Source organism: Cerasicoccus maritimus, assembly GCA_031296935.1.
Classification (GTDB): Bacteria; Verrucomicrobiota; Verrucomicrobiia; order Opitutales; family Cerasicoccaceae; genus Cerasicoccus; species Cerasicoccus maritimus.
This window is the reverse complement of record JAVDPD010000032.1, coordinates 1-57,671: the sequence shown is the minus strand read 5'-3', so window position 1 is coordinate 57,671 and position 57,671 is coordinate 1. Positions and strand designations below refer to the sequence as shown.

Annotated in this window: 37 protein-coding genes and 3 pseudogenes (1 of these 40 running past the window's edge); 16 read left to right on the top strand and 24 right to left on the bottom strand. The window is 54.5% G+C overall.

Going from position 1 to position 57,671, the window contains the following annotated elements:
• Positions 1-974, bottom strand: the 5' portion of a protein-coding gene (locus RBB62_RS17440; protein WP_309400436.1) for a nucleoside monophosphate kinase. It extends 277 nt beyond the left edge of the window; only the first 974 of its 1,251 coding nucleotides appear in the window; its start codon is at positions 972-974; the stop codon falls past the left edge of the window.
• Positions 975-1,162: 188 nt separating this feature from the next.
• Between RBB62_RS17440 and lpxK the strand changes: the two genes are divergently transcribed.
• From lpxK to RBB62_RS17425, 3 genes are all read left to right on the top strand, one after another.
• Positions 1,163-2,404 (top strand): tetraacyldisaccharide 4'-kinase, encoded by a 1,242-nt coding sequence (gene lpxK / locus RBB62_RS17435; RefSeq protein WP_309400433.1) that lies wholly within the window; start codon positions 1,163-1,165, stop codon positions 2,402-2,404.
• A gap of 75 nt (positions 2,405-2,479) precedes the next feature.
• Positions 2,480-3,598, top strand: coding sequence for a calcium:cation antiporter (locus RBB62_RS17430; protein WP_309400431.1), 1,119 nt, complete (start codon positions 2,480-2,482; stop codon positions 3,596-3,598).
• An 81-nt stretch (positions 3,599-3,679) separates the two neighbouring features.
• Positions 3,680-4,207 (top strand): gamma carbonic anhydrase family protein, encoded by a 528-nt coding sequence (locus tag RBB62_RS17425; RefSeq protein WP_309400429.1) that lies wholly within the window; start codon positions 3,680-3,682, stop codon positions 4,205-4,207.
• Between the two features lie 6 nt (positions 4,208-4,213).
• On the opposite strand, the gene RBB62_RS17420 is transcribed toward RBB62_RS17425, so the two are convergent.
• Together RBB62_RS17420 and RBB62_RS17415 are read right to left on the bottom strand one after the other, a co-directional pair.
• Complete coding sequence (locus RBB62_RS17420) at positions 4,214-5,593, bottom strand: sigma 54-interacting transcriptional regulator (RefSeq protein ID WP_309400426.1); 1,380 nt, start codon at positions 5,591-5,593, stop codon at positions 4,214-4,216.
• A gap of 73 nt (positions 5,594-5,666) precedes the next feature.
• Positions 5,667-6,749: a hypothetical protein gene (locus RBB62_RS17415; protein WP_309400423.1), complete on the bottom strand. Its 1,083-nt coding sequence runs from the start codon at positions 6,747-6,749 to the stop codon at positions 5,667-5,669.
• Positions 6,750-7,163: 414 nt separating this feature from the next.
• Here RBB62_RS17415 and RBB62_RS17410 point away from each other — a divergent pair, with 414 nt between their 5' ends.
• Positions 7,164-8,408 carry a serine hydrolase domain-containing protein gene (locus RBB62_RS17410; RefSeq protein WP_309400420.1) on the top strand — a complete coding sequence of 415 codons (1,245 nt, stop codon included), beginning with the start codon at positions 7,164-7,166 and terminating at the stop codon, positions 8,406-8,408.
• A 190-nt stretch (positions 8,409-8,598) separates the two neighbouring features.
• The gene (locus tag RBB62_RS17405) at positions 8,599-9,267 is read left to right on the top strand and encodes a DNA-binding transcriptional response regulator (protein WP_309400419.1); all 669 of its coding nucleotides are present in this window, start codon (positions 8,599-8,601) and stop codon (positions 9,265-9,267) included.
• Positions 9,268-9,359: 92 nt separating this feature from the next.
• Here RBB62_RS17405 and RBB62_RS17400 read toward each other — a convergent pair whose 3' ends face one another.
• From RBB62_RS17400 to RBB62_RS17365, 8 genes are all read right to left on the bottom strand, one after another.
• Positions 9,360-10,115, bottom strand: a complete 756-nt coding sequence (locus tag RBB62_RS17400; RefSeq protein ID WP_309400418.1) for a DUF7305 domain-containing protein — start codon at positions 10,113-10,115, stop codon at positions 9,360-9,362.
• Between the two features lie 22 nt (positions 10,116-10,137).
• Positions 10,138-10,992 (bottom strand): hypothetical protein, encoded by an 855-nt coding sequence (locus RBB62_RS17395; protein WP_309400416.1) that lies wholly within the window; start codon positions 10,990-10,992, stop codon positions 10,138-10,140.
• A 1-nt stretch (position 10,993) separates the two neighbouring features.
• Positions 10,994-11,452: a hypothetical protein gene (locus tag RBB62_RS17390; RefSeq protein ID WP_309400415.1), complete on the bottom strand. Its 459-nt coding sequence runs from the start codon at positions 11,450-11,452 to the stop codon at positions 10,994-10,996.
• A 106-nt stretch (positions 11,453-11,558) separates the two neighbouring features.
• Positions 11,559-11,972, bottom strand: coding sequence for a PulJ/GspJ family protein (locus RBB62_RS17385; RefSeq protein WP_309400412.1), 414 nt, complete (start codon positions 11,970-11,972; stop codon positions 11,559-11,561).
• A 201-nt stretch (positions 11,973-12,173) separates the two neighbouring features.
• Complete coding sequence (locus RBB62_RS17380) at positions 12,174-13,220, bottom strand: DUF7305 domain-containing protein (protein ID WP_309400410.1); 1,047 nt, start codon at positions 13,218-13,220, stop codon at positions 12,174-12,176.
• Positions 13,221-13,252: 32 nt separating this feature from the next.
• Positions 13,253-14,041, bottom strand: coding sequence for a hypothetical protein (locus RBB62_RS17375; RefSeq protein WP_309400408.1), 789 nt, complete (start codon positions 14,039-14,041; stop codon positions 13,253-13,255).
• Positions 14,042-14,083: 42 nt separating this feature from the next.
• Positions 14,084-14,560: a PulJ/GspJ family protein gene (locus RBB62_RS17370; protein ID WP_309400407.1), complete on the bottom strand. Its 477-nt coding sequence runs from the start codon at positions 14,558-14,560 to the stop codon at positions 14,084-14,086.
• Entirely contained in the window at positions 14,541-14,990 is a 450-nt protein-coding gene (locus tag RBB62_RS17365; protein ID WP_309400405.1) for a type IV pilus modification PilV family protein, read from the bottom strand. The genes RBB62_RS17370 and RBB62_RS17365 overlap by 20 nt, the downstream gene beginning before the upstream one ends.
• A 416-nt stretch (positions 14,991-15,406) precedes the next feature.
• Here RBB62_RS17365 and RBB62_RS17360 point away from each other — a divergent pair, with 416 nt between their 5' ends.
• The 6 genes from RBB62_RS17360 to RBB62_RS17335 all read left to right on the top strand — a co-directional run bounded on the left by RBB62_RS17360 (position 15,407) and on the right by RBB62_RS17335 (position 20,904).
• Positions 15,407-15,868, top strand: coding sequence for a type IV pilus modification PilV family protein (locus RBB62_RS17360; protein WP_309400403.1), 462 nt, complete (start codon positions 15,407-15,409; stop codon positions 15,866-15,868).
• Positions 15,843-16,385, top strand: a complete 543-nt coding sequence (locus RBB62_RS17355) for a prepilin-type N-terminal cleavage/methylation domain-containing protein (protein ID WP_309400401.1) — start codon at positions 15,843-15,845, stop codon at positions 16,383-16,385. Before RBB62_RS17360 ends, RBB62_RS17355 begins: the two co-directional genes overlap by 26 nt.
• Positions 16,386-16,395: 10 nt before the next feature.
• Entirely contained in the window at positions 16,396-17,793 is a 1,398-nt protein-coding gene (locus RBB62_RS17350; RefSeq protein ID WP_309400399.1) for a DUF7305 domain-containing protein, read from the top strand.
• 66 nt (positions 17,794-17,859) lie between these two features.
• Positions 17,860-19,470 (top strand): histidine kinase, encoded by a 1,611-nt coding sequence (locus RBB62_RS17345; RefSeq protein ID WP_309400398.1) that lies wholly within the window; start codon positions 17,860-17,862, stop codon positions 19,468-19,470.
• Positions 19,467-20,156, top strand: coding sequence for a response regulator (locus RBB62_RS17340; protein ID WP_309400397.1), 690 nt, complete (start codon positions 19,467-19,469; stop codon positions 20,154-20,156). Before RBB62_RS17345 ends, RBB62_RS17340 begins: the two co-directional genes overlap by 4 nt.
• A 346-nt stretch (positions 20,157-20,502) precedes the next feature.
• The gene (locus RBB62_RS17335) at positions 20,503-20,904 is read left to right on the top strand and encodes a VOC family protein (protein WP_309400396.1); all 402 of its coding nucleotides are present in this window, start codon (positions 20,503-20,505) and stop codon (positions 20,902-20,904) included.
• Between the two features lie 229 nt (positions 20,905-21,133).
• Here the strand turns inward: RBB62_RS17335 and RBB62_RS17330 are convergent, their stop codons facing one another.
• From RBB62_RS17330 to RBB62_RS17295, 8 genes are all read right to left on the bottom strand, one after another.
• Positions 21,134-26,302 (bottom strand): galactose-binding domain-containing protein, encoded by a 5,169-nt coding sequence (locus tag RBB62_RS17330; protein WP_309400395.1) that lies wholly within the window; start codon positions 26,300-26,302, stop codon positions 21,134-21,136.
• 107 nt (positions 26,303-26,409) lie between these two features.
• The gene (locus RBB62_RS17325) at positions 26,410-31,677 is read right to left on the bottom strand and encodes a discoidin domain-containing protein (RefSeq protein WP_309400394.1); all 5,268 of its coding nucleotides are present in this window, start codon (positions 31,675-31,677) and stop codon (positions 26,410-26,412) included.
• Positions 31,678-31,783: 106 nt separating this feature from the next.
• Positions 31,784-34,963 carry a PQQ-dependent sugar dehydrogenase gene (locus RBB62_RS17320; RefSeq protein WP_309400392.1) on the bottom strand — a complete coding sequence of 1,060 codons (3,180 nt, stop codon included), beginning with the start codon at positions 34,961-34,963 and terminating at the stop codon, positions 31,784-31,786.
• Between the two features lie 247 nt (positions 34,964-35,210).
• Positions 35,211-36,158, bottom strand: coding sequence for a PEP-CTERM sorting domain-containing protein (locus RBB62_RS17315; RefSeq protein WP_309400390.1), 948 nt, complete (start codon positions 36,156-36,158; stop codon positions 35,211-35,213).
• Positions 36,159-36,280: 122 nt separating this feature from the next.
• A complete protein-coding gene (locus RBB62_RS17310; protein WP_309400389.1) occupies positions 36,281-37,780 on the bottom strand; it encodes a glycoside hydrolase family 30 protein in 1,500 nt (499 codons plus the stop codon).
• 7 nt (positions 37,781-37,787) lie between these two features.
• Positions 37,788-39,182, bottom strand: coding sequence for an MFS transporter (locus RBB62_RS17305; protein WP_309400388.1), 1,395 nt, complete (start codon positions 39,180-39,182; stop codon positions 37,788-37,790).
• Between the two features lie 23 nt (positions 39,183-39,205).
• A complete protein-coding gene (locus tag RBB62_RS17300; protein WP_309400387.1) occupies positions 39,206-42,658 on the bottom strand; it encodes a hypothetical protein in 3,453 nt (1,150 codons plus the stop codon).
• Between the two features lie 24 nt (positions 42,659-42,682).
• A complete protein-coding gene (locus tag RBB62_RS17295) occupies positions 42,683-43,930 on the bottom strand; it encodes a glycoside hydrolase family 2 TIM barrel-domain containing protein (protein WP_309400386.1) in 1,248 nt (415 codons plus the stop codon).
• 173 nt (positions 43,931-44,103) lie between these two features.
• Here RBB62_RS17295 and RBB62_RS17290 point away from each other — a divergent pair, with 173 nt between their 5' ends.
• From RBB62_RS17290 to RBB62_RS17275, 4 genes are all read left to right on the top strand, one after another.
• The gene (locus RBB62_RS17290) at positions 44,104-45,168 is read left to right on the top strand and encodes a LacI family DNA-binding transcriptional regulator (RefSeq protein ID WP_309400385.1); all 1,065 of its coding nucleotides are present in this window, start codon (positions 44,104-44,106) and stop codon (positions 45,166-45,168) included.
• A 251-nt stretch (positions 45,169-45,419) separates the two neighbouring features.
• Positions 45,420-45,902 (top strand): hypothetical protein, encoded by a 483-nt coding sequence (locus tag RBB62_RS17285; protein WP_309400384.1) that lies wholly within the window; start codon positions 45,420-45,422, stop codon positions 45,900-45,902.
• A 109-nt stretch (positions 45,903-46,011) separates the two neighbouring features.
• Positions 46,012-49,716 (top strand): pilus assembly PilX family protein, encoded by a 3,705-nt coding sequence (locus RBB62_RS17280; protein ID WP_309400383.1) that lies wholly within the window; start codon positions 46,012-46,014, stop codon positions 49,714-49,716.
• Positions 49,717-49,720: 4 nt separating this feature from the next.
• Positions 49,721-50,380: a hypothetical protein gene (locus RBB62_RS17275; RefSeq protein ID WP_309400381.1), complete on the top strand. Its 660-nt coding sequence runs from the start codon at positions 49,721-49,723 to the stop codon at positions 50,378-50,380.
• A gap of 669 nt (positions 50,381-51,049) precedes the next feature.
• Here RBB62_RS17275 and RBB62_RS17270 read toward each other — a convergent pair.
• Positions 51,050-51,937: a hypothetical protein gene (locus tag RBB62_RS17270; RefSeq protein WP_309400379.1), complete on the bottom strand. Its 888-nt coding sequence runs from the start codon at positions 51,935-51,937 to the stop codon at positions 51,050-51,052.
• A gap of 463 nt (positions 51,938-52,400) precedes the next feature.
• Here RBB62_RS17270 and RBB62_RS17265 point away from each other — a divergent pair, with 463 nt between their 5' ends.
• Positions 52,401-56,096: an ATP-binding protein gene (locus RBB62_RS17265; RefSeq protein WP_309400378.1), complete on the top strand. Its 3,696-nt coding sequence runs from the start codon at positions 52,401-52,403 to the stop codon at positions 56,094-56,096.
• Between the two features lie 232 nt (positions 56,097-56,328).
• Here the strand turns inward: RBB62_RS17265 and RBB62_RS17260 are convergent, their stop codons facing one another.
• The 4 genes and pseudogenes from RBB62_RS17260 to RBB62_RS20335 all read right to left on the bottom strand — a co-directional run.
• A complete protein-coding gene (locus RBB62_RS17260) occupies positions 56,329-56,559 on the bottom strand; it encodes a PEP-CTERM sorting domain-containing protein (protein ID WP_309400377.1) in 231 nt (76 codons plus the stop codon).
• Between the two features lie 131 nt (positions 56,560-56,690).
• Positions 56,691-57,077 (bottom strand): annotated as a pseudogene (locus tag RBB62_RS17255) (transposase); the annotation flags it as partial.
• A gap of 167 nt (positions 57,078-57,244) precedes the next feature.
• Positions 57,245-57,364: pseudogene (locus tag RBB62_RS20340) on the bottom strand (transposase); the annotation flags it as partial.
• 90 nt (positions 57,365-57,454) lie between these two features.
• A pseudogene (locus tag RBB62_RS20335) lies at positions 57,455-57,653 on the bottom strand (transposase); the annotation flags it as partial.
• Positions 57,654-57,671 lie beyond the last annotated feature (18 nt).

Below are 57,671 nucleotides of genomic sequence, written 5' to 3'. Positions count from 1 at the left end.
ACGATTTCGCAGAACACCTCGCCCTCCTGCTGCTGGTAGCTATCGAGACGCTTAACCAGTTCCTGGCGCGCGTGCATAATGATCTGGCTGGCCAGCGGTAGGTGTGAAAGCGTGTCGAAGGTCTCCTGCTCCAGCTCCAGCGTGCTCTGGTATTGAAGCTCCTTAATCACGCGCTCACGGACCTTGTCGATGGAACCGTAGGCGTTGACGTAGTGGTAGTGGAAAACTTCACGCAGTGACTTCAGCGCGTCGTAGGTCACATCCTTAAACGTGCGGTAACGTCGGCGGGCAGCGTCCTCATTAAGGTCCGTTTTACGGATTTCCTTGAGCTCGCCCATACCGGAGGCCTCGACTTCGCGGTTGTGCTCGGCGGCTTTTACACCACGCAATAACTGGCGCTTGATGCTCTCGTCCTCATCGATGAAGAGCACGATGATGTGAAACTGAGGCTTGGGAAAACGGCTGCTGATCAGCGTATCGCGATACTCCGAGCGCATTTCGTTGAGACGATGGTAGAGCAGCTTGAGGCACTCCACCTGCACCTTCGAGCGGGGGTAACCATCGACCACCACCCCACTCTGGAAACGTTGGTCCAGCAGGGCTTGGAAGACGAGCAAGGTCACTTCCTTGTCGCCCACGAGCATCCCGGCGTCGATGCGCTTTTTGGCCTCGGGGCTCTTCAGGAGTTCGCTGACCACGATCGGCGCTTCCGTAAAGTCGCGGAACTCCATCAGCGTGCGCGTGTGGGTGCCCTTACCAGCGCCGGGGGCACCATTGAGCCAGTGAATTTCCTTGGGGAAAATCAAATTTTCGCGGCCGTATTCCTGCTCAAGTTCATTCCAGACAGAATTAAAAATGAGCTGGGCGTCTTTAATCTCGAGGTCCTGGGGGCGCTGGGCCTCGGCATTATTTTTCGGTGAAGCGGCCCGGCTCGAAGCCGGTTTCTCGTCCTTGGCGGTGTCAGCAGAAGCCATATCGTGTTCGGGGGATCTATTGAAAACGGGGTTGTAACATAAGATTTGTTTCATGCCAGCCTAAATCGGCAGAATGCGCCACTTTGGCCAACATCGCTCCATAGCCCTGCCCTACCACCTCTTTCAATTCCGCTGCGGATTCCGCTTTTCATTCGGTCAAGATGCTTCATGGTGGTCGGGGTACCTGCATGGACCTGACCTTTAAAGAACGCTGGAAGCACCGCATGGAGCGCCTAGAGGAATTCATGATCGACGTCGCTTTCGACCGTCGACATGGCCGGGTGGAGACTCTGGTCGCGGGCTTGCTTCGCGGGCTGTCCATGATTTTCAGCGGCATCGCACAAACGCGATTCTTCCTTTACCGCAAACGCGTGCTGCGGGACCAGCCCCTCGGCTGCCTCGTGGTCGTCGTCGGCAACCTGACCGTCGGCGGCACCGGCAAGACACCCGTCGTGGAGAAATTTGCCCGCTCGCTCAACGAGCGCGGTCGCAAGGTCGCCATCCTCAGCCGCGGCTACGGCAGCAAGAAAGAGCCCGGTTACAAGCGCTTCATGCGCTGGATTACCCACCGCCAGGCACCGCCGCCCAAGATCGTCAGCGACGGCAAAACCGTCATGCTCGACTCCCATGTGGCCGGCGACGAGCCCTACATGCTCGCCCGCAATTGCCCGGGCGTCGTCGTGCTCGTGGACAAAAACCGCGTGAAGGCCGGCGAGTATGCCATCCGCCATTTCGGCGCGGACACCCTGCTCCTCGACGACGGTTTCCAATACCTGCCGCTGCGTGGGATGATCAACCTGCTCCTCGTCGATAAGAACAACCCGTTTGGCAACCAAAACCTGCTGCCCCGCGGCATCCTCCGCGAGCCGGTGAAGCACCTCCAGCGCGCGAGCTACATCTTCCTGACCAAGAGCGACGGCGTGCCCGACCCCGAGCTCGAAGACCTGATTCACCAGCACAAGCCGGACGCCGAGCTCATTGAGTGCACCCACCAGCCGAAGTACATTCAGACCGTTTTTGGCGACGAACAAAACCCGCTTGAATGGCTACGCGGCAAACGCGTGGCGGCCTTCAGCGGCATTGCCACGCCCGAGAGTTTTGAGGCCTTCTTGACCCGGCTCGGCGCGACGATTGTCTTTAACCGACGCTTCCTCGACCACCATAGATTCACCGCGTGGGAGATCGAGCAGTACTTCGACGAAGCCAACGAAGCGCAGGTGGACCTCGTCATCACGACCGAAAAGGACGCCGTCCGCGTGAAAGAAGACTGGGTGCCCGCGCAAGCGCCATTCTACTTCCTGCGACTGGAGGTGGAAATTCTCCGTGGCGTGAAGGACTTTGATGAAGCCGTGTCCCGCATTTGCTTCCCGAAGCGCACGGTCCACACCGGCACGCGCTCGCCGTTCGCGCAAGGCAAGAAGACTGGGTAGCGAAAAGGCAGCAGAATCGCGCTGATAAAAAGAGACTTTCGCTTTAGCCAACACTCTGATAACTCCTAGAAGCCAATGGCTGCTGCTTCCAAACCATTCTTTCGCACCGAGTTAAGTCTCATCGTCGGGCTGATCACGGCCGTGCTTTTCCTGATTTTTGGCAAGGCTTGGCTGGAGGATTTATCCAGCATCCCCAAAGTGCTGGGCTTGTTCGTGTGGTTATTTGCCGTGATGCTTTGGTCGAGCTTTGGCGTGGTGCGGCATGCCGACTGCCTCGCGATCAAACTCGGGGAGCCCTACGGCACGCTGATCCTGACGCTTTCCGTGATCACGATCGAGGTGATCATGGTGTCAGCGGTCATGCTCACCGGCTCCGAAAACCCGACACTCGGCCGCGACATGATGTTCGCTGTGGTGATGATCGTACTCAATGGCCTCGTCGGCTTGTCGCTGTTCATCGGTGGCATCAAGCACCACCAGCAGGAGTTTAATCTCCAAGGTGCCAACGCTTTCTTGACCGTACTGATCCCGCTCGCGGTCCTTGGACTCCTCCTGCCGAACTTCACTCAGGCCACCGAAGCCGGAACGTTTTCTTTCGCGCAAAGCATCTTCATCATCGTCGCGACGGTGGCGCTCTATGGGGCGTTTCTGGCGATTCAGACGATGCGCCACCAGCCGTTCTTCATGTCCCCGGCTTCCCTTCGCGGCGACGAAGACGACGACCACCACCACGACTTTGTGATCCGCAGCGTGCCTTACCACATCGTGCTACTGATCCTTTCCATGCTGCCCATCGTGCTGCTCTCGAAGAAAATCGCGGTCATCATCGACTACGGCATCGCCGAGGCTGGCGCGCCCGCCGAGCTGGGCGGTTTCCTCGTGGCAATTCTCGTGCTCGCGCCCGAAGGCATGGCGGCGCTGCAAGCCGCTGCGCAGGACAGACTGCAACGATCAATGAATATCTGCCTCGGCTCAGCGCTGGCAACCATCGGGCTGACCGTGCCCGCGGTTTTGATCATCGGCATGGTTACCGATAAAACCGTTGTCCTCGGCCTTTCGCCCGTAGGCGAAATCGTGCTCATCCTGACGCTCGCAGTTTCGGCGATCAACTTCTCCAACGCCAAGACCAATATGGTACAGGGCCTGGTACACATCATCCTGTTTGCGACCTACTGCCTGTTGATCTTTGATTGATCTCAAAACGGCTGCTAATGTTTAGCCGGAAACTAGTGTTTGGGCTTTCGCGTGCAGTCAGCTGCCAGTAAGGTGTCCGTCATGACAGTAGAGGAACGCTTTGCCAAACACCTGGATCAAACGCCCAGCATTCACTCGGACGCCTATGTATCACCGCATGCGACTGTGATCGGCGACGTCACACTGAAGGCCAAGAGCAGCGTGTGGCCCGGTGCGGTGCTGCGTGGGGACATCAACTCCATCGTCATCGGCGAAGGCTCCAACGTGCAGGACGGCAGTATCGTCCACCTGGCGGACGACTACGGCGTTGAAGTCGGCGACTACGTGACCATCGGCCACCTGGCGATGATTCACGCTTGTTCAATTGGCGATGAGTGCTTGATCGGCATGAGCAGCACGATACTCGACGGCGCGGAAATTGGACCCAACTGCGTGGTCGGCGCGAAGGCGCTCGTCACCAAGGGCTTCAAAGCGCCAGAAGGCTCGGTGATAATGGGCGTTCCCGGCAAAATCGTTAAAGTCATGAAGCCGGACGAGATGGCGAAACTCCGCGCATGGGCGGAGAAATACGTGAAGGTCAGCGCCGCCTTCAAACAGCGTGGTCTCTAACTCGGCCTACACTTTGCCTTCTTTGCGCCAGCGGTAGAGCGTAGTCGGGTGGATGCCGAGCTGGGAAGCCGTCCATGAGAGGTCTCCCCCGCTCTCTTCCATCAGACGGCGGGCGTATTCAAATTTCTCGCGTTTGTTGAGCGCACGTCGTGGAAACGGGCTGTGCGACGAGCCATGAAACGGATCGGCGGTGCTCCGGCGCTCATGGCTTACGCTAACCATAGTGCTGGGCTTGGGGGCAGTGTCCTCCGGCGGCTTGGGCTCGTTCCACCAGGTGCTACGCATCACGGGACCATCATAGTAGATAGCCATGCGCTCAATAGTCTGCCGCAATTCGCGCACATTACCTGGCCAACTGTAGCCCTGCATGCGGAAGGTCAACTCCGGCTCCATCGACTCAAAATTCTTCCCCAGGCGCACGGCTGCTTTTTCTAGAAAAAGTAGCGATAAATCCGGAATATCTTCAGGGCGATCGCGCAGTGGCGTTGAATTGAGCACGACTTCGGAGAGACGGTAAAATAAATCCAGGCGGAATTCTCCCTTCTGCGACTCAGCCTGGAGGTCACGATTCGTCGCCGAAACCACGCGAACTTCTGACACGTATTCCTTCGTGCTGCCCACACGACGGGCGCGACGAGTTTCCAAAAAGCGCAAAAGCTTGGGCTGCAAACTCAGCCCCAACTCGCCAATTTCATCCAAAAACAAGGTGCCGCCAGCAGCTTCTTCCACCAAGCCAGGTTTGTTTCGTGAGGCACCAGTAAAGGCACCCTTTTCTGCGCCAAAAAGCTCGCTTTCCATCAGCTCGGCTGGAATCGCTGCGCAGTTGACCGTGACAAACGGCGCACGGCCTGATGCCTCGTGAATGGACTCTGCAACGAGCTCCTTGCCCGTGCCTGATTCCCCCATGATCAGCACCGTCGCATCCGTTGGGCCGATGCGTTGAATCTGGTCGCGCAATGTTTGCATAGCCTTCGAACGGCCAACCATTTTGCGGTCGTCCACTTCGCCCTGCGCGCCGTAAAGCTGCCACCAAAGATCTTGCGCCTGTGCGGCGGAGTCAATGGCCTGCTTCCAGCGTTCACGGGACTCCAGGAGATCGACTACGTCATGCGCGCCGTCGCGCACGGCGTCAACGATTTGCCGGGTGTTCAAGCCCTCGCCATATACGAGGTAAAAACGGCTCGCACGCGCGAGCTTAACGCGGTTTTCCGGCCAGTCTTCGGTGGTAAACTCACTCGATGAGACGATATGGACAACATCCAATGAAGTGTTATCCAGAGCACGAATGCGGTCAAAGCGCTCAATCTGAAGGTGGTAGCCCAAAGCTTGCAGGTGTTGAAGCAAGCTGACGGGAATTTCTTCGGATGATAAAACAGATAGACGCATGGAACGCTGCGAGGTGCCAGTTCATCACAAGCGATTGCCAGCCTGCCAAGAACTGGCCCAGACAAAGGCCAAATTACTTGGGCGGAGGCGGAGGCTTCTTAGGTTGGCGCGGCTTTGCCCGCTTCCCAGCCTCAGTAGCGGCATCCCCCTTGCCTCCAGGCGGCGCCGCGATGGGGGGCTTGGAAACCGGCTTGGGAGCAGACTTCGGTTTGGCGGGCTTCGCGTTTTTACTCGGCTTAAGCACAAAGAGGTAAAAGGCAACTGCGCCGCCAAAGAAGGCGACAATGCCCAGGCCAATCATAATCAGGACAACCGGCGAAGAGCCTTCCTCCTCTGCGCCTGCTTCGGCCGCAGGAGCGTCAGTCGCAGCAACCTCACCACCCGAGGCAGCAGGCTTCTGAGACGCTGGCGCCACAGCAACGGCATCCCACGTGGAACCAATCCTAATTTCGTCCATCAACACGCTACCAGCGTCACCACCGTAAAGCGAAATCGTGCAATTGGTCGCCAAGAATCCCGTCCAATCACTCACCTGCACATCCCAACTAATTTTGGAGTCTGACGACGGAACTTGATCTCCGGGTGCGAACACCTCCATCTGGACTACATCTGCACGGTTGGCGTGCGTGATAATTTTGCCCACGACGAAATAGGTGGTGTCTTCCTTAAACTCTTTGGTGCTGTATTCGCGGGTTGGCTGCGGGCTGGCGGCGCAGGCGAAGAAGCGTGGCTTGCCGGAAACCGAAGAATCATCCACACCAAATTGCAGACGGTGGCTGCTGCCGTTGGTGAAGGCAAAGGAGAGCTGGCGCACGGGCGTGGTGCTCTTCTTGGCGTGAATGATAAAGCTCACGTAAATGGGCTTGTTATCGAGCGCGGTGTCGAACTGGAAGTTTGGATCGATGGTCGCATAGGCGTCTAACCATTCGCGCGCCCAGCTCAGCGCGTTACCTTTTGTCCTGAAGGGGAAAGCCGATCCCTGCGTGGGGATGCTCCCATCGACGATTTGGATATTGTAGGCGTAGGGTGAGCGCGAGGGATGGGTGTCAAACTCCGAAAAGTATTTTAACGGTTTTCCGTCCGGACTCTTGTTGGTCACGGGCCACAGAGCAGGTGACTGCTTCATGACCGGATATTCAAATCCTTCATAAGCCATCAACTGGGCATTAACAACCGAAGGAGAACACAGCGCGAGCAACGCCAAATAAACGAACAATGAGGTTCGGCTTAGCATCGATATTTCAGGTGGATTACAGATTAAGGAGTTTACGAGTTGTTTAAATAACTGGAACAAGAACAATAAGGGAATTGTATAGATGCAAACCTGTTCTGACTAAGTTTTGCATCAGATATTTAAATATTATGGTATTTAATAAAATCATCCAATGATTGGATACAGTAATCCAAGCCCTGCCTGCCCCAAATCATACAGAAATCCTGACACCCACGGGAACCCCCACTTGCAATTTCATCTCAAGCAGAATATACGCAAATCTTCGGAATGACACCATCTTCAATTAGCCGGCTCCTACAGCTCGTTTGCGCATTGGCCATTATACTGACTCCAGCAATGGCCAGGGAGCCCATCTGGACTCACGAAGAATTCCCACTCAAGCATCAAGTCGACCAACAAGACAACCTCCCAGTCCGCATATTGCCGGATGACGTCGCCCCCCCTCCGATTTCCTCCGCTGCTCTCGAAAAGATGAGTCGCTACTGGCTAGAACTCATCAGCGATTACCAACTACCCGGCGCTGCGATCGGCATAGTTCAAAGTGATGGCCTCGCTTACCAATTGTGCGTGGGCAAGCGAAACGTGCGTGAAGAAGCAGCCATCGATGCCGATACCCTCTTTAATCTCGGCGAAGCCACGCTAGCCTTCACCACCTTGTTGGCGTCCACCCAGGATCGTCCCGACAACGCCATTTTTGATCGCCGTGCAGCTTCCATCAGCCCGCTCTTCCGCATGACCGAGCCACAGGCCCAACAAAAGTGCCGAGTGAGAGACTTGATCGCGATGGATGCCGGTGTGCCCTCCTACACTGACAAGATTCTGGACCCGCGGTGGTCCCAGCCAGAAGACGTATTCGCCCTGCTCGGCCAAGCGCCCGTCATGTCCCAACCCGGCGAGCATTACCGCAAAAGTAAGATCTGCGCCACAGTCGGTGGGTATCTGGTAGCCATGACCGTCGGCAATCAACGGCGCAACCTTTACAGCAACTTTATCGACGTTACCCAAAAGATGCTGCTGACTCCACTCGGCATGAACCGCAGCACTTTTTCTCCACGTCAGGCCAAAGAACTCGGCAACGTCGCCACCGGGCACCAATCCGCAGACTTCAGTTATAACCCGGCCTACATCGAGGAACTGGAGCGAAACCCACTCGCACCGCTCAACGGCATGAAGACTTCGCTCAATGATGCCTCGCACTGGCTGCAAACGGAGCTCAATCAGGGCATCACTCCAACTGGTCAACGCTTAGCCATGCCGGTCAGCGTCCGTGAGCGCTGGCAGCCAGCCGCCGTCCAAAACTCCGCTCACCGCGGCTTGGGCTGGACGCGCCAATACCATGAGGAAACGGAAATTATCCTGGCTCAAAGCCAGTATGGGCTACAATCCGCCAGTATCGGCATCTACCCAGCCTACCGCACAGGCTTCATCGTCTTCACCAATGCAGGTGATGAAGACGCGCAACGACTGCTACAGGCTGTCGCCCTTGGCATGGCGGAAGTCCTCAAGGAATCGAGGCAATCAGTCGTCACTCCCTCACTGGCACGTGAGGCTGGCTCTCCTCAGGAAAGCCGATCCAATTAGCCAAACCACTGTTAAGTAAGCACTTAACATCCACAGCATGACACAGATGCCAAGCAGATTTTGATCAAGCTTGGCGTTTGCTATCCTTGCAAAGTCTGTTATAAAAGAATGTCTACTTACTAAATTTCCTACGCGACTAGGATCTACGGAACTGCAAAAAGGGTCTGTAGATTCGATCATGCTAGCCTAAATGAACATCCTTTTTCTCGAAGACGAAGTCGAGTTAAGCGCAATCGGTGTAGAGCAATTGCGCAATTTGGGGCATTCCGTGTATCCCGCTCTAGACTTGGCTGAAGCTCGTCAGATCGTGGAGGAGAACTGGCAATCGATCCACCTAATCATGGCGGACCACCGTCTACCTGATGGACGCGGCATTGATTTTCTGATGGAGGTTAAGCAGCTATACCCGCGCATCAAGCTGGCGGTAGTTTCTGGCTGCCTGACACCGGTCGATGAGGAAACACTCCGCAGTGCCCAAATACCGTATTTTACTAAACCCCTGCTCTACCGTCAGGTGATCAAGAAGCTGCGCGAGCACTACATGATCTCCACCAAACCGCCATTTAAGAAGTCGAACACTCCACCGTTGGTCCCACCTTCCCCTCCGCCAGCTGGCAAACGACGACCTCCCCCCTCGCTGACAACCAAGCCGGAGCCTCCGCAAAAGCCTTTCCGCTCGCCTCAAGAAACTCGCCCCGTTTACCAAGAGCCAGAACCGCCACCACCCACACCCCCGCCCAAGGGCAATACGGCCAGTGGCTTACTTGCCGCAGCTGGACTCGACGGCACCCCGACGCCCCCTAAACGCAAGGGCCTGACTTCCGTCATCTTCAAAAAGCTGACGCGCAAGGATGATTGATTTCGGCTTTCCGAAAGAAACCTCAAGCTGCCTTGCTAGACACGAAAAATCACTACGGCCTGATCAGCCAAGTTAGATGAAAAGTGCTCTAATTAACCGCCAAAGAAGCCGTCAATAAATTGGTTGTAGGTGCCGAGGTTTGGGTCGTTGTCAACGAGTTGAGTATTTGGATCGCGAATTGGGCGATAGCCAGAGGTGGAGAAAGGCTGATTCGGAAGCGTTTCATTGGCTAGGGACTCGTCGTAGTGGAACGGGCCAGGCTTACCGTTGAATGTTGCATTGTAGGCAAGCAGTGCGCCAAAGGTGCCGCCTTTGCCACCGCCACCGTTGGAGACAAATTTTGCTTCAGGTGCGTAGACCACGCCGACAAAATCGACGTTGCCGTTAAGCGTAACAGTTTGGCGGTCGGCGTCCGTCATCGTCTCTTCGTCGAACTCTTGGGTCGCGTAGAGTGTGAGGTTCTTCGGGCGGCCTAGATTGTTGATCGAGGCCGTGCCACTGACCGTAAAGTCACCAGCAAAGTAGATTGTCACCTTGCCGTTTGCCGTGACAACCGGATTACCACTGATGGTGATGTCTCCATCAGCCACAATGACAGTTGGTCCATCAAATGTCACGTCCCCCAAGTCGAGGTCCTCAGAAATATGATAATACTCAGGGGCGCTCGTAGTGCCCCCAATGCTGATGCCCGTGAACGCATTGGCAGCTTCAGCACCAGCCTTCTTTGCTTGGCCAAGGCCCTTGTTATTATCTTTAGCAGCAAAGGCGGCAACAGTAACCGTAAGCCCCAGTCCCAATAGTAAAGTTGTCGTGATGCGCCCGGGATATGCTTTGTCGTGCTTACTCATGTCGAAAGGATGTATGGTTTTGCTAAAAACTACTGCGCCATATCGTTATATCACTAGTATCTGGAACTGTAATTACAGGGAATTCAGCATTAAATCCATCCTGAATTCCACCAGTTATTTGAATCGCTTTGCTAGCATCGATATTCACAGCATCTTCGACGCCACTTCGAACCTGCCCCCGAATATCCGTCTGCGGCCCGAAAACAACTTTGATATCTTCTGATTCTGAGACCGTTGCTGCTGTCGCATTTTCACGTTCCATGTTCGTCGCTGGAACGCCGTATGTACCAACGGAAGAATCGTAACTGTCCATAAGCGAATTATAATTCAGCTCATTTTTCACCACGATTCCACGAAAGGGCGGGCTCAGTTCAGCAATGAAAGAAATGACCTTTTCCGCGCTGTGGCTGGTCCGGGTATCGGTGACGACCGCCTTGCTGTAAACTGCGTATTGATGGCTACTGGCATTTTCATCTGGCTTACTCACCACCACACGAATAACCGCCTGCTGCTCCCCCGCGTAGATATCATCGGTGCTCTGCTCAGCGTCTTCGGGCAAACGAATTTCGCGCACCCAATATTCGTCACCGTAGTAATCGTCGCCAACCTTCCATCCGTCCTGATACCAACCGGTTTCATCAAAGCGATTGTTGTTAAGCGACCACATAACTTCATCGGCCCCAGCCTCGGCTGCCGCATAGGCGACGTTGTAGAGGCGATTTTGAACGCTAGACTCGTAGTCATTGACAACCATAGGCATCAGTGAACTAAGTACGATGAAGACAAACATCGAAAAAAGAAAAGCCGCAATCAAGGCAGAGCCTCGCTTTCGATAGAAAGCAGTCAGTCGGGCAATGATCTGTTCTTTGGGCTCCATATTAATTTCGTGAGGCAACACGGGTACTTAGCGTTTTCGCGTAGTCGTGGCCTCCGGCTGTCCGCGTAGAAGTCAGTGTAAGATTAAAAGTCGACGATGCTCCTGCGCGCTCGACATTAAATTCGGTCACGCCTTCGAGCAGGCGGGTATTTTGATTAGCCAGTAATTCACCACTTGAAGAAAATTCTGCGTAAACTCTGCGCAAAGTCTGATCTTCGCCCACGGAGTAAATAACCTCAGTGCTACTCGGGGTTTCGCCATTCGCATTTTCGATACATGGTAGGTAAATCGTCACCGTGGGATGAGCGCCATCCTCATTCGCACGCTCATCGGGCTCTATAATATCGATTGAGCTCAATCCGCGAAAATCATCGGTTATCCAGTTTAGTGCATAACGAAACTCGCGGTCGAGATCCGCTTGTGTGGCCAGACTGTAGTGGACACGGCTAAATCGGATCATTGCGGAAAAACCGATTGCAAAAACCACCAGCGCAATACTGGCACCAATCAAGACCTCGACCAAGGTAAGACCTTGGCGAGGTGAGTGATTGCGAACTGGGGCTTGTTTAAGCACTGATTCCGTATTGAGTGATGAAAGTAACCATGCGCGCCTGTTGTGTTTTACCGCGCGCATCCGTCCAGTTGACTTCCAGGATAACTTGCAATTGGTCCTCGCGGCTTTCGCGCTCCGAGACATAAATCACGGTCGAAAGGCGATTGTCCGCCAGTGGGGTTACAAATGACGCACCATCTTCCAGCGCCAACGCATCATCCCAATCCATGCCACGAACCCGCTCCATTTCAGTGAGCAGCATTTCATTAGCAGAAACATTGAGGCGGCTATTTTCCGAGGCCAGCATAGCCGGACGCAGGGCCGCAAAAGCAGAGCCCATGACCATTGCGACCAAAGACATTGCAACCATGACTTCTACCAGCGTCATGCCGGCATAGGGCCATCCAGCTCTATTGTTTTTATTCATTTGCCAGTTACCTCATCGGGCCAACTGGTGCGACATTAATAACTTTCTTAATCAAGAGCAAGAAGCCATTGATATAGAAATAGTAAAATAATAGGACGGATCAGAAATTTGCATAAGACAATCATCTGAAAACACTGAGATAGTGTCTTCGCCCTATAATCATTTGTCAATCCTAGGATTTATGCTGGATGGAATTACTGACTAGAATTTAGCGAAAAAGGATTCATAAGTCCCATAATCCGCATTTCCGTCAAAATCATCGTTCGCTTTCACGATTTTGTAGTCCTCCATGTACATGGCATCCTCAGACAGACTCATGTCCTGCAAAGCCTCATCATAGTTTAGGCCATTGAACAAGTGATTGGTTGAACCTTGTCCATTGTTTGTGATGGTATTGGCAATGACAGCCCCAAACATGCCCGAGGTTCCCTTGATTCCAAAATCAGCATCAGGCGCATAAATGACTGCGGACAAGCCAGCGTTGCCACCCAGAGAGATACTTTGCCCCTCACCGCCGGTTCCATAAATCATGAAGTTAGCCGGAGCACTCAGCGTATTCACGTCGGCATTCCCCTGGAGCGAGACGGCCCCTTTCGCATACATTTGCAGCGAAGAATTGGGCGCAATCTGAATATCACGGTTTTTAAAATCGAAACTGCCATCCGCAACAATTACTGCGTGGCCTTCGATTCTGACCGCATTGGACAAAGAAAAGTCACCCGAAAAGTGTATCAACGTCGGATTATCCGCTGTGCCTGGCGCATAAATTGTCGTAACCGCATTGGCTCCATTTCCCGTTTTCGTCGAGTAGAGCTTGCCCGTGACTGCATCACCAGTCGAATCACCCGCATTTCCGCTTCCAGCGCTACCTCCCGTATCGGTTCCGTCACCAGCTCCCGTATCTGTGCCGGTGTCGGTTCCTGTATCCGTGCTGGTGTCGGTTCCTGTATCCGTGCTGGTGTCTGTGCCAGTGTCGCCTCCCGCGTCTGTGCCAGTGTCAGCTCCCGTATCTGTATCTGTATCTGTATCTGTGCCGGTGCCAGTGTCGGCTCCCGTATCTGTGCCGGTATCAGTTCCGGAATCGCTGTTGCCGTTGCCATTACCGTTGCCATTACCGTTGCCATTACCGTTTCCGTTGCCGTTGCCGTTATTCTTGTCCTTCTTGGCTTCGACGTAAGGGATTGATGCAACCAGGAAAAAAGCGATAAAAGCTATCGCAAGGCGGTGGTAGAATCTGGAAGTTTTCATACGCAAGCGAGTTGGGAGGTTATAGCGACAAGTTAAAATAAGCCCGGGCCATTGTTGCTACTGGCGCTCGGATGATCTACCGAAGGGAAGCTGGCGGTATAGTTTGAAGTCTGATTATTGATGGTGCCGTTGTAAGAAACCGCATCACTAAAGACGTTCGCACCGGTCAATACGTTACCAATCACAAACGCAATCATGTTAGCCTGAGTCTTCTGGTTGGAGCTGGACAGGACAATCGAGTTATTATCCGTGCTCAACGAACCGACAACGCCATCGCTATCGCGGTTGTTCAGCGCATCGATAATTGTTGGATAATCGTTCGTATTCACGGCACCCAAAATCGTTCCACTGCCCAGATTCAGCGAATCTTTCGCAATGAAACCCACGAAGGGCTTTAGCTGGTCGGTGTCGACTTGAATAATTTGGTTCAGGTAGTCATTACCTTCGTGATCCATCACAATGCCCTGCGCCATGACTTCCAATTGCTGGCCAGGAACCGGCTCCTTGACGGCCACTTTAGCGTAGCCCGTATAACCTGCTCCTAGGTCAACGCCATCAAAGGCGACACGGCGCACATAGTAGGTGTCGCCATCTGGCCCGGTAATGGCGGACCAATCCCCGTCATTTTTCCAAGAGTCAATATCCCAACGATTACGGTAGGCGGACCAGATGGCCTCTTCGCCACCCGCCTCAGCCATCGCGAAGGCTGACGAATACAAGCGGTTGCGCACGGAGGTTCGGTAATCACTGATGTAGCTCGGCAGCATCGTTCCAATAATCAGAAACGCGACCATTGCACAGATAATGGCGGCCAGCAGCATGGATCCGCGTTGAGTAGATTTGCAGTGTCGAATCATCATAATTTAGTTCCTCATTCGGAAGCTGACATCGCGATCGAGCGTGATATTGCGATCCCCCACATCCTTGCTGAAGTTGATGTAATAGCTGACCGTATCGCCCGATTGCTTCACCGAGAAGTTGGATACGTTACTCAGGATCATGTTGTAGTCCCCTGTCCCCTCTGCCCGCATCAGTTCCTGAGTCTTGGAATTATACTGGTAGTAAATGTTTTGCGGGTTGCTGCCAGAAGGCAATGTTAAGGCGATGCTCGTATTCCCGGTAATGCTGGCATTGGCCGCCACCCGCGTATCCGCCGAAATACGCTGAAGCGTGGTCCGCATTTGGCGGTCAAACTCCGAACGCGCGGCCATGCTTAAGTTCGTCTTGGAAAACTGGATGAACATCGAAATCGCACCAGTCAGAACAAAGGTGGCGATCGATACTGCAATGAGCAGCTCGGCCAGGGTAAAGCCCGCCTGCCTACGTTGCGGAGACGCCACTTTCCGTGACGATGGTAACCATGTTTGCATCATGAGTTTTTCCTTTGGTGTCCGTCCATTCGACGGATAGGATGATTTCTACTTGGTCAGAACGACTGCTTCGATTGGTAATTTGCAAAGCACTGGACAAACGCGGGTCCGTGCTGCTGTTGGTAAAGCTGAGGCTCTCCCCAGCTTTAGCCGCTGTTTCATACTTTGCTTGAAGGGCCTCTACTTCAGACCAGTCCATCGCGCGAATAGTCTCCAACTCTGACTCAAGCCAGAATTGGGCATCGCCGTTAAGCCGAGCATTTTCAGAGGCTTGGAAACCAATTGCTAGCGTGGCCATCGTCGACAGGAAAACCATTGCGATAATCACCATCCCAACCATGACCTCCACCAAGGTAACTCCAGCACGCAGGGGGTTATTTTGTGCGCAGCCTCGAAACATGGAGCATATTATACCGCATATTGGCAAAACTGGTTAGTCCCATAAGACACCCTTTTACGGTCCTACGCCAGAAGGGCCATATAGCCCTACTCCAGTCTCAAGCCCCTAATTGGCCCCACTGCCAAACGGGTTTTCATTTCATCCAGAGCACTAAACACCCTTATTTTCTGCACAATTTTTCAACGAGTATACTTATACATAAAAATTACAACTATCGCCACTATCCCCTACCTATATTAGTGTTTTAGATCCCCTTAAATACGCCCACATCCTCCAATTTAAATACCCCCACCCACCTTTTCCAAACAACTATCATTCAATTACTAAGAAAAAAACCCCAACGCGACACAGGGTCTAGTCGAAATGCCATATGGCTCTTATTTATCCCATAACTAAAATGCTATAATAGGCGAATCGTGAAATTAATTTCTGTCCGCTCGCATTCTTCAGGCGCTCGACCTGGCACCACTATTTTAGAGGTATTAATTGCCATGGTCATTCTCGCTATGGTCATCGGCTCCTCAGTCGTTAGCATGGGCTATGGCTTTACCCGTATTGAAAATGCCCGTCATGCCACGCGTATTTCGCAGATTCTACAGACCGAAATGGAGACGATGCGCTCGATGAGCTGGGCAGAAGTCGAGGAACTGGTCAGTTCAGAGGGAAAAGAGTCAAAGTTTGCCGCGCACTATGCAGAGGGAGAAGATCGCATCCGTGACCTGGTAGCTACGCGCACAATTGAGGATGTAAAAACCGACATGAAGCGGATCACGCTGACCGCCACCTGGAAAGATTCCACCGGTGTCGAGCGCGACTTGTCTTATTCAACTTGGTACGGAAAGGAGGGTCTCAGTGATTATTACACACGGGTTTTCTAAGCAACGCAAGGCCTTCAGCCTAGTAGAAGTCATGGTCGCCACCGCCCTTCTAGGGTTACTGCTCACGGGCTTAACCTCCACCTTCATTTTCATGCTGCGCAGCTCGGTGTCACTTGGCAACTACGCCGATATGAACCGCGACGGCTCATATTTTCTGGAAAAATTCGGACGCGAAATCCGCATGACCGAGGACGTTGTCGCCATTAGCACGTCCAGCTTCACGCTCGACATAGACAACGCCAATAGCGACGAAACCGTAACCTATACTTATGACGCTTCCTCTGGTAACTTGATTCGCTACTCCGACACCAACGGCACAAAGGAAGCCATGCTCAATGGCATCAGCAGCCTGACCATCGAATACTACAACATTCTAGGTCAAATTACCACCAACATTAACGAGGTGAAGGCCATACAGCTACGCGTGGATCTGACGAGAGATAATATGCGCAGCGAAAACACGGACCATATCATTTCCGCACGCTACAACATGCGCAACCGCATCATCACGAACTGAGGACAATTTTATGAAACGTCGCAGCTTTCCAGAACGTCGTGGGTCCGCCCTGATGCTCGCAGTCATCCTCTCGGCCATTGTCGCGGTCATATCCGCGTCCTACCTGAAAATGGCCACCAATGAATCCAAGTATTCCTACACCGGCTTTCTGCGCAATGCCGCGCTCAACCTCGCAGAAGCTGGCGCTGAAGAGGCCATTTGGGCCCTCAATAACGAAGACACCGCCAACTGGAAACAACTGTCATCCAACATCCTTTACAAGAGCAGTACTGGTTTCGACTACAAGATGGCCAAATCCACGTCGATCCAGATGATAATCATCGACCCCACCACCGATCCAATCCTGCTCACCCGAGGCCTCATCGAGTTGCCCGACGGCCGGAGCATGGATAAATTCATCCGCATTGACCTAACCCCACGAAACGTCGCGCCCAACGGACTCACCGCCAAGGACAGCATTACCTTCTCTGGCGGCAATGTAACCTTCGACGCCTACGACTCAGACTCTACCAGCATCACCGGAAGCTTGGAAGACGCCGGAACGGTTGCAACCACCAGCGTTATCAATGATGCAGCCAATATCGCCAATAGCTCCGTCATGGGGGGCGTCGCAACCGGCGGTGGCACCGTTGCCCTCGGCCCCAATGCCCGTGTATTTGACGCAGATGATGTCAACAACTACGGCTCAACATCCCTCATTCCTTCGGGTTACGTGAATCCAGACTTAGTCACCGATGATTTTCGCTCTGACTTCCCGCTCATCGAAGCGCCATCCGGCGGGAACTACATAGGCAGTATCAACAACAACACATCACTGGGTTCCGGAACCTACGTGGTCGATTCGATTTCGCTGAACAGCCATAAAAAGCTGGATATTACGGGCGATGTTACACTGATCGTCAAAGGCGACGTGAAAATTAGCGGCAATGGCACAGGTGGCATCTATATAGATCAATCCAACGGCAAACTGGAAATGTACATTGCAGGTGACATGAGCGTGGGAGGAAACGGCTTTGTTAACCTGGACACCACTTCATACGATCCCACGCCTCTGAGTGACTTCGGAGTCGTTCCTGACACCAACGGCTACTCCAAGCCTGAAAACATGATCATTTTTGCCACCGGTGGCTCCGGTCAAAGCATCGACTACCACGGCAATGCAGCGCTATCGGGCGTCATCTACGCCCCTGAGGCCGACGTATCACTCAAAGGTGGCGGCAGCGGCGGTGAAGTGCTCGGGGCAATTATTGCCAACACAATTAAAGTCACCGGCACCTACGGCTTCCACTACGATGTTCAGTTGAAAAACCTGTTTTTCGAGGAAGATTCCTGGCGCATGGAGAGCTGGAATGAGCTTGTCACCGCTAGCGATAAATCCATGTTCCGCAAGGTCTTTGACAATCTGTAGTGTATTTGTTTGAATGTGACTCACTGCGCTTGCCAGCCAACCTCCCATGCATAAGCTAGCAGGTGAATGAATCCCGGAATCAGCATTTGGAACCGCCTGCTTGGCTTCATGGTGGTCATGTTGGTTTGTGTCGGCGGTTTGCTGATTTGGCAACATAAGGAAGGCCAAAAGTCCGGGGAAAACCTCCTGCGCACCGCCGCAAGTCAGCGGCAACTCACGCTGAAACGTGTGAATCGTATTATTTCGCGTTCACTGGAAAATTTTGCACTCACACAAGGTCGTCAGACACTGGAGCAGTTAATCAAGCAACCCGATCTGGCAACCAGCGCGCGTGATGCAGATATTGATTATTTGGCAGTCATTCGCCCTGACGCCAGCATCGCCCTGAGCCAGGACCTCAGAAGGGGCGAGGCCAACGCAGCCTTGGCACCCAACCAACAAACACTCGCCTACTTGATCGAGCAGGGGGAAAATGCCCTCTTTTTCGCCCCCTCCCCCCGCAGTCCGCTGCAATGCGCCTTCACCCCACTACAGCCAGGCAACAGTGGCCAACCCAGTGGCTACCTGCTTGTGGGGCGGAATTGGGACCGTCTTTTCATGACTAACCTGAGTATGTCCGCGGAGGCGCACATCCAGACCATTCCGCTAAACAGCGTCAATGCACTCCCCAGTGGTTTCCTCGATGGCAACCGCGAATACCGCATCACCGAGATCGGCGTAGGCCCCATGGGGCAGCCAGTACTCGCCTATACCGCCACGTTTAATCTCAATCGAGAGCTGGACATCATTCAGCAAAATCAAACCCGCCACCGACAAATTTCACTGGCCGTGCTAGGCGTCATGATGCTCTTCTTCGCGGTGCTCTGGAAATGGCTCGCCTACCCGATACGGCTCGTCTCCGAAGCTCTGGAAACCGACGACCCTACCGTCCTTAAGCCGATTCTAAACGAAGACTACGACTGGGCTCGCATTGCTCAGCGATTGACGGAATCCAGCGAGGCCCGTCTCGAGCTCGCTCGCGAAGTCCAGCGACAACAAGAAGAAGCCCGCATCCGTGAAGAAACCGCCCACGTACGCGAGTCACTTGCACGTGACCTCCACGACGGTGTTATCCAAAGCGTCTATGCCGTTGGCCTCCAGCTGGAGCGAGCCAACCTGATGACCAGCCGAAACCCTGACAAAGCCAAGGAGCGCATCAACGACTGCAAGAACAGCCTCAATGGAGTCATCAGCGAGCTACGTGGCTTTATCAAAGGCCTCACCCCAGAGCCGCTCCAAGGTAAAAGCCTTCAGGACGCCCTTGAGCAGTTGGTCATCCACACGCAAAAGAGCACCGAGGCCAAGCTTCACATCCACATTTCACCCGAAGCCTGTGAGGCCCTCGATACTGCACAATCCCTTCAGCTATATCAGATATCACGCGAGCTGCTCAGTAATGCCATACGCCACGCCCGAGCCCAAAATATCCAAATCCGCCTGGCCTATGACGGTGAATCAGTCCAGCTTCTGGTCATTGATGATGGTATCGGAATAGACGAAACACAGCGCCGGCCTGACAGTCGTGGCATGACTAACCTACAAGATCGTGCTCGACAAATGGGCTCAATTGTTAAAGTTTCGATAAATACCCCCACAGGGACACGAATTAGAGTTACAGTGCCGTTAAATAATACATGATGACTTCCGTTATACCGACCAAAATTATCATAGTGGAAGACCATGAGGTCGTCCGTTTAGGCCTTCGCCAGCTCATTGAAGATTGTGAAGAATTTGAAATCCTTGGCGAAGCTGGCAACTGCCGAGACGCCATGACAGTGTATGAGGAAAAGAAGCCCGACCTCGTCCTGCTAGATCTCATGCTGCCCGATGGCAGTGGGGTCGATCTGTGTAAGAAAATGCGAGCCTCCAGCCACCGCTCCAAGATCCTAGTCCTAACCTCTTGTGAGGATGATCGCTGTATCTTCGACGCATTTGCCCAGGGCATCGATGGCTACATTTTAAAGAACATCAACGGCGAGGCCATTATCTCTGCGCTCCACGACGTCGCCGCCGGCAAGAGCATCCTCGACCCGTCAGTCACCCAACACGTGGTCAACCACATGCGTGATTCCAGCCAGAGCAAGCAGGAAGACCTTGTGGAAACGCTTTCCGCACAAGAGCGCCGCGTCCTGGAACAAGTCGCCAAGGGCCTGACCAACAAGGAAGTAGCCAGCGTGCTCAACCTCAGCGAAAAGACTGTTAAGAATTACTTCAGCAACGTATTGAGCAAGCTATACGCCTCCCGTCGTACGGAGGCTGCTGCACTCTATTGGAGCTATATACGCCGACGTGAGAGCTATCCCTACCCGAGCTCTGGCTCATAGAATTGGATGGTGGAGTTAAGTTGCCACCATCGACCAAGTCTTCCCGTATGGAATTGCGATCGCAGTGTTCACATACGAACTCGCCATTTTTAATACCATCCCCCCAAAAATGAGCTTTTAATTTAAGGTCTGAAGGTTCTGCGGAGATGATATAGAAGCTCTCACCGTAACCTCATTGTAGCGCGTTTATTCTTGTCCACATTGGTTATTTTGAAAATCTTTTTCATAAAACATCTTCGGTGAAAAAGACCCCTTACCAATATAGGGTTCTCTGTGAAGTGAATTACAACACAACCATTATCACTTGGCAGGATTAGCCTGCTGCAACCAAGCAAGGAAAATCAATATGAGCGAAGCACAGACCAAACCTGTAGAAATTCCGGGAACCATTGGCTGGAATGAAGTCATCACTCCCAACAAGGAGGAGAGCATAGCGTTTTACACACAACTCTTTGGCTGGACTACTGAAAACATGGAGCTCCCCGGCGGAATGACCTACACGATGTTTAAGCAAGGTGATCGCCCCGTGGCCGGCTGTGTTCAACCCGATCAGGAGGGCGTTCCTGCTTCTTGGCTCCAGTACGTAAGCGTTGAAGATCTCGATGAAACTATACAAAAAGCCAAGTCTCTGGGCGCTAGCATCATCATGGAACGCGTCGACCTGCCCATGGGCAGCTTTGCGGTAGTCGCAGACCCACAAGGTGCAACCTTTGCCTTTTGGCAGAGTACTGGCGATTGCCCTTCATAACCGTAAGCATATCAAAATTTTTCCACCAAGATCCGGGCCTTCGCTCGGGTCTTTTGCTATGCCACTCTATGAATAGCATCAGCCTAATGATCAGCATGAGAGAACAACCGGCGTTGTCATGACCGAAGTTCTACAGCCTACCAGTAAGCTGAACAATTTTTGCTAAAAACAAAGGGGCCCGCAGCAACGTGCAGGCCCCCTTTCCTTCTCTATTATACCCAATGGTAAGCTATTGGCCGGTCACTGTCCACGTCGCACTGGCGTCAGTAGTCTGCCCCGTGCCATTAACGGCGCGCACCGTCCAAGTGTGAGTCCCTGATGCGGGAGCCGGAACTGTGGCGCCTTGCACCTGCTCACCGAACACTTCCACCTCATAGAGGGAGAAGCCATACGGCGTGGGCGTGTCGATGCAGTAGACGTTGAGGTATCGCGCTACGGCGGACAAGCCGGTCAGGTCGTCGATCAAGCCGTCGCCCGTATTGGTGTAGTAAGCCTCGGTCCAGGTTTCGCCGTCAATGGACGCCTCAATGCGATACTCTGACGCATAGGCGTTTTCCCAATAGAGCTTCACCTGAGTGACCAGGTAATCCGCTCCAAGGTCGATCGTCACCGTCTGCGGCTCAAAGTCATCACTGGCCCAACGTGAGCTTTCGCTGACGCTGTCGCCATCCGTCAGAGCGTAATAGGTGCCCTGCTTGGTGGTCGACGCCACATACGACCGATTCAGCGCGATATTGGCGTGTTCTGTGATGAGTGGCTCGGGTGCGATTTCTCCGATCTTCACACTATCAAAGTAGAACTCGTAGTAATCGACTCCGCTGCCGGCGTCCACAACATCCTCCCAGAAGAAGGAAAGCGGCTCGCCCGCAGGCGCGTTGGAGGCGTTGGCCGGAGCCACCAACGCAAAGGCTGGAGGCGCGGTCGTATCGTTGAGCGTGAACGAGAAGGTTCCCGAACTTTGCTCAAGTCCCGCCCAGTTAACGGCGCGCACCTCCCAAGTGTGGGCTCCATTAGCCAGCGCAAGATTCCGGTGATCCCAGGATGTGCCCTTCCTGGTCGTGTGCACCTTGACGCCGTCGACGTAGACATCGTAATGGCTAATGCCGGTTTCCACATCGGTGCTGGCTGTCCAACTAAAGTTGGGCAGGTCAGGATCAAAGGTTCCCGTGTCTGCTGGCGCAATGAGCGTCGGGGCGCTGGGCGCAGTGGCGTCCACAAGGCCGTAGCCATCGAGGCCCGAGCCATACTGGAACAACGGATCTCCGTAGATTGGCGGCACGGATTCACCCGCAGCGATGTGGGCAATGATTGCATCAATTTCCGCCTGGGTCGCGCCGAGGTCGAAGGGAAGATCCTGACGCTCGACGGTATCCAGGAAATCAGCCCCGCCCACCTGGGCCATCGAGCGCGGCAGTTGGAACGGCGTCTTGCCAGTTGGCGCATAGTCGCCAAAGAGCACTTCAGCCAAGGCAGGTCCACCGCCGTCACCGGCGCGATAGGTCAGGAGCAGCGCATCGGCGCTGAGTTCAGATGCCCCCAGAACGCACGGGCGCGGCATGACGTAAACGACCACGACCGGAATATTCTGATTTAGATAATTATCGATCACCGCAGTTTGCTCCGCTGGCAGATAAGGCTCTTCTTGCGGCCAATACGTGCCATGCGTGTAAGATGGTTCGCCGCAAACCACGATCGCCAGATCGGGAGTCGTTGGCGCCGTATTCAAGTAGACGTTGATCCCCTCTTCCGCCGCACGTTCCGAGATGGCGTCAAACGGAGTGAGGGAGCCTTCCGTCTCGTGGAAGAAGCTCGTCCAGATCACCCATTGTGTGCCGGTGTCCGCGAACGGACCATCAACGACGATGTTGCTGCCCGCCGGTAACTGGATCGGCAGAGCGCCGTTGTTGGTCAGCAGGGTCATCGACTCACGCGCCGCTTGGATGGCAAGGTCGTAGTTGTGGTGATCACGCCACTCGCTTTCGCCATAGAGGTAGTCTCCATAAGGGTTTTCGAAGATGCCCAAACGGAACTTCATATCGAGAATGCGGCGAACGCGGTCTTCCACTACAGCGGGATCGATTTCCGTGTCGAAGTCATCAGCTTCTGGCGTGCCAGGATCGTAATCATTACGCTTGGTCGGATCAGCCCCGCCCATGATGTCGCAACCTGCGTTAGCAGAGTCGAGCCATACCCAACTGTCCAACCAGTCGCTACAAATCAGGCCGTCGTAGCCCATTTGGTTACGGAGGTAGGAGATGATGTATGGGTTGTCACCCGCGCCATGCGTGCTGGGCCCAAACAGCGTGGTGCCGCCGTAGCCCGGCATAATGCCGCCGGTGCCCGCTTCGATCGCAGCGTGCCAAGGGCGCATGTGGTAATGCACGGTAGTGCCGTCGTAAACCATGACTTGCTCACCGCCGGCGCCTTGGCCCGGCCAGTGCTTAGTAGTCACCCAGATGGAATTCGGGTTTAGCTCCGGCCCGGCCTGCAGGCCAACCAGGAATGCGCGGATAATCGCAGAGGCCACATCGGCGTCTTCCCCGCAACCTTCCTGAATGCGTGGATAAAGCACCATCGTGCCCACTTCCGCAATCGGCGACAAAGTGCCGAAAGCGCCGACGGCGCGCATTTCGCGACGCTGCATGTCGCCCAGTTCACGGATAAGGTCATAGTTCTTAGAAGCGGCGAAGGAGGTGCCGGTCGGGAACGAAGTCTTGTAACCATGAATGGTGTCGGCACTAGTGATCGACGGAATGCCCAGACGTGTCGCAGCGTTGGCGAGCTGCGTGGTTTCCTGATCGGAAGGGTCCACCGGGCCGAAGTCAAATCCGGTCAATGGATCGACATCCGAATCGAAGAACATCTGCGAGATCTGCTCGACAAGCGTCATGCGCGAGATCAGGTCATCCACCCGAACGCTCACTGGCTGAGTCCAATCTTCATAGGGCTGAATCGTACCGTTTCGGTTCATGTCACGAGCGCCGTTGACGATATTAATGCCGTCATCAACCTGCTCCAACGTCGGAATATACAAGCTGAAGGTGTTGATATCCGAACGCGGGTCCGAAACGCCGTCCACGGCGACCACATACCACTGATAAGTCCAGCGATCCGGCAGCGGCTCGCTCAACGTGAAGGAGGTCGTGGTGGATTCGCCGATCTTCGTGTAGCGATCGAGCAGTTTGCCCGACTGCGTGAAGTCGTAATTGTCCTGAGTGATGTTCATGTAAACATCATAGCGGGTTGCGCCAGCAACGGAGTTCCAAGTCAGTGTCGGCGTATGCGTGGCTGTTTCCATCGCGCCATCAGCTGGACTGATCAAGGCGAAAGCTCCAACTGGGTCCGGAGCAGCGGGCGTCGTGTATGGATCCTCAATGATGTCGTCTGGATTGTAGCCCTCCTGTTCGTAAATTTCGAAGCTCCACAGCGAGTAACCATAATCCGTTCCGCGATCAATGCCCTGCATGCGGACATAGCGGCCAGTGGCGTCCATTTGCAAGTCGTCGGTCTGGCCGTTGCCGCCGCGAACTTCATAGGCCGTCGTCCAGGTAACGGCATCATCGGATACCTGGATATCATAGTCTAAACCATAAGCGGTTTCCCAGATCAGGAGCACGCGCTTGAAGTTGTAGACCTGTCCGAGATCAACATATATCCACTCATCGTCGATGCCGGAAAGCGAAGCCCAGCGCGACTCGGGGTCCGTCTCGTAAGTCTCGCCATCATTCGCGCGGCTCGGAACGAGCGGTTCTTGTGAAGAGGATGCGTAGATTGGTTTGCCAAACGCGAGGTCCAAACCATTGCTGGCCTTGATTTTCTCAAGGTTGATAGTAAGGCCCTCATAAACGGTCAGTGTCATCGGGAACCCAAAGTCTTCGCCGCCCACGATCTGTTGACCATTTGCATCGACAGCCGAAATGCGCAGATCATAACCGACTCCCAGGCTGACGTAATGCTTGGAAATCGTAATTTCCGTGCCGATATCATAGTTCATCGCATCACTAATTTCCACATTCTGGAAGATGAAGTATTCTTCGTCGTCATTGGTGTTTGGGCTAACGTTCACGCGAACGTATTCCACGTATTCTCCCGCGAGCGTGACGTCCGTTGGCCCGGTAGGTCCGGAATTGTTGTTGCCCGTGCTGTAGACTTCGAAGTCCCACAAGCTATAGCCATATATCGTTCCACGCTCCACGCCTTGCATCCGCACATAACGCGCGGTGACGGTGTCGAACGAAATGTCGTCCGTGCCGCCGTCGCCAGCGGTTTCGGTAAAGACATCAGTCCAGGTCGCCGCATCGTCCGAGACCTGGATAATGTATTGCTCACCAAAGGCGCTTTCCCAAGTCAACACAACGCGGCCAACCGAACTTGCGGAACCGAGGTCCACGTAGATCCATTCCGTATCCGTCTCCAAGGATGCCCAACGCGTGAGGCCGTCGCTGTCTACCGCGAAATCCTTGGACAAACCAACCGGGTCCTGTTCGGATGAGGCAACGACTGACTTACCCGCAGCCAAATCGCCCTCCGGCTGCGCCGCGGAGCCATAGACTTCGAAGTCCCAGAGCGAGTAGCCCCACTCGGAGCCACGCGTCACGCCCTGCATGCGCACGTATCGGCCATTGACTGGTGAAGCCAACGTGATGTCGTCTTCGCCGCCGTCGCCAGCGGTTTCCGTGTAAACGTCGGTCCAAGTGGCCGCATCATCGGAAACTTGTATGAAGTAACCGGAGCCGAAGGCATCCTCCCAGCGCAGGTAAACGCGCTCGATGGATTTTGCTTCGCCAAGATCGACATAGATCCACTCGTCGTCCTCATAAGCGCTGGCCCATCGGGTCGCAGGATCGCCGTCAGTGGCGAGACCTTCAGTGTAGGCACCTTCGATGCTGGAGGCATAGGTGGGTTGGCCTTCCGCAAAGTCTTCTTCGTTAGGCGGTGTGGTGGACTGATCATAGATTGCGAACTCCCAGAGCGAATAACCATAACCGCCCGGGCGTTCGAGGCCATACATCCGAACGTAGCGCGCATCCGCGCCAACGGTTATCGTGTCCGTGCCGCCATTGCCATCTGTAATTTCAGCAATGTCCGTCCATGTCGTGGCGTCGTTAGATGTTTGGATAAAATAATGAGTGGCGTAGGCACCTTCCCAAACGAGTTCAACATCGCCGATGGATTGCACCGATCCAAGGTCGATATAAATCCATTGTGGGTCCGACCAATCGCTGCCCCAGCGGGTGCCGAGGTCGCCGTCGTTAACTTCTGCAGTGGTCAATCCAGCTTGTGTGCTGGATGCGGTGGCGGGCTGGTTTAACGCCAAATTGGTCTGCCCGCTGGCAAGGGTCGCAGCGAGCAGAGAAAGCACGCCTAGTCCCGGTTTGAATATACGAGAATATTTCATCACAGTTGAGGGAATCAGGTTTATGTTGAGAAAAGGCGGGGCCCTTGGGGAGAATGACCCCGCCTTGCAATTCATGGGGGTGGATTTATTGGGAAATTGGGATTGGCCTAGTAGACCTCAAACTCCCACAGCGAGTAACCCCAGGGGGAGCCGCGATCAATGCCGAGCATGCGCACGTAGCGACCACTGCCAGAGACACTCAGGTCGTCTTCGCCGCCATCGCCGTTGGTGACTTCGATGAGGTCCGTCCAATTCGTTGCGTCGCCGGAAACCTGGATCTTGTAGTGTAATCCATAAGCGCCTTCCCAAATCAACACGACCTGAGAAATGGTCTGTGTTGAACCAAGATCCACGTAGATCCATTCGTCGTCTTCAAACTCGCTGGACCAGCGGGTGCCGCCATCGCCATCGACCGCTGCATCGGCGATGTAGACGCCTTCATCAGAGGATGAGAGCACCGGCTGACCTTCGGCTAGATTCGTCGGTGGAGGCGTGCCTTGCGCGTAGATCTCGAACTCCCACAGTGAATAGCCCCAAGGCGAGCCACGGCTTACGCCCTGCATGCGCACATAGCGACCGCTGGCACCGATCGGCAGATCATCCTCGCCGCCGTCGCCACCGGTTACGCTGATTGCGTTGGCGAAGTTCGCCCCATCATCAGAGAGTTGAATGTGGTAGTCTTCGCCATAGGCACCTTCCCAGCGAAGGATGACCGAGTCAATATAGGTGGATTGGCCAAGATCGACGGTGATATACTCATCATCTTCGAAGATGGACGACCAACGCGTGGCCAGACTTTCATCGATCGCCGCCGATGCCTCCATGCCAGCGCCCTCTTCCGACGAGGCCGAAGCCGTTCCGTTTGGGGCGATATTAATGTAGGCACCACCGCCAGCCACATTCACGGTAGCAGTTGCATCAAGCGCGCCACCGCCAGCAACCGTGCCAGTAAAGGTCGCAGTCACGGTGAACGGCCCGCCTTCCTGCGTGGCGGTGTAAGCGCCGTTGGCATCGACGGAACCAGTGTCGGCAGACCAGTCAATTTGGCTCGTTTCGCCACCATTCCAATTGGCATCGAACACGTAGGCATCGAAGTCCGTCGACATGCCGTTAAGCAGCTCCACACCCGTTGGGTTCAGGAACAGCTGCGCGCCTTCGATCGCATCCGCGCCTTCCGATCCATAAACCTCGAACTCATAGAACGAATAGCCATAGTCCAGCGCACGGTCGATGCCCTGGAAGCGAACATAACGCGCACTTGCTTCGACGGCGTGATTGTCGTCTTCTGGCGTGCTTTTTTCTACGGTGAGAATCGTTGTCCAATTCGCGCCATCGTCGGATACCTGCAGCTCATATTCGCTGGCGTAGGCGCCTTCCCAGTCGATCACGATACGCTCGATGTCATAGCTGGCGCCAAGATCGACCTGGAACCACTCATCGTCGTTGCCATGCGCGCTTTCCCAACGGGACACGCCGTCTTCATCAACAGCCAGAGCCGATTCACCTGCTGGCCCCACCACACTCGAAGCATCAGTGGTCTTGCCTGCCGCGACATTTTGCAGCGGCGGATGCACGGCGAAAAGTGCGGTCTGCGAGGCATTGCCGTTGTCGGCAATTACGTAGAAGGCACCCGTGGTTCCGTTGGATGTAAACACGCCGTTCGCATCAATCGAACCACCGCCATCGACTGCCCACACGAGGCCAACCAACGAAACTTCGTCGCCGTATTGGTCGAGGCCAGTCGCGGCGAAGGTTTCCGTCGAGCCTGCTTCCACGCGGGCAAACTCCGGCGTGATCGCAATGTCCGCGAGGTATGGCGCATCGCCAACACGGAACGTGTAAGTTTGCTGCTGACCATCGGCATTGACCGTCACGATGACCGGGTCGGCATTCGTGCTCGCGGTGAAGAGACCGTTTGCATCAATGCTACCGCCGGCGTTGACAGACCAGCTGATGCTCGTCAGCGGATGCGTCGCGCCGTACTGGTCGTAGCCAACCGCAGAGAACTGAATCGTGCTGCCGGGCGTGACCGTCTTGGCGGCGTTCGACGCGGTGATCTGCACGTTGTTCAATGCCTGGTCGAGCTTGTGTTGAACGACCTTCTTTGGCGGAACGGGGAACGTGCCAATCACGCCACCACTGGTGTTGTAAACCGTGGCCGTTTGCTCGACATCGCTCGGATTGTAAACCGCGTAGCTGTAGACTCCAGTGTCGGGATTGTAGAACACCTGGCTCGTCGGGATGTCCGTGTAGCGATCGTAAACGATGTGGCCCAGCGAACGCAGCGCGTGCGTATAGTAATACGTGAGGCCGCTCGTGTCGTTGCCAATCCCGATCGGGTGACCATCGTCGTAAAACTCGTCCATGAGCTCAGCCACCACATCGGCGTCATAGTGCGCCATGTAGCCAAGGATCACGTTGCCGAGACCGACGCCCCAGTCGCCAATGACTTTCTTGGCCTGCGCCGTGTCGACGCCGCTTTGATAGTTGAGCACCTCAAACTCCCACTTGTCCTCGAGGTAATTCACGTCGTAGGTATAATTGGTGTAGAGGTAGTCATACAGCGGCCAGCCTTCGAGCGGTTGGCCAATGGCGGGCGGCACGAGATCCGCGTAATTCGCGAGCGTGCCAGCAGACCAGATCGCCGGGTCCAGCGTGATGGCGCCATCGGGCTCCACGGTGAAGCTCAGTTGACCATTCACGTAAAGCGGATTGCCGCTTTGCGCGAGCGTGTAGGTCGGGTTGTGGTCGTAGGCGAGTTTGATTGCGCCAGCAAACTTTTCAAGCGCGCCCGCGGTATCTGCATTGTGCCATTCGGTTTGCGCGGGGGCGAGATTGTAGTCGCGAATAACGCCACGCGCCGCGCCAGCCATTGTCGGCACGCGGTCTTGTATCATGGAGTTCATTTGCGATTTCGCAAACGCCGGGTCCTCGCCCATGTAAGCCAAGCCGGGCTGAATGGGCAGCCATTGGATGCCATACATCCAACCGGGATCACCACTAAAGAACGTCGCGTAAGCTGGGCCACTGTCAAAAACAATACCCGCCAACTCGTGACCGTATTCTGCAGGCAGTGTGCCGCCGTCGGCAGGGATCGGATTCGTGGCGTCGGGATTGCCGTGATAGTCGACCCAGTATTCCTTGATTGCGAGTCGCTCAATCGCGTAGCCCATTGCGCCAGCGGCAAGCATGTCGTTGTCGTTCATCGCTTCGCCGAGCAGGAAGAGGCCGCACCAGGATTGAATCGACTCCGAGCTCGACTCCTGGTTGTTACCATTGCCTGCGCTGGTGCCACCCGCGTAAGAGTGACCGTGCCAGAGATCGAAGGTGCGGAAGAACGGGAAGTCCGTGTCGTTGCGATCCCAGTTTGCGTATTGCTTGGCGACTAGTTTGGCCATGTCGCCGTAGTCCGCGAGGAACTGCGGATCCTGCAAACCGAGCAACGCAGCCGCCCGGGTGAAGTAGCCATAGTGGAAATGGTGGTCCGTAAACTGCGACGAGCCGTAGGATTCATTGAAGCCGACCAGCGCCTTGTAGCCATCATAGCGGGCAAAGTAATGCTCCACTTCGACGCCGTCGTAGGTAAACCAATCTTCGAGCGCGGCTGTCAACGCGGCCTTCAGTGCATCGACATGATCCGTGCCCAAGTCAGCAGAGATCGTCAGGTAGTCGCCAAACTGCGTGAGGCTTTTGCCACCCCAGTAAGTGTCACCACCGTAGTCCGTGCGCTGCGCGTATTGATCGAGGTAGAAGTCCATGCGCTCCGGCGAGTAATCATGCGCGCCACCGAGCTGACTTGGCGTCGGCAAATTCGGCAGAATGCCCGTGAACGGGAAATCAATCTGCGCAGTATTCGACGCCGACAGCTTCAACTTGCCACGCGGCGTGGTGTAGCTGACCGACGTGAACGTTAGGTCGTTGTCCGTCTCGCGGTAATGATGCGGAATCCAGCCTTGCAGCACGGTCGTGTTGGCACCCTTGAGCGCCTGTGCGGTGACCGTCCAATTCGTGCGGACAAAGCCGTCTGCTGGGTTGTAAGACCACGTCATCATCGTGTCGCGCGGGATCGCGTAGGCGTAGATATCGAAGCCGCTCAACGAGCCCCAGTCCGGCATCGCGCTGATGACGAGATAACTGCCGCTACCGAGATTAACCAGCATTTCGCCATTAGCGTCTTCGAAAGTCGTGCCATCGGGCGCGTGCAGGCCAAATGTTCTCCCCTGCACTTCTACGGACATCGCTGAGCCGGTGTAAGGCAGCGTGAGCAAGTTGCCTGCGGCGTCGCGGAAAATGGCCGAGGCGTCGATGTTTAGTAGCGGGCTCACGCCAGTCGCTTCAACCCACACAAATGGCAGGCCGTGCCCCATCGTCACGTCGTAGTAAGCGTTCGGGTTTTGTTCAAGGCGCATTTGCACGAGCCAGTCCGACCAATCGAGTGCCACCGCGCTGGCGGGCGCAAAGTCGGTGCTGAACTTCGTGGCCGGATCGGCGTCGTTGGTCATCACGACTTGGTCCGCCATGATGTGGCCCCAGCCACCAGTGACATTGTCGACCACTTGCACTTGCGCGCTTTGGCCGTTGTATTCCGAAACGTCCCAGGTCTGCCAAGCGAGATTTTCCGAGTTCACACCCGTCATCGTGCGGACAACATTGCCTCCGACGACGAGTTGAACTTCTGCGGCGCCGGGGTGGTTTCCGCCTCCAACTAAAGCGTGAATGTATTGCGCATTCACAGTAAAGGTCGGCGATGTAAGAACCCCCGTTGATCCATCGCCACCGTGGAAGGAATTGGCCAACCCGGCACCGTTGAAGTTCGTGACTAAAGATTGCCCGGAAACCGAGCCAGCTGCCGGACCGCTGCCAAAGGCCGTGCCTGTCGTGCTCCAACCAGTCGGCCAGCTCGCGCCTTCGAAGTCGGCGAGAATGGTGTCGTTGGGACCAAGCACAATCGCGGCCTGCCCGCCTACGCCGATGGGATACTCTGTCAGCATGTCGGTTCCCGAGGCCGAGAACTCGATGGGGAAGTAAACATTGACCCCCGAGGCATTGGCCTGCACCGAGAGCGGATACGGCCACATATTGCCCGAGTATTGGCTAAAAATCAGGTCCGTCCACCAGTCGTTGGTGGGGACGGGCTCGCCTGCTTTGGACGAGTGAATGTAGAGTTGGCGGTTGAGAAAGTTCGACACCATACCGATGTCTTCACCGCCAACGATGTCTTCATGCGCGGGTGGGAATTCCGCGTAGCTGCCCGCGCCAACGGGCACGGCTTGCTGCGCATGGAGTACGCCCAATTGAGCGAGCGGTAGAGTCGCCGACGCCACTGCAAAGCGGCCCAGGTAACTCCAGTGCGGAGTGCACAGTAGTCTTTTCATGATTATCAGGGTTGGGATTAGGGGAAATCTCAGCCGAAGCTGAGCTTTTAAATGCAATTTTATGCAACTATCAAATGGATACTAAACCGAATAAACGTTCCTTTGGTTAGTCGATCTCTGCGACAAAGCGAAAAAACAATCCTTCGCTCAGTGCACCTTCGGGCGGAACTAATAGGAGTTCACCAGTGCTGAGATCTGCTTGTAGAGTGTAGCCAGCAATTAAAGTCCAGTCGCCAAACGCAGGACGCCTAGCGACATAGTACCAAGAATCTTCGGCAAGCGTGGATGAAGCTTCCCAAGAAATTAACACATCACGAAGTGGCTCAGCAATTCGCAGGCTAATCCCACCCAGCTCCGGCGTAATGCGCATAGAGGGCATGCCGCCACTTATCGCGCCGTCTGACTGCAAGACATACTCTAAGAGGTTCGGTATGCCATCGTGATCGAAATCACTGTCGGGTCCTGCAATAGCATCGTCGGCCTGCGCGCCAAAGGTTTCGTCGCGCCAAACTTGATAAGCTGAAAGCTGTAGTATCCAGTCGCGAATAATTGCCTGATCTTCTAAAGGCATGGGATCATGTGGGCGCATGCGATCGCCCACCTGAGGCTGATCAGAGTTGATTTTCTCCATCAAGTAACTCCGCTCCGGTGAACCAGGCTCCACAAGCTTTATGCCTGGTGCCTCGACACTCAGACGATTAACCAACTCCACAAAACTAGCTGCTGGCTGCAAGTCGAGCCCGCCACTATTCGTGGCAATATCGTTGTGGCAGCCAATGCAATTCGCGGATAAAATCGGCTGAACGTTGGTGATAAAATCGACGCCGGGTGTTACCGCGATGCCAGACAAGTCATCCACATTCAGACCTCCATCGAAGAGCCCAAGCACGATGAGATGTTCGCTCAACTCGCCATCGATTACTGTTTCGCTGACAGATACACGCCCGTAGATCGAAGCGTTCGTATCACCTGTCGTGTCCAGTTGGAACTCCGCATTGGCGTCTGCGGTCGCAATAGGGAAATAGAAGTAGCCCAAGTCGTCGGCGTCCACACGGTGCGCAATGCCCGTCGGCGCGAAGGGTGAATTCGTGTGAAAGTCACGCGCTCCCACAAACGCATACGGCATTTGGTTCGCGCCACTCGTTAAGCCCACGTCGACCACTGCGGGGAAGCCACGCGTGTCCAATATTCGCCCCGTAATTGCGGTGTTGGAAAAATACAAATCTAGTTCAAGCGTCGAGCCATTTATCAGATCAATTACAAAGCCACGCGTGATCGCAGCCATACCTTGCGGCGTTAGATCATCAGCGACAACGACCATGCCAGCGCCAGTGAGTTGCGCAGTAAAAGCCAGGTCAATCGCGGAGCCAGCCGCAATGGTCAACTTGTTTTGATCGGCACCGCTACCGCCCGAAATGACAACGGGCGTTACAGCATCGGCTTGGAAAAAACTTAGTTCGATTGATTCGCCAACGCCGACCGCGCTTCCACTGCTCGCGTCAAAAATTTCGCCGGTAAGCATAATGTTTGGCGTTTCATAGACATGCACCGTAAGTTGCTCGGTAGCGGTTAGGCTCAGCGCATTCGTTACCGTCAATGACACCGTGTAAACGCCAGCGTCACTGAAGGTATGTTGTGGATTTTGCTGGGTGCTGGTAATGCCATCCCCGAAGTCCCAACTCCAGGCAACGATACTGGAATCCGGTGCTGTGGAAGCATCCGTAAAGTCAATCGACAGTGGCGCGGGGCCTTGTTCGGTCGATGCACTAAAGGACGCCACTGGCGGTTCGCCTCCTTGAAAACGGATGCGGCCGATTTCATAGCCATTGCCCAACGATGCGCCTTGATTGGAGTCTGTGTAATACAGCGCTCCGTCCGGCCCGAGCTCGAAAGCAACCATGCTCGCTGGTGGGTTCGAAAGAAAGGCCGCACCGTTGTCCGACGCAATTGGTGTGATCGAATCAAGCTCTGCTCCTGTCAATGACCAGCGCCGAATTTCCTGCCCGTAGCGCGCTTGATAAATCACCGGGTCGTCGGGCGCGAAGGGTCCACCGCGAATAATCGTCACGCCAGTCGCCGATGGACTATGTGTTCGCAAGATGATCCGTTTCCCGTCGGCTGAAGAAGTTTCGAATTCATCCGGCCAACCGCCATCCGCGCCCTTTTCGATGCGCACCAAGCGATCCGTCCCATCACCATTTTCAGAGAGATACATCACATCGTCCAAGGGCGCCGCCGGATCAAACACAAAGCGAAAGGCATTGCGGAAACTGTGAGCCCATACGCGTGAGCGCACACTGTCAGGGTTGCCATCGTAGAAAGGATTATCAGACAGACCCAAGCCGGTCGCGGCGTCAACTTTCAGGATCTTTCCATTATAAACATCGAGGTCATCCACCACGTAGCGGTTGCCGTCGTCGCCCAACATCACGTAAATCGAATACGGATCGTTGGGGTGAAACTGCAGGTCGCCCGCGTTGTGAACATTGGTCTCGTTGGGCAGTCCCGAGAGCAAGATTTGCTCTGAGCCTGGAACCATCTGCAGGAACGTTTCATCAAGCGTAATGCGTGACAGACGCTGGTCAGTGGACGTCGAATAAAACAGATAGACGTAGCGGTTGTTCGCGAAGTCGGGATCAAGGCGCATGCCAAGCAAGCCGCGCTCTCCATCGGTATTCACTGCTGAACGAATATCGGCTACAACTGTCGGCGGGGTAAAGTCACCACCGGCGCCGCCCAGTGGCTGGCGCACCAGCGTGGCGCTCTCCCACTCTACTGTCAGATTTTCACCACCGCCATTTTCAAAGAACTCCACCACCACCGTGTGTTCTCCGGCCACCAAACTTATCGTTCCTTCCTGAGTCACGTTTCCATGTAGACCGTCGTTGTCGACAACTTCTACGCCATTGACCAAGAGTCGGCTACCGTCATCCGAAGTCGTGTAGAAGGTATAGTCGCCAGCAGTCGTTATGTTTAAAGTCGCCGTATAGCGAAAGGCGAAATTATCGTCCTGCAAACGAGGATCGAGGTCAAAGCCAGTGACCGTTCCGCTGGCGACCGGGGACAAGCTATCGAAGTCTGGCAGCTCAGTCCAGATTCCTTCGAAATACTGATAGCTAATGCTGATTTCCGGCCCGTCATTGGGTTCAAGAACAAGCAAACGGCCCTGCTTTTCTATTACGTAAAGTCGGCCCTCATCATCAAAATCCAGCGAGATAACACCGTTACCGCTATAGACCGTTTCAGTGATAAAGTTTGGATCTGAAAACGCTGCACGCAGCGGCATAAAGCTCAAGCCAAGCACCAGCACCATGAATGCAAGGAGAGGCGACCTAAGCTGAGTGATATTCACAGAAAATGACATATCCGGAAGTGAGAACAGACTGTAGAGTGCGGAGCCTAAAATTGGGCATACCCTCAGAACGGCGGCTTATCTGGGAGGATTCAAGCGGCCAATAGTTGTCTGATTTTCAAGCAGATGAAGTTGAATAAAAAGCCGCCAACCGAAGTTGGCGGCTTTGCCTGTAGAAAGCTTATTGCTTGCGACGGCGAACCAAGAGAACGCCTAGAGTCGCGAGGCCCATCATACCGACATAAGTTGAGGGCTCGGGGATAGTCGAAGTGAACTCATAGCCCCCATCCACTGCCGTAGCGATGACACCAGAGTTGACATCATTCACCCGCACACGACCACTGGCCAGCAGGATGTCTTTATTTGCTTCGTCCAAGTTGTCGATGAACAGAACCGAGGTGGACGACGTGATATTCACGTAGTCATCATCACCTAGTGCAAAAATGCCCTGGAAGTTATCGCCCCCGCTGAGATTCAGGCGACCGTCGCCGCCCAAATTGATTTTGCTAGCATTGCCACCATCGAAGGAAACCAATGAAGCATTAAACACACCTCCGTTGATCGTGGCGTTGCTGGTTCCGTTTGGCTTAAATTCCGCCGTATTGGCAATGCCACCTGTCATGAGGAAATTCGCAGCATCTGCACTAATGATGAAATTTGCCGTCGTACTGAAATTACCACCTGCACTTATCGTCATTGAGTCATCGTCCAGCGACAATTCAATGCCGTGCACATCAAACACACCGCCAATGTTCAGAGTATTGGCACCGGTGTTGTTGTAGTTACCTGCGGTGCCGGTATCAAACGAGCCACCTGCTTCAATCGTCAGCGTGCCGCCGGAAGCTTGAATCCAGGCAATGCCGCCCTCTTGCACCCAGCTACCACTGCCTTGAATGGTCAACGTGCTTCCGGTCGAGAGAATCAAGTCTCCACCAGCCGTGTAAACTGTGGCGCCATTAACAGTGGCGTTGTCAGTTCCGTTCAGATTTGGAATGCCGCTCGGGCTCCAGTTGCTGGCCGTGCCCCAGTCAGTGTCCGTCGCGCCGGTCCAGGTGTAATCCACCGCATTCAGCGTGCTGACAAGTGACAGCGATGGAAAGAGAGATAAGGCAATGATTGTCTTTTTCATAGGTATTGAGGGGTCAGTGAGGTATTGGGTTATGAGGTGAAAGTGTCGCAATTTAATGCACACGTCAAGTTTAATTGCATTAAATTACATCCTCAATTTTAAAATATATTGCTTCCTTTAAGCTATTGCTTGATTACCACGGTTTGGAGCGCTTGCCCCGGGATCAAGATGGTCTTTTTACCGCGGCCAAAGAACGAAAGATCGTAGTTAATGGGCTCTTCCGAGGTGTTAAAAACTGCGACTGCAATGGACTGGTCTGGGTTCTGAAACGCAGTCGCCATCAGGGTTTCGTCGTGTCCGGTTAATTCAATGCGCTTCGCGCCTGGTCGCATGTAGCGGCTGAAGTGCGCCATCGCGTAAAACAGCGGTGTGCGGTAAAAAGAGTCTTTACCACTGTCCACCAAAATGGGCGCCAAGCAGTAGTTCCGCGCGTGGTTTGGCCCTCCCCGCGTGTTCAGGAACATGTTCCAATCGACCCAGCCAACCAAGTGGTGATTAAAGCCGCCGATCAAGTCGCGTGCATAGCGGTAAAACGGGCGATACTTCGGGTGGTTAACCTTGTCGTCGTCAGCGGCCCAGATGTAGCCCCAGTCGCTGGCCTCGGGGCGCCAGTACCAGTCGTCTTCCAGCCACACGCCGATCTCCTCGTCGTCGCCCATCGCGTCGATGCAACCTTCGGAATGCAGGATCTGCTTATCGGGGAATTTCGCATGGACTTCGTCCAGGGATTCAGCGCCAACATCCACCGTGCTCTGATACCAGTGCACCGCCATTCCGTCGACATACTTGGCCGACTTCGGGTTGCCAAGAATCGCCTCCGCCCACTCGACCAGGTGATGGCCACGATTTTGATCATAGGCCCACACCTTGAGATCCGGCACGTGCTTTTCCAACGTCGGCCCGAGATAGTCGGCTATAAAATTACTCATCTCGTGCGCACTGAAATGCACGCTCTCCCAGTTGTTGCCATTGCCCAGCGGTTCGTTGGCCGGCGTGATGCCCCAGATCGGAATCCCCTCAGCCTCGTAGGCTTGGATATACTTCACGATATAGTCAGAGAAGGTCTGGTAGTATTCGCGCTTCAGGTTGCCGCCGTTCCAATGGTTGTTGGTCTTCATCCACGGCGGAGGCGTCCACGGCGAGGACAGGATTTTAAATTCCGCGCCCGCAATTCCCTGCGCTTCCTTAATCATCGGCAGTAAATACTTATGGTCGGGCTCGATCGAGAAATGCTTCAAGTCCTTGTCACCCGGCACCGGTGCGTAAGTGTAATTGGTCACGGAAAAATCACTGCTCGCGATGTGTGTGCGCGTCAGGGAAATGCGCGCGCCAGACGGCGAGAAATAACTGCGCAGCGCCAGCTCACGCTTGGTCTTGGAAAGCTCGCTCAAAACCTGCGCCCCCGACTCCGTAAACGAGCCGCCAATGCCAACCAAAGTCTGAAAAGTCTTATCCGGATTTAAAGTCAACGTATAGGAAGCGGAGCCTGTTGCCTGTGCTTCGACTTTGTCCAAGCGGTCGCCTTGCCGTGTTGTTTGATAGATTTCCACATCTGCCGCTGCGCCCGAAGACGTGAGGATGACCGACGCCGATAGCGCCATAAGTGAGGTAAGTTTCGTCATGGTGATTTTAAGCTAAGGTAGGGTTGGGATTGCCGGTTTGACGGCGGACTTTGAGTTCCGCTTCAATCTCGGCGACTTCGTTGTCTGAAAGTGGGTACCAGATGAGGATCAAGCCATTAGCGACCGCCAGAATACCTGGCAAAATAGAGAAGAGCAAGCGTATGCCCAGGATCGCTTCGGGTGTCTGCGCCTGATTCGCGACATAGCCAAAGTAGCCCAGCATCCAGCCGGACAAACCACCGCCAATTGTCAGCCCCATCTTCTGCGCGAACATCGCTGCGGAGAAAACCAGGCCCGTCGCGCGGCGACCAAAACGCCACTCGCCGTAGTCGGCTACATCCGTGTAAATCGCCCACACTAGCGCAGGCGTCGGGCCGGCCAAAATACTGCCAATCGCATTCACGGCGAGCATCGCGCCAAAGGCGTCCGGCGGGATGAAAAAGAAGCCGAGCAAAGTCGCGCCATTGAGCAGCGTCAGCGCCATCAGAGAGTTGCGTTTGCCGAAAGTTTTGCTGAACCACGTGGTCAGGAAAATGCCGCAGATAAACGCAATCGAACCAGAGGTCAGCATGAGCGAGGTCTTATCCAAAAACCAGAACACCGCCTCGCCATCGTCGCCCACATAGTATTTGAAAAAGTGTGCTGTCACTGCGCCGCGTACGGCCACGTTAGACAATGTCAAAATGGCCGCAATGACCATGATGATCCACGGCTTGTTACGAAACAAAAACTTGATGTCCTGCGCAATGCTCGCACTCGCGTCGGCCTGCGGTTTCACGCGCTCCTTCGTCCAGGCAAAGGTAAAGAAAAACAAGATAACTGCCACTGCCGAAAGCAGGCCCATCGTCAGCTTAAAGCCCAAGGCTTCATCGCCACCACCCAGTTCGCGCACCAGCGGACGCACGCCCAGCGAGATCAACAGCGTGCCCGAAAACGCACCGACAAAACGGTAAGTCGCCAGCTTGGTACGCTCTTCGGAGCTCGGCGTCATTACGCCCATCAGCGCCGAGTATGGCACGTTGATCGCGGTGTAAATCATCATCAGACCGATGTAGGTTGCGTAGGCGTAAACCAGCTTACCCAGCTCGCTGAAATCCGGATTCGCAAAGCACAAATAGCCCATCAATCCGAACGGAATCGCCATCCACAGCAGATACGGGCGGTATTTGCCCCAGCGCGTATTCGTGCGGTCGGCCACTGCGCCCATCAACGGGTCATTGATCGCATCCCAAAATCGCGCAGCTACGAACATTACACCCACTGCCGCTGGCGACAACCCAAACACATCCGTGTAATAATACAGCAGGAAAATGTTTACGAACTGAAAGAAGATGTTCGAGGCGGTATCGCCGAATCCATAGCCGACCTTCTCCCGGATCGACAGTTTATCGCTTGCGCTCATGGGGTGGTTGTTGGGGTAAAGTTCTACGCGGGTAATTTGACGACCACGTGGTCAATAGCTCCAGTCCGGCCGATGATCTCTGCCGCCACACCTCGTGGCAAACGACTGTCATGAATAACCGTCACCGAGCCATCGGAATGGCAAACTTGCACCAGCGCCGTCTCGCGCTCCGTGCGTTGATAAATGATCGGCGTTTGCGCGAGCGTAAACAGCAGCCCTTGCTTCGGCACGCTCAACGCGCGGGGCGCGCCATCTACGCCCAGCACGCGGCAGCCGTCTTCCTTCGTTAAAAACTCCTCCGTGCGCAGTAGTCGCGGATAAAAGCGTATCCCGCGCGCTTCGTAGCGGACGCCCAGTTCGGCAAAACGCGCAAGCACGCCCTCCTTAACCATGCCCGTCAGGCCTGGCTGTTGGGCACCTGCATGAGCTGGCGTGTGCGAATAGGCGTCAGCGGGGAATGCGCCGTAATCATGAGGCGACTTGCGAAAGCCCAGGCCGTCCTGCACCGCATAGTAATAACGCACCAACTCCGGATAAGCAGCGTCGCCACTTGTATCGGCCCGCTGGGCAATCTCGGCCACCGCGAGCATCAGCTTCGACACCATGTGCCAATAGATGCTGCCCAAGCCTTCATAAGCAAACATCGAGCCGCTGCGGCCCGTGAAAGCCTGGTGATTAAAAGTCGCTTCGTAAAGCGCATGCACAGCTTTTCGGTCGCGAACAACGGCTTCTCCCCACTCACTTTGCGATGCAAAGCTTTCCAGCACCTCATCCAATTCAAAGCGATTGGCGAGACGTGAGTTGAAGCGGCAAAGACCTTCGCTATCGGACTCCTCTATCAGTGAGCGCTCGCCCTGCTCCAACATCTGCGCTAGCAGCGGAATCGCCTTCGCATCTTCCATAGCCACCCGTCCCATATCGAGGAACGCCGGCAACTCTTTATCCGCATACAGGATGTAGCTGTTGCGGCGCGGGCAATACAAGCGACTCGCTTGCAAGGATTCTAGCACCGCAATGCTTTCCTGCGGCGACAGCACGCCGGCACTGAGCACAGCGACCTGCCCTTCGAGCATTTCGCCAAGATGCTCAACGGTCGCCATTTGTGCATCCACATCGAGGAGCAAGGTATTGTAGGCATGGTAGAGCCCGTCGTTGCGTTGGCTATCACGCAAGGCAGTTTCCAAGTGCGCCAGCACACGCTCAATCCACACGGCAATCGTGTGCGAATCAATTTTACTTTGCGATCCAAAGTTACCGGCATAAACCCGTGTGCGGTATTGCTCACCAGCCTCTCCCAGCGCGCTCAGCAGTAGATAACGCTGCGCGTCATCATGCCCACAGGCATTGGCATCGGCAGTAAACAGATCCGTCTGCGAGGCGAGGAATTCCGCCACTGCCTCACTACATAAATACGACGCCGTATGCTCGGTGACCAAGCCCTGCAAAAAGCGCAGGTAGCGATACAGGTAGGCGGTCGTGACCATCGAGAGCCCCCACCCTGCCAGCGCGTTGTTGGCATCGTTCCACTCGGGACGCTGCGTATTCATCCAGATGCCACCATTCGGGCAGTAATTTCCGAGCTTCACCAGCGCCGGAATCAGCAGCTTTTCCATGAAGCCGGCATGGCGCAGCTCGCCGCTCGCATCGTGCACCAGCTTACCATCGGCCCCACGCTTGGCGGCGCGTTGAGCGATGGCGGCGTCCCGCTCCACGTTAAAATGAATCGAATGGTTCGGGTCACGGGCCAGTTCGGCAAACGACTTAATTTCGTAAGGCACATCGGCAAAGACCAGGCCCGCCTCTTGCAGTATCGCCCGGAAGCCATCCCCATCAAAGCTTTCGGCAAACTCCAGGAATTTCAGCAAGTAAATCAGTTGATGATCGCCCCAATAGCCAATCGACGCCCAAGGATCATTCGGGTCCGGCTTCTCCCAATCCACGCCGCGCGCGGTGATGCGGTATGGGTTGTAACCATCGGCCGTCGATGCATTGAGGAACTTGCGCAGGAAAGCTTCGTTGAAATGTGGAAAGCTGTAAGCCAGCGCCTCCCAGTTTTGGTAAATGTCGCGCCAGTTGCCCTCGAATCCAACCACATCGCGACCCTGCGCGTCCTTGGTCTGAATATTAAACTTATTCCAAGGTCGGCTCGGGTCGCCATGACGACGACTAAAGATCAACGGCAGATGCTCCTGGCATAAACGCAACAAATCCGCGCTCGCTCCCTGGCGCGCTTGGGCAATTAAATCCGGATAGCCAATTGCCTCAGGCAGCTTATCCAACCACGCCAACTCTGCATCGCAAAGTTCGCGCTTAAAGCTGCGAATCGATTGCTTCAGTAGCTCGCGGTCGATGTTATAATTATCGGCAAAGACGCCACCGCGCATGATGTTGAACAACACGTTCGAGCGGTGATGCGCGCAATACGCGGAGTCAGCCGTTAGCTGGCAACCATCGGACGAGCTGATCAACTCCTCGAGCTTTTGGCTGCCATGATCGATGTCTTCGCAAACGGATTCCCACAACGCATCCGGCGCCGAGAGTTGCGCGCGCAAAGTTGCCGCTTGTGCCTGGGTTTGCTGAATCTCCGCCACCTGGCGCCATGCCGCTTGCTCACGCGGCGCGAGTACCATGCGCCCGGCATTATAGTAAGCGCCACGCGTCGCACGAATCTGCATTGGCTCGGCGGGGTCTTCGCCCTCGAGCCATTGCAGCGCAGACTTACGTTGGCCAAAAACCGAGCTCTCCGGCCAGCCGTGAGACCAAACAGTCGTTGCCCGCAGCACCTCCATCGGCGCGGCTTCATCGGTCAGCCCAGACGCCATGCGATGCACGAGCAAGCTCGTGGCGGCGTCAATCTCAGTCAACTTGTAGGCGTCGCCTAGGCAGCTGTAGACATTTTGCGTGCGTTCATCGAGACCGGCAGGGAGAAAATTTTCCAAACCGTCGACCACCGCCAATTCACGTTCTTCCGTAGCCAAGTTGACGATGGTCGCGGTCCGGACAAAGCCAAATTTTTCACTCGTGCGCCAGCGGTAGCTAAAGCGCAATTGCAAGGTGTGGTTCGTCTCCTCAAAGACCAGTGAGTCACTGTTAAAGCTCTTCAGCAAACGACGGCTAATCGTGAACTGCCGCTCCGCGTAAGGCATGAACGGTTCCCAACGCACGCCCTCGATCTGGACCACGGTTTGCGGTCCCGTAGTGTTCCAGTTATCCATGATCTTGTCCACCGTGTAGTAGGGAAACAGCGCGGTGTCCGGCGAACCGCGACCGGCGGTTAACGCTCCCTGGCTACTGGCGAAAAACCAATGATTCGTTGCACTGACCATCGTCAGAAAAAACGGCGGCATCTGCTCGGCGTTATCAATCGCCACAAAGCGATCGCCATCGATAGTCACGGTTTGGGGCTCATTGGCGTCGGCATGCGTCGCAAGCGGCTCCGCCCCAACCTGGGCGGCGGGAATGGTTTCGGTAATCATGGTCTGAGGGGTTCCGTCGTGGGCTTACTCAACGTAGAAGGGGAAATTTGCCGTGGCGGCGCCCCCTGCGTTGTCGCGGATGTAGACGAATAGGCGGTATGGCCCCGACTTGGACGGCGCACGGAATTCGACGGACTCGCCACCATTGCGCTTGATCAGATTGGGGAACGAGGGCGGTGTGGTTTCATGATCACCGCCCGTTTGGCGATCGGTGCTCTCGGCCGTCACGACCCATTCGATTTTAAGAGGATCCCCCTCGGCGTCCCGCACTTCAACTTGTGCCTTCTGCACTGAATTACGCTTCACCCTTTTTTGGTCCGCCGGGGAGGAAAGAGAAATGAGCTTAGGGCTGCGGTTGTCGGGAAACTCGCCGTTCCACGCGTAGCTCATGGCATCGACCGAGCCGAGCTTTTCACCGGACGGCAAAAACATGCCATACCAAGTGGCGGTGGTTTCCTGCTTGTGGCTCCAGAGGAACGCAAAACTCCCCAGGCAGAGGCCCTGGCCCTCTTCGATCACGCGCTTTTGCGTGGCAAAATAAGATGCGGCCTTCTCGCGGCTGGTGGGCTCAATCGGCGCGCCCCACGAGGTGTGTCCGACTTCCCAGTGGCCACTCGGTCCAAACTCCGTCAGCATGAACGGCTTTTCCCAGCCCTGCTCAACGAGGCCACCGCCCACGCCTGGCGCACTCGCGTAGGCATTGACGCCAAGGACGTCAATTTCCGGGTAATACTCGATGATGTTCTTCACCTTGTGGCCGCCGATGCCGGCAATGACGGTCATCACCGGATGATCCGGATCTTCATCTTTAACGATCTTGGCGAGGCGATTGAGCTCCTTCCAAATGCGAATTTCGCTGCCGTCAGAGATCGGGCCCTCCATTTCATTGCCGAGGCCCCACATGAGGATGGCAGGATGGTCCTTGTATTTGCGCACGGCGTTTTCGACATCCTTGCGCTGCTTGCGGAGCTGCTTTTCGTCGGTGTAGTCGAAGCCATGACGCTCGTGGCCGATCCAGATGCCGACTACGACCTTCAAGCCCAGGCTCTCGGCGTAGTCGAGCAGCGGTTTGCCGTCGATCCGCTCTTCCAGCGACTCAATGCCCCACGTGCGGAAGCAATTGCCGCCCATCTTTTTGAGCATAGGCAAATTATTATAGCCACCTACGCCATTGGCGAAAAACGGCTGACCGTCCACGCGCAATTCAAATTTGTGAGGAGCCGTCTTCTCAATCTTCACATCGCTACCGGCAAAGAGGGTGCCAGCGCTCATTAACGCTGCGATAGCCAGGGAGAAAACAGATGAACGGGGGGATAACCGATGCAACAAGTTTTGCTTCATGCTTAAATTGCATAGAATTGCATTTGAAAGTGTCAAGGCTGTAAAATGATTTTGTTGCATTAAATCGCAGAATAGTTCAGAAACGCGGCATACCTTTATATTATATGGAAAAGATCAATCAGCAAGCAATTGCCGACGCCCTGGACTTGTCTCGTGCAACCGTATCCCGCTGCTTCACGAACCACCCCGGCATCAACCCCGAGACGCGCGCCCGCGTATTCGAGCTGGCGTCACGGATGGGCTACAACCACATCTCGATGCGCACTTCTCGAACGGGCACGAAACGCACGCGCCCGATCTTTGGCGTGCTGATTTGCTCCAAGGAAGAGGAGTATCACCGCATGGACTACGAGAGCCCCGGACGACTGCTACTGAAGGGCGTTTCGGAGTATTGCCAGCTGGCGAAAGTCGGCGTGTCCGTGCATTTTGTCGACCCCGACATCGAGTCCATCGACGACCCGCAATACAAAGATTTGTTCAGCACCGTCGGCCGCCACTGGTCCGGACTGCTCCTACTTTATCCATTTCCCAAGCCAGTGATCGACGAGCTGCTGATTCGCATGCCATGCGTGTCCCTGGTCGAGCAACGCAACTCCGGCGAACTCGACTGCGTGGACGTCAACCACTACCAAGGCGTCTCCCTGCTCATCAATAAACTCTACGAACTTGGCCATCGGCGGATCGGCTTTTACACCAAGGCCTACCCCACCGAAGCCAGCTGGTCTCTGCGCAGATTCGGGGCCTACACCGAGAAAATGACGCAGCTCGACCTACCCATCCATGAGCGCGATCTAATCAACGCCCAACCGCGCAACATCGTCTCCCTGAATGACAGTTTCGACCTGGCGGCGGAACGCATTCGCGACGGCGTCACCGCCTACGTCTGCGCTGCCGACCACCAAGCCTACGACCTCATTCGCGAACTGAAAAAGCGCGGCATCAAAACGCCAAAAGACGTTTCCATAACTGGCTTTGACGGCATTCCGGCCCCCAGAGAGACCCCCGACCTGAGCACTATCCAAATCCCGTACCGCAATATCGGCTACGCGGCGGCCAAGCGGCTCAACGATCTGCTCAAGAAGCGCTTCGGCCCGTCACAGCACATCCTCATGGGCTGCCAGCTTCTAGACGGACTGACCATTCAGAAGCCACGCTCGCACGATTTGTAATTCAACGCACAACCCCAGCCTTCCAAACATGAGCCGCATTGAGTTTGCGGCTCATGGCGTAAATACACGCAAGGTATACGCCCCGCAAATACCCACACTGGCAAAATAGCGCCAATCCCACGCTCAACGCTGTTGCACAACGATTTAATACAATGCCCACTGCTACAATTCGCATGCAATTCCACAAAAGTTGCATTAAATTGAATTATTAAACTTGACCATTTGCCTTTTAAAAATCACAGTTAATTTCCATGAACCGCAGTTACCCGATGAAATCCATATTCCTCCTCACGCTCGCAAGCATCCTGTTTGCATTCTCCGCGTCCGCACAAGACGCTCCGAAACCCGATTACGGCAACTTCAGCTCCGAAACGCTGACCACCAAGGCGTGGGAAGCACTCGGCCAAAAGCAATACGACCTCGCGATCGACTACACCAGCAAGTGCATCGAGATGTATGCCGCCCAAGCCGCCGAAATGCAGGCCTCGCTCACCGAGCCAGCTCCCGCCGAAACCGCTTCTTCCAAGTGGGCGCTGAACGATGTCGGCACCTGCCTCTACATTCGCGGCCAAGCTTACGAAGCCAAGGGTGAGTCCGCCAAGGCAGTCGCCGACTACAAGAAGCTCGTTGGCGAATTGTCCTTTGCCCAAACTTGGGACACCAAGGGCTGGTTCTGGCGCCCAGCCGATGCCGCCAAGCAGCGCATCACCGTCGTCGAATTCGAAGCACTTTAATTCCCTAACACCTGGCGCGGCTTGTTGTCACAATAGTAACGACAAGCCGCGCACTTTTCTTTAGGCTTTCCCCACACGTCCGATATATAAGGCATTGCAATACCCCGCGATGAACACCCCCTCCCCCAAAGCTTCCCCCTCAAGCGCCCCTTCACACCAGAGTCCTCAACGTGGCTTTGCGCTGGTCATCGCGCTCAGTTTGATGTCTTTCATCATCCTGCTGGTCATCTCGATGGCGACGCTTGTGCGCGTCGAGCTCAGCACGGAAATCCACACCAAGGAGCAGGCGCTTGCGCGGCAAAACGCCCTCTTTGGCCTCCAACTCGCCATTGGCCAACTCCAGCAGCAGCTTGGCCCCGACCAAGCCATTTCCGCCAACGCAGCAATCCTCGACATCAATCCCGAAACTCCAGAGTTCGACGACACCAACGGCGAAGCCAACGTCAAGCAACCATACTGGACCGGCGCTTGGAGCAGCCTCCAATGGGACGCCGCCTCCGATCGCTCGGACTCCCCCACCCTCAACGAGAACTCCGACGGCAAACCCGACTTTTTCCGCGCTTGGCTAGTTTCCGGTTTCCGCGACAGCACGCTCACCGGCGAAGACCTGCTCAACGTCGCCAAAAGCTTTGATGAAAGCTCCGCCAACGCCATCCAGCTCGTCGGCCCGGGCACCGTCGGCTCGGGAACCGACTATGAAGCAGGCTACGTTTATGCGCCGCGCGAAACGATTCAAAATGCCGATGACTCCTGGCGCGAAAGCGGCTTTGCCTACTGGGTGGGCGATGAAGGCGTCAAAGCCAACGTCCATGCCGACGACACTGACGCGCCCGTGCAAAGCATCGACAAGATCAACGCCCTCACTTCCAACAGCCGCGCCAATCTCCGCGCCGTGGAAAACTGGGAAACGCTGACCGAAACCGACATCGATCAGTCCGTCCTTTTTAGCAACGACATCCTCAAGCTTGCCAGCGTTCGCCAACTGGGCAACGCCGACGCTTATGCTGGCAAATTCCACTCCCTCACGCCCTACGGCCACGGCATGCTCATTGACACCGCCCAAGGCGGCTTCCGCCAGGACCTGAGCCTCGCCTTTTCGCAAAACACACTGCCCGAAACCTTCCTCGATGACGACAGCGACCCAGCCCCGATCTTCACCCTCGGCCCAGAAAACGCACCCATCGTCAGCGGGCCGACCTGGGACTACGTCCAGCGCTTCCACAACCGCTACCAGATGCTGACGAAGCAAGCTTCTGGCGCGCCCGTCATCGACTACCTCGACGCCCGAGTCGAAACCTTCGACTCTCTGGCACCAGACAAAAAGGGCGACGCGCCACTGCCAGTCGTGGTCCGCTACCAATACGTGTTCTCACTCTACAAAGGCTACAACACCTATGACGGGCTACCCTATACGGCCGAAGATCAATACCTCGACGGCAAGCACAACAAAAACCCCGACTACCCTGAAGCCAATCGCCCCAACACAGACTATCAGAGCAACGACCAGATAGTGTATCTGATGGTCAACCCAATCTACTACATTTGGAATCCCTACAATGTGGCAATTCACATGAAAAAGGATAAGACCGCCGCGATCAATTTCCTCCCCTCCTTGCCGAACGTGGAGTTCTCCTTCGACAACGGTAACACCTACAAAGACTTCAACCAGATCTTCTGGTTCTACGTGGGCGAAATCATCTCACTCAACAGCTCCAATTTCGAACTCGAAGAATCCGTCACTATTCCACCGGGCGAAATGCGTCTGGTCACACTGCGCAAGGTTCCACTCATCAAGGATGAGTATGAGGAAAAGCTCTGGGTAGAGTGGATTCAGCGTGACAAGTTCTGGGGCGACGCCGCAGCTGGCAACGCCAATCGCATGCAACAGACGACCCGCAATTTCAGCGAAAGTATTATGGGCCTCTTTTCACCGCTGCTACTCCCCAGTGTCGAGCAGCCCAACGAAATGGCGTGGCACGACACCAAGCTCTTTGCCACCGGTTCGGGCAAGATTCATGTCCGCATCGACCAGGACCAGAGCAAGTTCCTTTTCAAGGTAAACGCTGGCGGCCAGGGCGGCAATCGTCAGCAGGCTGGTGTATTCCACATCAACAGCGAAGACCCGCTCACGTCCGCGTATCTGCCCGAAGAATACATCCACGACGAAACCATCAACTTCGCGACTTTGCCCAGAATCCTCGACGCCAATGGCGACTTCACCGGCTTGGCGCCGGTATTTACTCTTACTTTCGACACGCGCGCCTTTGATGAGGACAACGGTCTGGGCAAGCCGGGCCTATTCACCGATCCAGCCAACGCCTACTATTACACGGAAGATGTTGATGAGGCCGCGCTGGCCATCGCACCATTTCGCTTCGAGTTCGAGAGCGCCACTGCTTCTGGCGACTACCTTCAATTTGATCCCGGCACCGAGCGTGCGTTTTTCCGCTCCGGCGCAGACCTGGTTTACTCCAACGTCGCCAAGGAACTGCCCGTCACCCAGCCGCTGTCCCTCGGCCAGTTGGAGCACGCGCCGCTCGGCCGCGATTACGACCACCTTGTCTATCGCTACACCAATTATCAAAGCGATCAAACGCCACCCAGCGAGCTCTCACCCAGCGATCCCAGACGCCGCAGCATGGGGCCCGTTTACAACCGCGCCGTTGGCAATGGCTACCTGCATCCCATGCTCGCCGAAGATGAAGTCTGGAACGGCGGCTACAATGTCGATCGCTCCTACTTCCTCAACGAAGTCCTCTTCAACCGCTACTACTTCAGCGGACTCGCCAATAATGGCGGCCCCTTCGCCGAGAACAACAAGACCGCCAGCCAACGCCTCGATGACTTTCTGGCCGGAGATAAGTCCAGCATTAATCCTGCTTACTCGGTGATGCAAAGCGAAGGCCAAAGCCTCGAGTCCATTGCCGATAAAGTCCATGAGGTGCCGGGCGAGGAGTACCTTCGCCTGGCAGCCTTTCTGGCCGTCGAAGGTGCCTTCAATATCAACTCAACTTCCGTTGATGCCTGGGCTGCGATGCTTTCCGCCTCCCGCGGCCAAGCCGTTATGTATAACGACCTCAACGCTGGCGCCTTGGCCGAAGCCAGTGATGTCGAGCGCACGCCGATCATATCCAAAACATTCCCCGCCGGAACCTCCGCAGAAAGCCAGTCCGGCAATTACCAATCGGCCAACGCCGCACTCTGGAGCGGCTTCCGTGCGCTAACCGATGAGCAAATCCACGACCTCGCAAAGAAAATTGTCGCGCAAGTCAAGGCACGTGGCCCCTTCCTCTCACTCGGCCAGTTTTTCAATCGCGAAATATCCACGCGCGACGATTACAACCGCGCCGGCACCGTACAGGCTGCCATCGACGCCAGTGGGCTCAACACCACGGCAGACGACCCTGCGCTTAAAGATGCCCTGCTCGCACGCTTCGATTCCAATGAAATTACCGCAACCGATGTCGCCCTTGCCACAGGCTTGCCCTCCCCGGATGCGCTTTTGGGCGACCGCAACGAGGGCCTCCCCGGATACATCACCCAGGCCGAGCTGCTCAAGCCGATTATGCCAGTCCTCAGTGCACGCTCGGAGACGTTTCTCATCCGCTCCTACGGCGATGTGCGCGATGTAAATGGCAATGTAACCCAGGCTTGGTGCGAAGCCGTCGTGCAGCGTAATCCCGACTATGTCGATAGCGCTGCAACAACAAGCCCCGAGCCCTGGGAAAGCCCAGAGGCCAATTCACCCGCTGCCATCTTTGGCCGTAAGTTTCAAATCATTAGCTTCCGCTGGCTCTCCGAAGACGAAGTTTAGCCCCATGCCATTTTCATTTCACACTTTCGCCGTCTGCTGCGTGGCGTTGAGCAGCCTCTGCTCCTCAGCCTTGGCGGACACATTTCGCGTAGTCAGCCTCTCACAAATCCCTGGCCTCACGAGCCTCGAATTCATCCACGAGGGCAAGGTAGAAACCGTGCCAGTTTCGCTCTCCAGCTTTTCTCAGCCATACCCTATTCCAGCCACGCGAGAGCTTGCGCTTTACGCCCAGGCCCCCTCGCCCAACGAAGAAAAGACACCCAACCTTGTCCTGCAATTTTCAGAAAACTCAGGCGATGTGATCGTGCTGCTCAAGGCAACAAACACAGCCAATGGCCCAGCCTATCGCTATGAGCTACTCGATGACTCAACCCGAGCGTTCCCCGCAGGCTCCGTATACATTTGCAACTACCTTCAGGAGCCAGTCATCATCCGGCTCGGCCCCAAGCAAGTGCTCGTCGAATCGAACGACCGTAGCGTCGTCCCGCTGACTCGCAAAGAGCAGCCCTTTAATGACGGTGTCGCTTTCGCAGCGGAAATCAATGGCCACGGTCGTGTATTTTCCACCAGCTCGTGGTATCTCTCGCCTTCGATGAAAATTTTCTGCATCATCTTCCAGGACCAGCACGGAAATCCGCAGATTCGCCGCATCAGGCTGACCTAGAGCACTTCAGCGCGTAAGCCGTTGATTGCCAACCGAAGTTAATACTGAGAGCCAGTCACTATTAAAATGCTCAAGCGTGCACTTTTTCATTTGGCCTGAGCGGCAAATATGATAGTGTTTAATTGATCACTCTCAAAGGAAGATAAAAAATCCAGCATCATGGAGCGCAATGCCGCTCTTGATAATGGATTTAGCACTCGAAACCGCCACCTCAACTGAAGTTTTCCCATGACCCACGAACACCTAATTTAGCTCCCTGGGGCGATGCCTCCTATCGCCCCAGTCCCGCCCATCCGAAGATGCACCGCACCGTAGCCCTATCGGAGCCCATTCGCGATAAAATCCATTCTGCGACGCCCCGAGGCTTTAAACGCCGTTCTCTCCCTCCAGAAGAACGCTGGCGATGCGCACGCATCGATGTCACGGATGACGCGGCAACCCCAGCGCACCGCCGCCTCCAGAGATAAACCCATTGGGTAAACCGCTGATGGGTAATCAACGCATAAGCCACGCGATGCGCCACACTCTCTGCGAAAAGCACACCCGCTCTTTGCCGGGAATTCCCATGCGTTCTTTCACAGTTTTTTCGACCTCTCCTCCCCCCCCCTCTGGACAGGATTGAAGCCGCAGCAACTCACGCAACGCGTTGGATGAAGCGATTAGCGATGCTCACCAGAAAAAATAATCTGCCCGATCGTTAATAAACTCCCGACTAGGCTGCTCAAAGACCACACGCCACACGGTAACGTATTGATCCCACGGGCCAGAAACCTTGCGATCAATCAGGGTGACTGGTTTGGAGCAGTACACATGCTCTGGGTGACTCTCCACCCGTTTAAGCAAATTCACAAAACCCTCTGGCCGCGAAAAGAACAAAGTCCGCTTCTCAAAAAGGTGCTTGGCCTGATTGATGTAATCCAAATCCAAGTTGTCATACTTCTGGTAGTGTTCACCGATGACCCCAGATAAACGATGCATTTCCACCCCGGCTCGCCAGCATGCCTCATTGACGTTGGCCGCCAAGCCAAACCCATAGGTGTAAAAGCGTTCGTTCAGGAATTGCCATAACAGCACCACCTCATGCTCGCTGAATGGGTTTTCAATGCGGATAGCCCTCACGCCCGGAAAGGGATCACCTAGCAAATGGCACTCAAGGTAGCCTTCCCACCAAAGAATGAGCACATGGCGCTCGATGGCCTCGCGTTCGGCGGATTGCCTTGCATCCTTACTGAATAACCCAGGATAGGCACCCATGCCATTCGTTGTGGGATCGTAATCAAATCCGTAAGTGACTGGCTCCTCAAGCTTGCACTGTCGAAATGCCCACCGCTCAAGAGCCTCTGATACGGCGCGAAACTTGGCAGTCGTAGGGTCATTGGCAGAGCCTACCCCATCAGGCAAATCGCAATCCAACCTCAGTTCATCCTTTAAATAGGCGGCTGCCGAGTATTGCTCGCGCCCGAAAATGGATTCGGCACCAACGTCGACAGTCTTAACTGGACCGCCTGCGTTCACCATGACATCCCGGAATTTAAATGGCGCGAGATTTACTTTCATTGTTCTTAATATAATCGTGCCGTCATCCAACGGATGACGACACGTAAAGTAGCAATAGTTGTAGCGGGGTTATACTTCGGTCGGGAAGGTTGGGTAAGCCTTGGTCTGAATTTTTTCACCGCTCGGAGAAGAACGGAAACCAACGTTATAGACAACCGTACGGAGGATGGATACTATTGCTTTTTTCATGATTATGCGGTTTGTTTGGAGTTAATTCCCTAGCAATCCCGTCTTGAGATCACTACTTACATTTAATCGGCAAACCGCCTCAAACCAAGCCAAGGCATCCCTCAAATTTGGGTGGATTATTATTTTATGCTTAGCGCCTACAGCCTGGGGGGACGCTCTCGTAGGGTCCTTACCAATCCAGTCATTTACCTCGTCAGACTATCATACCAGCGGCAACAACTGGTCATCTGGACAAGGCCCTGACGGGCGAATCTACATCGCAAATGACGACGGGTTGCTCCAGTACGATGGCGTAAATTGGACACTCTTCGAGCTCCCCTTTGCCGCGCACGATCTGTGGGTCGAGTCCAAAGATATAATCTGGGTTTGTGGCACGGAAGCCTTCGGTTATGTGACACTAGAGGACGGCAAGTTCAACGAGTATGTCCCCATGCTCGATAAGCTGGACTACCCTCCCGGTCTAATAGGTGAGATCTGGAATATCGTTGTTTCTGATGATGCACTTTTTGCCTTCGCACAAGAATCGCTGATCGTTTATCAAAGCGGAGAGATTCAACTTCACGCGCTTCCCAGTCAGTATCGACTGACAGGCTGTTTCGACGGCTCCACAACCTACATTAGTCAATCTGGTGTCGGCTTAATGGAGTTCAAAGATGGCGCATTCACCACTCTGATTCCCCAATCCGAGGAAGGCGCGCCACGCGTCAATTCAGTCATCACGCTGGAGGAAAACGAACAGCTCTTCAGCTCTTTCCGCAAAGGCCTCTTTCAAATCGAGAATGGACAATACGTTCCCTGGGAATCCGAAATCAAGGATTTGTTAAGCAATACGCTCTGCTATGACATGATTCAAACACGTGATGGACGAATCCTCTGCGCAACGCACAACTACGGTATTTTAATCCTCTCTCCCGATGGCAAATACCTGGGACAAATCTCCGAAAAAGATGGTCTGATTAGCAATTTGGTTTTCAATATATTCGAAGACACAGACGGCAATATCTGGGCCTCACACGAAATCGGTGTCAGCCTGATCGAAATCCAATCCAGCTACATGATGATCGATAGCCGTAACGGCCTCGACTCAAACATAATTTACAGCCTGAGCATCTGGGACAACCAGCTGATTGCTGGCACCGCTAATGGTTGCAAAACAATGGATTTCCCGACAGCTCAGTCCTTGAGGTCGAACTGGCAATCCATCGGAGCCAAGGACTCCCCAATTTGGTACATCCTGAATACCCCCAAGGGTCCCCTTATTTCAGATAAGGACGGTTACTCGCTCCTGATTGATGGTCAGCTCAAGCGAGCGCTGAATACAGAACAGGACGGCATTTACTCCGCCCCACTTCAACACAATGGCAAAGACTACATCGCCATTACAGAACTACGCAACGCCCACCTAACTGCCTGGAAAGGCGACCAGTTAGAAATTTTGAATTTGATCAACGCCCCCGGACCACTTTGGAGCTTCATTGAGCACGAAGGATTAATATATGCAGGCTCATTTAACTATGGTCCACTATCCATCCCTGCTGATCAGCTATTCTCCTCGCAAAAGATCGAAGCCACCCCTCTCAACGCCGCTTCGCTCCCCGAAACGATCCGCTGGGCTTACTTCGCTAAACTGCCAGCCGGCTTGGTTCTATTAAGTGATGCTGGCATATTCCAAAAGGCTAACGGAGCTCACGCGTGGCAACGCATGTCTAGCACACCGGATTCTCTCGGCATGGACCCTTATGCAGTCAACTACTACCAGGGCCCAAGCAATACTCTCTGGCTTATGTACAACGCGAAGGACAGCCAATACGCCTTTAGCAAAATTACTTGGCCCGATTTCGATCAACCGGCACACTTTGAGGGTATCCCTACCGACGGCATCAATCGCCTCGATCAAATACATTGCCTAATCGTGGACGAAGTAAACTCCCGCGTCTGGGTAGGAGGCAGCGGTGGCATCATTTGCGAAAATTTCGATCAAGATGATCACACCCTTTCCAAGCACACCCCCATAATCACAACCGCTCAAATCAATGGTCGGCCTTCAGAAGTGAGCAACGAATTCAAGTTCCCAGTATCGCTGGCGAAATTCGATTTTGCACTTCCCTATTACGGCAACAAACCAGTCACATACCAAACCCGACTACTCGGCCAAAGCACCCAGTGGAGTTCGCCATCCCCCAACACCCTTAAGGAATTCACAAACCTACGGGAAGGAGACTATAAGTTTGTCGTCCAGGCTCTGGTTGACGGAAAACCCAATGGAGTTGCCAGCTACTCATTTAAAATCTTGCCTCCCTGGAGACGCACCTGGAGCGCTTATCTACTCTACCTGTTGCTCACCATTGCATTCGCATACATATTGGTGCACTTCCGCACCCGACGCCTTCGACAGGCAAACATCGCGCTCGAAGAGGCCGTACGCAGTCGCACTCTGGAGCTTGAAAAGACCAACGTGCGCCTAGCCCAAGCCAACACCGCTAAAAACCGCTTTCTAGCCAATGTGAGTCATGAAATTCGCAATCCGATGAACGGCATCGTCGGCCTCGCCCATCTACTGCTTGACGATGGCTTGGGCAAAGATCGAAAACGCATATCGCACCTGCTCAGCACAGCCGAGCACCTCAAGGTCCTCCTTGACGGCATGCTTGATTTCGCCGCGATCGAAAACGGACAGATTCGACTGCAAAATTGCCAGTTCTCCCTGTCTGCGCTACTGGACGAAGTCGATTCTCTCCACCAACGAATGGCTCAAGACAAAGGCATTAAGCTATACGTCATTCCCAATGAGGAAGATTGCCCAGAACTGTTTGGCGATATTGGAAAACTACGCCAGATCCTCTATAATCTGACCTCAAACGCCATCAAATTCACCCATCATGGATCCGTAACGGTAAGAACCAAAGCAAAGGTGGACACCGGTAAGCGCATTGCAGAGTTAGAATTTCAAATTGAAGATACGGGTGACGGTATCCCTGAAGAGGATCAGAAAAGAATCTTCGAACAGTTTAACCGCGGCTCTCAAATGAACTCGCAGATAAAAGGCATCGGTCTGGGGCTTAGCATTGCCGATCGCTTGACGAAGATACTGGACGGCGCCCTCACTCTCGATAAAAGCTATACCAATGGAGCTCGATTCATACTACAGATTCAGCTGAGCATCACTGACACACCAGATAGAGCGCCTAAACGCCCCGATGCAGAGCGCCGCAAAACACTCGCGGGCCTACAAGCGCTCGTCATAGAAGATGAGCAGTATAACCAGATAGTTGTAGAGGGGTTACTGAAACGAGAGTCCGTCCGTGCCATCATCGCTGGCTCTGCCGAAGAGGCATTAAAAATTTTCGTTGAGCACAGTTGGGACTTTGTTCTGGTCGACATTAACTTACCCGGAGCCAGCGGCATCGAATTTGCCGAAATGGTCAAAGCCCAAGCACAAAAAGCAAATACCCCGCTCATTGCGATGAGCGCCTACGTCGCGGATTTCGACAACGAGAAGTTAATGCATGCTGGCATCACCAGCTTCGTACCCAAGCCCTTCACCCCTGACCAGCTACTCACGGCGATTCAGACAAGAGCAGAGAATCAGACACCCCCTCCGCCCACGCAAAAGCCAAATTCCACTGAACCGAAACCAAGCCGCTCCCTCATGGAATATATCGCCGGAAATGATCCTGAAAAACTCAAGAAGCTCGAAATCGAGCTTCGCGCCTCACTACACAATTATCAGGAGCAGCTCCGCGAAGTCATCGACACAAAGGATGAAGAGAAAGGGCGACTCACGCTACATGACATGACCCCCCTTATTCGCTTAACTCAAAATCAAGAGCTCATTGACCTCGTGGATGTAATGCATAATGCCTTGCATGAAGATAATTTTCAAGAGTTCGAAATCCAATTCGCCGCTTTTTGCGAAGCTCAGAAAAAAGCTAACCAGGTAGTCGAGGAAGCTAACGGGCACTTCGATTAACCTCCGATGAGACGAACTTGCGCAAGCATTGAAAGGTAGGCAAGGCGGCTCAGTTCGATGGCTGCGGAAGAGTGCACCAGATTTAAGCCTCGCATGCAGGCATGTCCCATAGGAAAACAGGTTCAGCTCCAAGACCTGTCCCACTGTGCCTTAATTTCTGTTGATTCAGAAAAAGCCGGACAGCGACGAATCGCTGCCCGGCTTTAAGGCTGACTTTAGTAGTGGTAAAAGGCTAAGCTTTGCGACGACGCAGGTAGGCCAAACCAAGCACAGCGACGCCTTCGATCAACGCGTATGTTTGTGGCTCGGGAACGGCGCTGGCAGTGCCCGAGGCATCCCAAACATAACGCAGGTCACCGACATCCGGGATACCTGTTGTGCCATGATTCGTGTCGACATATAAACTAAAGATGTCTCCTGCACCACCGGCACCATCATCGATGTTGATGGGGATCGTGGGCATGTGGATTGCAATGACCGCAGAAGAGTTCATCAAGGCGTCGGTCATGTATGTTCGCTGGCGCCGTATGAACTGAACGCGTTACAACGTCATCGAAAAGCCCGTGACTGTTCTTTAGCTGTCTAAGAGGGCGTCTAAAAAGTCTTCATGTTTTTGATTCTGTTAATCATTAGCCGAGTCATAGCGATGTGAATCATGGCGACAGATGAGTCTGTTTTTGTCTCGTAATCCTTAGCCAATCGCCTGTGCTTTGAGAGCCAAGCAAAGGTTCTTTCAACGATCCATCGCTTGGGCAGTGGCTCAAATCCTTCTACTGAATCGGAGCGCTTAACGATGCACAGTTTTATTTTTCGGTGACGTTTTATTTGAGCGACCCAATCAATGAGTTTTCCGGCGTAGCCGCCATCGGCCCAGATGATTTTGAGCCACCCAAAGCGCTTGGTCAAGAGACTCAGTAAGAGCTTCGCGCCATCACGGTCCTGAATATTGGCCGGGTGGACGACCGCCAGCAAGACCAGCCCTAAGAGGGCGTCTAAAAACTCAAGTGGTCTTCCCCGGAGAGCATCTTCGGGGTCAAAATATCATTTCTTCATCTCGACGAAACTGGTTTCGCCTCGATTCAGAAGCCGAAATTTTGCCTCCCGAATACATCTCGCCGACTCGATCAGACTTTTTAGACGCCCTCTAAGGTGTCCACGAGTAAGTGTCTTTTGCGTCCCAAGACCCGTTTGCCTGCATCATAGCCACGGATTCCACCGTGATTAGCTGTTTTAACACTTTGCGAGTCCATAATTGCAGCGGTTGGAGCTTTTTTTACCGTGTGAAAGGCGCACCAGCTCGCGCAAACGTTCGTGGATGCCCTCCCAAATGCCATCACGTTTCCAAAGCATAAAGCAGTAGTAGCAGATGCGCCAGGGCGGCAGGTCATGTGGGAGCATCCGCCAGGCGCAACCGCTGCGCACTAGGTAAAAAATAGCATTCACGATTTGCCGTTTGCAATACTTGGGAGGACGGCCAAGGCGCGCCCTGCCGGGGATTAGCGGTTCCAGAAAGGACCATTCACTGTCGGTTAAATCACTTGGGTATCTCTCTCGCATCCCAAGTCTATCTCACAC

What these genes read in the sequence shown, in the direction of transcription:
- lpxK (WP_309400433.1), top strand. Translation starts at nt 1,163, where the DNA reads ATGGACCTGACCTTTAAAGAACGCTGGAAGCACCGCATGGAGCGCCTA.
- RBB62_RS17430 (WP_309400431.1), top strand. Translation starts at nt 2,480, where the DNA reads ATGGCTGCTGCTTCCAAACCATTCTTTCGCACCGAGTTAAGTCTCATC.
- RBB62_RS17425 (WP_309400429.1), top strand. Translation starts at nt 3,680, where the DNA reads ATGACAGTAGAGGAACGCTTTGCCAAACACCTGGATCAAACGCCCAGC.
- RBB62_RS17420 (WP_309400426.1), bottom strand. Translation starts at nt 5,593, where the DNA reads ATGCGTCTATCTGTTTTATCATCCGAAGAAATTCCCGTCAGCTTGCTT.
- RBB62_RS17415 (WP_309400423.1), bottom strand. Translation starts at nt 6,749, where the DNA reads ATGGCTTATGAAGGATTTGAATATCCGGTCATGAAGCAGTCACCTGCT.
- RBB62_RS17410 (WP_309400420.1), top strand. Translation starts at nt 7,164, where the DNA reads ATGGCCAGGGAGCCCATCTGGACTCACGAAGAATTCCCACTCAAGCAT.
- RBB62_RS17405 (WP_309400419.1), top strand. Translation starts at nt 8,599, where the DNA reads ATGAACATCCTTTTTCTCGAAGACGAAGTCGAGTTAAGCGCAATCGGT.
- RBB62_RS17400 (WP_309400418.1), bottom strand. Translation starts at nt 10,115, where the DNA reads ATGAGTAAGCACGACAAAGCATATCCCGGGCGCATCACGACAACTTTA.
- RBB62_RS17395 (WP_309400416.1), bottom strand. Translation starts at nt 10,992, where the DNA reads ATGGAGCCCAAAGAACAGATCATTGCCCGACTGACTGCTTTCTATCGA.
- RBB62_RS17390 (WP_309400415.1), bottom strand. Translation starts at nt 11,452, where the DNA reads ATGATCCGATTTAGCCGTGTCCACTACAGTCTGGCCACACAAGCGGAT.
- RBB62_RS17385 (WP_309400412.1), bottom strand. Translation starts at nt 11,972, where the DNA reads ATGAATAAAAACAATAGAGCTGGATGGCCCTATGCCGGCATGACGCTG.
- RBB62_RS17380 (WP_309400410.1), bottom strand. Translation starts at nt 13,220, where the DNA reads ATGAAAACTTCCAGATTCTACCACCGCCTTGCGATAGCTTTTATCGCT.
- RBB62_RS17375 (WP_309400408.1), bottom strand. Translation starts at nt 14,041, where the DNA reads ATGCTGCTGGCCGCCATTATCTGTGCAATGGTCGCGTTTCTGATTATT.
- RBB62_RS17365 (WP_309400405.1), bottom strand. Translation starts at nt 14,990, where the DNA reads ATGTTTCGAGGCTGCGCACAAAATAACCCCCTGCGTGCTGGAGTTACC.
- RBB62_RS17350 (WP_309400399.1), top strand. Translation starts at nt 16,396, where the DNA reads ATGAAACGTCGCAGCTTTCCAGAACGTCGTGGGTCCGCCCTGATGCTC.
- RBB62_RS17345 (WP_309400398.1), top strand. Translation starts at nt 17,860, where the DNA reads ATGAATCCCGGAATCAGCATTTGGAACCGCCTGCTTGGCTTCATGGTG.
- RBB62_RS17340 (WP_309400397.1), top strand. Translation starts at nt 19,467, where the DNA reads ATGATGACTTCCGTTATACCGACCAAAATTATCATAGTGGAAGACCAT.
- RBB62_RS17335 (WP_309400396.1), top strand. Translation starts at nt 20,503, where the DNA reads ATGAGCGAAGCACAGACCAAACCTGTAGAAATTCCGGGAACCATTGGC.
- RBB62_RS17330 (WP_309400395.1), bottom strand. Translation starts at nt 26,302, where the DNA reads ATGAAATATTCTCGTATATTCAAACCGGGACTAGGCGTGCTTTCTCTG.
- RBB62_RS17325 (WP_309400394.1), bottom strand. Translation starts at nt 31,677, where the DNA reads ATGAAAAGACTACTGTGCACTCCGCACTGGAGTTACCTGGGCCGCTTT.
- RBB62_RS17320 (WP_309400392.1), bottom strand. Translation starts at nt 34,963, where the DNA reads ATGCCGCTGCGTGCAGCGTTTTCAGATCCAAACTTTATCACTGAAACG.
- RBB62_RS17315 (WP_309400390.1), bottom strand. Translation starts at nt 36,158, where the DNA reads ATGAAAAAGACAATCATTGCCTTATCTCTCTTTCCATCGCTGTCACTT.
- RBB62_RS17310 (WP_309400389.1), bottom strand. Translation starts at nt 37,780, where the DNA reads ATGACGAAACTTACCTCACTTATGGCGCTATCGGCGTCGGTCATCCTC.
- RBB62_RS17305 (WP_309400388.1), bottom strand. Translation starts at nt 39,182, where the DNA reads ATGAGCGCAAGCGATAAACTGTCGATCCGGGAGAAGGTCGGCTATGGA.
- RBB62_RS17300 (WP_309400387.1), bottom strand. Translation starts at nt 42,658, where the DNA reads ATGATTACCGAAACCATTCCCGCCGCCCAGGTTGGGGCGGAGCCGCTT.
- RBB62_RS17295 (WP_309400386.1), bottom strand. Translation starts at nt 43,930, where the DNA reads ATGAGCGCTGGCACCCTCTTTGCCGGTAGCGATGTGAAGATTGAGAAG.
- RBB62_RS17290 (WP_309400385.1), top strand. Translation starts at nt 44,104, where the DNA reads ATGGAAAAGATCAATCAGCAAGCAATTGCCGACGCCCTGGACTTGTCT.
- RBB62_RS17285 (WP_309400384.1), top strand. Translation starts at nt 45,420, where the DNA reads ATGAACCGCAGTTACCCGATGAAATCCATATTCCTCCTCACGCTCGCA.
- RBB62_RS17280 (WP_309400383.1), top strand. Translation starts at nt 46,012, where the DNA reads ATGAACACCCCCTCCCCCAAAGCTTCCCCCTCAAGCGCCCCTTCACAC.
- RBB62_RS17275 (WP_309400381.1), top strand. Translation starts at nt 49,721, where the DNA reads ATGCCATTTTCATTTCACACTTTCGCCGTCTGCTGCGTGGCGTTGAGC.
- RBB62_RS17270 (WP_309400379.1), bottom strand. Translation starts at nt 51,937, where the DNA reads ATGAAAGTAAATCTCGCGCCATTTAAATTCCGGGATGTCATGGTGAAC.
- RBB62_RS17260 (WP_309400377.1), bottom strand. Translation starts at nt 56,559, where the DNA reads ATGCCCACGATCCCCATCAACATCGATGATGGTGCCGGTGGTGCAGGA.